This window comes from Pseudomonas sp. GV047 (genome assembly GCF_003058245.1).
Lineage (GTDB): Bacteria > Pseudomonadota > Gammaproteobacteria > Pseudomonadales > Pseudomonadaceae > Aquipseudomonas > Aquipseudomonas marginalis.
The window spans coordinates 1-53,498 of the sequence record NZ_QCWA01000007.1 but is presented as its reverse complement, the minus strand read 5'-3'; the positions used below and the strand labels follow the sequence as shown (position 1 = coordinate 53,498).

The window sequence follows — 53,498 nt, the reverse complement described above, 5'->3', positions numbered from 1 at the left end:
GATTGAAGAAGCCGCGCCGTACAACTACAAGCCCAAGCCGATCACCTACAGCACCCAGATGCCGCCGGCGCCCAAGCCGTTTGTACGGCGCCGGGTTGAGGCAGCTCCCCTACCCTACGCCCCGATCAACGCACGCGCCGACAAGCGCACAAAGATGATTGAGAAAGTGGCCGAGCTGGCAGCCAACCATACCCAGAAACAGGTCTCCGAAATTCTCAAGGTTAGCCGCCGAACCCTCTGCGGAATTACTCAAGAGTTCGGCATCAAGTTCAAAAAAGCGGTACGCGGTGGCAATCAGGACACTGAGCGTCAAAAGCAGATGGAAGAGCGAGATGCGCAGTTCGCTGAACGCATCAGGGCATTCATGGAGTTGGGCATCACTCGTCGCCAGTGCTGCGGGAAGCTGGCAATCGGCAACAAGGCCTTCGAGCGCATCATCGCCGCCCACGGCATCGCCTATCCCAAAGCGCGGCGTGGCAGCACCTCATGCGCCGCATAGCCCGCATCCAGCAACGCAAACGTCAAACCTGGCTCGCACTGCCGGCCAGCGGAATAGAAGAGGTAGGCCATGGCTGCCGCGCAGAAAGAACGATCAGCAAAGACTGCGGCGAGGCGAAAGACTCGCGGCGAGGAAGAGTTGCGACTCCACACCATGGCCGGCACTCGCCAGGCCTTGGCTGACCTGATGGCCTGGAATGGCATCGAGGAACAGGGCGAGGCTATGACCTTGATGATTCACCACCTGCACGGCCTGGGCCCAGCAGGATCGGCCCAGTTCCTCGCGCCGCCGCGACACAGTTATGAAATACCCGAAAACGTGTCGGCAAAACTGCAACTCGCCTACAACCGCGAATCCCTTCGCATCTGCCACGACGAATAACCAACCCTACTCGCTGCATCCGTTAACCGGAGGGCGGCGCCTATCTGAGGTAACCGCATGAAAACCGAAATGATCACCCTGAAGCACGGCGACGTGTCTATCAAGATGCCATCCAGTGCTCTGGCAAAACTGGCGATCGCCAGCGTGTTCGCCCAGGTGCTTCCTCCGGCGGCGAATGTGCAGCCAGTAGCGCCTTCCACTATCCCGGAGATCGGCCAACCGTGGCCGGGCCAGGGTGGGCTCAATGGCGGTTTGGTTCACGCTCGCGGTGACGTGCCAGCGCACTACCTGATCATCGCTGCAACGGACGTTGGTAGTCTTGAGTGGGGCGGCCGCGGAGTCGAAGTGAAGGGCCTCAGCAAGACCGACGGCTACACCAACACCCAGGTGCTGATCGGTAACGATGACGAGCGCGAGTATCCAGCAGCCAACGCCTGCGCTGAGTATCAGGCCGATGGTCACCATGACTTCTATCTGCCGGCCGCTGCAGAGCTGTACCACAGCTGGGTGAACTGCCCCGAGGTGTTCGCCAAGGACTGCTATTACTGGTCATCTTCGCAGCGCTCAGCCTACTACGCATTCAGCATGGGCTTCGATGATGGCTATCAGAACGACCTCGGCAAGGACTACGAGCTCCGTGTCCGCCCCGTCCGCAGATTCTTTATTTAATCCTTCATTCATTCGTTCTTGATCCGGCACACCAGGGCGCACAGCGCCTTTTTTGTTGCCTTAGAAAAGAGGAATCATCATGTCCGCAGTTGAGAAATCAGCACTAGCAGTAACCACCCCGGCTATCGGCCAGGCTTACGGCGGCGGTTTCGTCACCGGCATTACCCGCGACCCGGCCACCGGCAAGCGCTCCCTGCATATCACTGCCGGTGCTGAGCACGAGCTGGTCGGTGAATGGGGTAAGTATGGCGAGAAGATCGAAGGTGCTGACAGCTTCACCGATAGCCTGGCGAACACCCAGGCTATGGCGGCGGCAGGCAGCGAGCTGGCAGCCAAAGTACTGGCCCTGGACATCGGGGGTTTCACTGATTGGGCGATCCCGGCGCGCGACGTGCAAGAGCTGCAATATCGACACTTCAAGCCGACCACCGAAGAGAACTGGGCGAACTCACGCAACGGTGACAACCCGCACAGTGAACCTGTAGGCCAGCTGTACAGCGAGGAAGACCCACTGCAAACCGTGCACGAAGCCTTCCAAGAAGGCGGCGCCGAAGAGTTTCGCGACACATGGTACTGGTCGAGTTCGCAGCGCTCAGCCGACAGCGCATTCATCATGGGCTTCGATGATGGCGGTCAGCTCAGCTACGGCAAGAGCTACGAGCTCCGTGTCCGCCCCGTCCGCAGCGAACTTATTGATTAATTCGCTTATTTAATCCGGCCGCTTGCGGCCGGTTGCTCTTGGAGAGCGAGCCACATGGCAATGCATACGGAACTTGCGATCTACAAGGCTTCGATGGGGCTGCTGCATATGGCTACAACGATGACCCGGAACATCCCCCGCGACCTCAAACAGTCACTCGGCAAGCGAATGATCGACGAATGCATCGAAGTGCTGATGCTGATTGCACGTGCTAACGCAACCCAGGATAAACGGCCACACCTGACCCTGCTGGTCGAGAAGGTGCAGGTCGTCGAGTTCCTGATGCGGCTCTTCAAAGACAACCGCTTTATCAGCATCCCGCAACACGCCCAGGCAATTGAGGTAACGGCTTCAATCGGCAAGCAAGCAAACGCCTGGAAACGCTCAACCCCAACCGCGCCCGCCACCTGAAGGTTACGGCTTTCTGGTCTGTGCGAATTGAATCTGGTCGTGCCGCTGACCTGATAGGTCACCGCCATGCGCATCAGAGATACCGCCGGTCTAAAGCGTCCGGGCAGGTCTCGCGCAGTTTCCTTGCTGATCGGCTATGCCTTCGGCTCGGCGACGTAGATAGCACGATAGGTCGCAGCGCTCAGCCAACAACGCATTCAACATGAACTTCGATGATGGCAATCAGAACAACAACGACAAGAACAACGAGCTCCGTGTCCGCCCCGTCCGCAGATTCGACTTTGGGTCCGTACCCGTTTCAGGATCTGGTCCAGGCCTATTACGACTGCCGGCGCACCAAGCGCAACAGCGACAGCGCGCTGGCTTTCGAAATCGACCTGGAGCGGAACCTGATCCAGCTACACGACGACCTGGTTGCCGGCACCTACCGGCCAGGCCGATCTATATGCTTCGTGGTCACCCGGCCGAAAGCCCGCGAGGTGTGGGCAGCAGCCTTTCGGGACCGCGTCGTCCACCACCTCATTTACAACCATGTGGCACCGCGCTTCTACGCCAGCTTCATAGCGGACAGTTGCGCATGCATTCCGGGGCGCGGCACGCTTTACGCCGCTACCCGGCTTGAGTCGAAGATACGGAGCGCCAGCGAGAATTGGTCGAAGCCACTTTTCTACCTGAAGTGCGACCTAGCCAACTTCTTCGTCGCCATCGATAAGGCTGTGCTGCGCAAGCAGCTGGAAGCCAGGATAACCGAACCTTGGTGGTTGGCCCTGGCCACGCAGATCCTCATGCACGACCCGCGCGAGGATTACGAGACCCGCAGCCCGGCGCACCTTTTCAACCGGGTGCCGCAGCATAAGCGCCTGGTGGCTCAGCCCGCGCGCCTCGGCCTACCGATCGGCAACCTGTCGTCTCAGTTCTTCGCCAACATCTACCTCGACGCCCTGGACCAGTTCGCAAAGCACACGCTGCGCGCCAAGCACTACATCCGGTACGTAGATGACTTCGTGTTCCTGCATGAGTCGCCGCAGCAGCTCAACGAGTGGCTGGCCCAGGTCGAAGCGTTCCTTCCCCGGCTGGGCGCGAAGCTGAACCCCACAAAGACGATCCTGCAGCCGGTGGATCGCGGCGTCGACTTCGTTGGCCACGTCATCAAGCCCTGGCGGCGAACCACTCGCAAGCGATCCCTGGCCCAGGCGCTGAAGCGAACCGCCGCGGCGCCGGCCGAGGATCTGCGCGAGACCGCCAACAGCTATTTCGGCCTGCTCAGCCAGGCCAGCCACAGCGAGAAAGACCGAGCCGCCCTGGCTCGCGTCGTGTTGAAGCGCGGCAACAGCGTCAATGCGGCGCTGACCAAGACCTTTCAGAAGAAATAACTCACCTCTTTTTACCAACTCACGCCACTGGCGAGGATCCCGCATGCAAACAGCAATCGACTTATTTTCAGGATTCGGCGGATGGACGCGCGGCGGGAAAGAAGCAGGGCTCAACGTCCTATGGGCTGCCAACCACTGGCCAGCCGCCGTGGAGTGGCACACCAGGAACAACCCGGACACGCACCACGTCTGCCAGGACCTGCATCAGGCTGACTGGTCACAGGTGCCAAAGCACGACGTGATGCTGGCCTCCCCTTGCTGCCAGGGCCACGCTAAAGCCCGCGGCAAAGCCGCCGGTAATCCCCAGCACGACAACTCACGATCCACTGCCTGGGCGCCGGTGGCAAACGCAGAGGTCAACCGCCCCGACTTCGCCGTCATCGAAAATGTGCCGGAGTTCATGGACTGGATCTTGTACCCGGCTTGGGCAGATGCGATGCAGCGCCTTGGCTATTCGCTGGCCCCGCATATCGTGGACTGCGCCGACCTCGGCGTGCCTCAGCATAGGGTTCGCCTGTTCATGGTCTGCTCCCGCAGCAAGGCTCCGCTTCACCTACAGCTCCAGCAACACCAGCATGTACCGGCCAGCGAGATTATCGACTTCAATGCAGGCAAGTGGTCGCCGATCGTGAAGCCCGGACGTGCCGAATCAACGCTGGCTCGCGTGAAGAATGGTCGGGATCGGTTCGGCGAACGGTTCGTGATGCCCTACTACGGCTCTGGTTCTGGGCTCACCGGGCGCAGCCTGGACCGCCCGATCGGCACCATCACCACGCTGGACCGATGGGCAGTTGTCGATGGTGAACGGATGCGCATGATCACCGCCGACGAGGCCATGGCCGCGCAGTCCTTCCCGAAAGACACGCTGCGCCCGGACAACCACCGACTGACCATGCACATGACTGGCAACGCGGTGCCGCCGCTGGCGGGCCAACGCATCATTCAAGCATTGATGGAGGCAGCATGAAGCGCATCTACCTGAGCGGCCCCATGACCGGCCTGCCTGACCTCAACTTCCCGGCATTCGCCGCAATGACCGATAACCTCCGCGCCGGCGGCCACACCGTCACCAACCCGGCCGAACTCAACCCGGACGGCGGCTCCTGGAACGACTGCATGCGCCGCGACATTGTCGCCCTGATGGAATGCGACACCGTGGCCACCCTGCCCGGCTGGGAGCATTCAAAGGGTGCCCGCCTGGAAGTCCTGATCGCCGAACGCCTCGGCATGACGGTTGTGAATGCCCATGATCTGGTAACGAGGGAGGCTTTATGAGCACTCGAAGAGAAGGCGGCCATTGCGCCACTCACAAGAGAAACCATTGGGATGGATGCCTGGATTGTTCCCTTGCCCGCGAAGATGCCCTGCAACAGCGCCTGACCGCAGCGGATGAGCGGGCGGATGTGCTGGAGGGGTTGTTGCGGCGCGTTGTCGAGTCTTCCGTGCTGAGTTTTGAGCAGGACGCGCCCGAAAGCCTGGAGTCCCTTGAGGCGGACATCTGCGCCGCACTCAAGCCGGCGACCGCCGGGGATTGCCATCACGGCTACACAAGCATTCTTGAGTGCCCGGAATGCGGAGAGCCATACCAATGAAAGCCCAACTCCCCGCCTACTGCTGGTGCCTGCTGGCACTGGCACAACTGATTTGCTGAAACCTCTGTAACCCCTCCCCCTTCAAAGTCAGCCGCTATAGCGGCAAGGACGAAGTCATGCCCGAAGAAAGTGTAGCGGCCTGGTCTGGCGAAGGACCGCCGCCGGCCGGAACCGTTTGTGAGGTCGATGGTTCGGCCGGCGAAACTGGATTCGCCACGTGCACCGTCCATTACTCATCCAGCGACGTGATTGTCTGGCAGCACCTCGGCTCTGACGTCGAGCACTGCGCCTATGTTGGCGAGCGCGAGTTCCGCCCGAACGGCGCAACTGCTGAGCAGCAGCGGCAGAACCTGGCGCGCGAGCTGTTCGAAACCATGATCCCCAGTGAGCTCCGTTGCTTACCTTGGGAAGGTATCCATGAGAATGCCCGGCTCGACTTCCTCCGGGCAATCGACGCTGGGTACCGCAAGCAGGTGACGCCATGACCCTCCGCCAGCGGATCATCATCTACATGAGTGGCCCGGACGGTAGCCGGGATAACTGGTTCTGCACCTGGTGGTTCCGGTTCCATATCGAGCCGTTCACCACCAAACAGATCCGCCGCGAGTTGGAACTGATGAAGCGCGAAGGCCTGGTCGAGTCGGATCACAGCCAGACGAACAACACCAAATGGAAACTGGTCGAGGTGACGCCATGATCGCCACCCTCTGGTTCGCCTACGTCTTCATCTACAAGGGGCCAAGGCCATGAGAGTTGTTCGCCGTTTCGTAGAGGATCCTGCCGCCCAGTATGGGTTCCGTTCTGTATCGGCGACCTATGAGGAGGCAGAAAAGATCACAGGCTTTCGCCTCGACCGCCGCGTCAACTACTCGATCAACCAGGAAGGCGAGGTAGAGCAGGAAAGCTGGTGCACTTTGGATTGCTCCGGGTGTAGCTGCGGTTGCGAGGGCGGTTGCAGCTGTGGCCCGTCCACGGGTTGCAGCGAATGCGGCTACACCGGAAAGCGCCGGCACTACTTTGGATTTCCGCCCTCCCCGCCAGAACGCAAGAACCCCTAACCCCAATCCCCCTACATGCCTGCCGGTGAGCGGCGGGCGAGGTATTCCTATGTCCGAAGAAAAGAATGCGTTCCGCGAAGCCGCTATCGAGGCGATCTCGGATATGGCGCAACACCTGCCGCTTGACTGCGAACTGCTGGTGGTGGCCTGCCGCCCAGGCGAGAAAGACTTTGACCTGGTGCTGCCTTCGCCTGAGTCGAACTTGAACAACACCCTCGACGCGCTTCGCCGTAACGGCCTGAGCATCGACGGCGACAACGCCTACAAGCGCGATTTACTCGATTGCGCGGTCGGCGCCATGGCCTTCGGTTCGCAGGGCAACAATCAGCCACCCGCTGGTCATTGGGGTCAGCGCTTCTGGGATATCGGCCGAGGTGAAGCCGAGGCTCGGGAAGAGTTGATAGCCGCGCTGAAGCTGAACCGCGAGAACCTGCGCGCCTGCCAGGCAACCATCCATCTGTGCGGCGGTTTTGACCCTGCCTATGTGAACGATGCCCAGGCCGCGATGAAGGTAGCAGACGAAGCCTTGGCCAAGTTTTCCATATAACCCACCTTCTGCCGCCCAGCGCGGCAAGGACACCCCATGACCATCACCAAAATAATCAAAGGCCCACACCGTTTTGGCGGTTATTGGTGGGTTATCGCGGACTGCAGCGGCACCAAGCAGCACATGTCTTTCCGCACAGAACATCAGGCACGCCAGATCGCCGTAGGGCACGACAGCGTGACCATCCACTGAACATTCTGCCGCCGCACGCAGAGTAAATCTTCACCATGAACATCATTAAGACGCTGCCCAGCATGGGCGGCAGGAGGAAGGTATGGGCGCTCAACAGCTGATCCCGCGCTTCATTCGAGCCAAAGAGGCTCCGGGTTATCTGGGCATGTGCCGGGCAATCTTCGACGAGACCGTCAGACCCTTCGTCAGCGAGTTCCCAATCGGCGGGCGTGGCGTCGGGTTCGATCGGCAAGAACTGGACGACTGGGCCACGGCATACGTCGAGGCCAAGGCGATTGATAAAAAAGGCGCAACGGAGCAACAATCGCCCCGCAGCGAGCGCCAGAAAGGAGATAAATCATGGCGCGAAAATCGATCACAGGCCTCTCCCAAAGGAAAGGTATCTGGCATATCGACAAGAAAATCAACGGAGAACGACTTTACGAAAGCACTGGAACTGGTGACCGGGAAGAAGCGGAGCGCTACCTGATCTACAGGTTGGAGCAGATCCGGCAGCAGAAGGTGTACGGAGTGAAGAAGGTCAGGACCTGGCGGGAGGCGGCAACTCGCTTCCTGCTGGAGTTCAAAGACCAGCCGTCCATAAAGCTGTCGGCGCACCACCTTTCGCAGCTCGACCCATTCATTGGCGACATGCCGCTGACCCACATCGATGACCAGGCCCTGGTGCCGTTCATCAAAGACAGGCTGGCGACAAAGAAGCTGGAATGCGGGAAGGTAAAGAAAGGCGTCAGCAACAGAACGGTGAACATTTCGATAGAGCGCGTGGTTCGGGTTTTATCGTTGTGTGCCAGGAAATGGCGAGACGATGAGCGCAGGCCTTGGCTGGATAGCGTGCCGATGCTCACGAAGCTGGAAGAGAAGAAGTCGAGCCGCAAGCCGTACCCGATGTCATGGCCGGAGCAGTCGATTCTTTTCGGGGAGTTGCCGGCCCACCTGCAAACGATGGCGTTGTTCAAGGTGAACACCGGCACACGTGAGCAGGAGGTTTGCAAGCTGAGGTGGGATTGGGAGATCACGGTACCGGAACTTGGCACCAGCGTATTTCTGATACCGGCCGACTTTGGAGGGCGGCATGAGCGCTCAGGTGTTAAGAACGGTGACGAGCGGCTGGTGGTGCTGAACAACGTGGCCAGGTCGATCATCGAGAAGCAGCGTGGCATCAGCAAGGAATGGGTTTTCCCTTACAACGGCACCGCGATGCACCGCATGAACGACTCAGCCTGGAAGAAGGCGCGGGTGAGAGCAGCGAAACTCTGGCAGGAGGAAAACCTTCGCCACGCTCACCCAGGTTATGCATCCATCAGGATCCATGACCTCAAGCACACGTTTGGCCGCCGGTTGCGTGCAGCAGGCGTAACCGAGGAAGACCGCAAGGCCCTGCTTGGGCACAAGAACGGCAGCATCACCAGTCACTACTCGGGCGCTGAACTCGGGCATCTGATCGAAGCTGCGAACATGGTATCAGCAACCGATTCTCGCGGACCGGTCCTGACAATTTTGAAGAGGAAGCAGGCGTGAAAAATAGAGAAGTCACGCAAAAGTCACGCACATGAAAAAGGCCAATGCTGTGAACATTGGCCTAACTCACTGAAAAATATGGTCGGGACGGAGTGATTCGAACACTCGACCCCTAGCACCCCATGCTAGTGCGCTACCGGACTGCGCTACGCCCCGACTAGGCGTGTTACTGGGTTCGCTTCGCAACGAAGCGATCAGGAATATACCGCAAGCTTTTGAAATGTGGAAGTATTTTAAAAGCCTGAATCATTTCTTCAAAACCACCAGCACATCTTCCAGTTCGGAGATCATCTGGCGGATCAGTTGCTTGTACTGGGTGGTGTCGTCTTTGGCTTCATCACCGGACATACGCTGGCGCGCGCCGCTGATGGTGAACCCCTGATCGTAAAGCAACGCACGGATCTGTCGGATCATCAGCACATCCTGGCGCTGATAATACCGACGGTTCCCGGTGCGTTTGACGGGGTTGAGTTGAGGAAACTCCTGCTCCCAATAGCGCAGCACGTGCGGTTTTACCGCACAAAGCTCGCTGACTTCACCAATGGTGAAGTAGCGTTTGCCTGGGATGACGGGTAGCTCGTCGTTATGACTTGGTTCCAGCATAAGCCTCAACTCGGGCCTTCAACTTCTGCCCTGGACGAAAGGTGACCACACGGCGAGCCGTGATCGGGATTTCTTCTCCCGTTTTTGGATTGCGGCCAGGCCGCTGGCGTTTGTCCCGCAGATCAAAATTGCCGAAACCGGACAATTTGACCTGTTCGTTGTCTTCCAGAGCGTGTCTAATCTCTTCAAAAAACAGCTCGACCAATTCCTTGGCCTCGCGCTTGTTCAGACCCAACTCTTCGTACAGACGTTCCGCCATCTCAGCTTTCGTCAAAGCCCCCATACGTCACTTCCTTAACGTGGCGTTCAACCTTTGTTCGAGCGAGGTGAGGATATTTTGTGTCGTGGCATTCACCTCATCGTCATTAAGAGTGCGCGATGGATGCTGCCAGGTCAAGCCAACTGCAAGGCTTTTTCTATGCGGATCAATGCCTTTACCCTGATAGACGTCAAATAGCCTGAGGTCTGTCAGCCATTCCCCTGCATTTTCACGGATTACATCCAGAACAGCAGTAGCGGCGACTTCACGATCGGCGATCAGGGCCAGGTCACGACGCACTTCAGGGAAGCGCGACAACTCGCTGAATTTAGGCATCTTGCCCGAGGCCACCTCGGCCAGCACCAGTTCGAAGACGAAGACCGGGCGGTCGAGACCAAGGGTTTTCGACAGTTCCGGGTGGATGGCGCCGACGAAGCCCACCAGACGACCCTCGCGTTCGATACGCGCAGTCTGACCTGGGTGCAGCGCCGGGTGGTTGCCTGGCACAAATGTGAAGTCGTCCAGTGCACCGGCAAAACCCAGTACCGCTTCCACGTCCGCTTTAACGTCGAAGAAGTCCACGGCATCCCGGCCTTGCGCCCAGCCTTCCGGCAAGCGGCTGCCGCAAACAACACCGGCCAGCATCGGCTCTTGCTTCAGGCCGTCGAGTTGACCGACAAACCGCAGGCCGCTTTCGAACATGCGCACGCGGTCTTGCTGACGGTTCAGGTTATGGGAAAGGGCTTTCACCAGGCCTGGCCACAGGGATGAACGCATGGCGGCCATGTCGTTGGAGATCGGGTTGGCCAGCAGCAGCGGCTCGACGCCCGGATTGAACAGCTCGAACTGCTTGGGATCGATGAAGCTGTAGGTCACCGCTTCCTGATAGCCACGGGCGACCAGCAGACGACGCAGCTCAGGCAGGTGCGCACGCGCTTCTGCCTTGGGTTGCGGCGCCAGGCGCGCTTGCGGGTAACGAACCGGCAGGCGGTTGTAACCGTACAGGCGAGCCAACTCTTCGATCAGATCGACTTCCAGGCTGATATCGAAGCGATGGCTTGGCACTTCAACATGCCACTGCCCTTCCCCACCCGCAGAAATGTTCAACCCGAGGGCCGACAGCAGTTGTTCGATTTCAGCCGGGGCGATGACCAGGCCAAGCATTTGCTCAACGCTTTTGGCGCGCAGGGTGATCGGCGCAACGGACGGCAGATGCTGTTCGCTGACAATCTCAGTGATCGGGCCGGCTTCGCCACCGGTGATTTCCAGCAGCAGGCCAGTGGCGCGCTCCATGGCTTCACGGGCGAGCTTCCAGTCCACACCGCGCTCATAGCGATGTGACGCATCGGTGTGCAGGCCGTAGGAGCGGGCCTTGCCAGCGATAGCAATCTGGTCGAAGAACGCACTTTCAAGGAATACGTCGCGCGTGGTCGCGGACACACCGCTGTGCTCGCCCCCCATCACACCGGCAATCGCCAGGGCGCGGGAATGGTCAGCGATCACCAGGGTGTCGGCGCGCAGGCTGACTTCCTGGCCGTCGAGCAGAACCAGCTTCTCGCCTTCTTCGGCCATGCGCACGCGAATGCCGCCATTGATTTCAGCGAGATCGAAAGCGTGCAGCGGCTGGCCCAGTTCAAGCATCACGTAGTTGGTGATATCGACGGCCGCGTCGATGCTGCGCACGTCGGCGCGACGCAGGCGCTCAACCATCCACAGCGGGGTTGGCCTGGACAGGTCGACGTTGCGGATCACACGCCCCAGGTAACGCGGGCAGGCGTTTGGTGCCAGTACTTCGATCGGTCGCACTTCATCGTGCACCGCAGCCACTGCGGCCACCACTGGACGAGTGACTGGCGCGTTGTACAGCGCGCCCACTTCACGTGCCAGGCCAGCCAGGGACAGGCAGTCGCCACGGTTCGGAGTCAGGTCGACCTCGATGCTGGCGTCTTCCAGCTCCAGGTAGACGCGAATGTCCTGGCCCACTGGCGCATCGCCCGGCAGTTCCATCAGGCCGTCGTTGCCCTCGCCTACTTGCAGCTCCGCCTGGGAGCACAGCATGCCGTTGGACTCGACGCCACGCAGCTTGGCTTTCTTGATCTTGAAGTCGCCCGGCAGTTCGGCACCGATCATGGCGAACGGGATCTTCAGGCCCGGGCGCACGTTAGGCGCTCCGCACACGACCTGGAACGTTTGTGCGCCATTGCTGACCTGGCACACACGCAATTTGTCAGCATCGGGGTGTTGCTCGGTGCTCAGCACCTCGCCCACCACCACACCACTGAAAACACCGGCGGCCGGCGTAACGCTATCGACCTCAAGACCGGCCATCGACAGACGCGCAACCAGCGCATCGCGATCTACCTGCGGGCTTACCCAGCCGCGCAGCCATTGTTCACTGAATTTCATCCTGCTCTCCTAAAGATTCGTTACGACTAGCGAAATTGCGCGAGGAACCGCAAGTCGTTGTCGAAGAACAGACGCAAGTCGTTCACGCCGTAACGCAGCATGGCCAGACGCTCAACGCCCATGCCGAAGGCAAAGCCCGAGAACTCTTCCGGATCGATCCCGGACATGCGCAGCACGTTGGGGTGAACCATGCCGCAGCCCATCACTTCCAGCCAGCCAGTCTGCTTGCAGACGCGGCAGCCTTTACCGCTGCACATCACGCATTCCATGTCGACTTCTGCGGATGGCTCGGTGAACGGGAAGAATGATGGACGGAAACGCACCGCCAGCTCTTTCTCGAAGAACACTCGCAGGAACTCTTCGATGGTGCCCTTGAGGTCGGCGAAGTTGATGTCGCGATCAACCAGCAGGCCTTCGACCTGGTGGAACATCGGCGAGTGGGTGATATCTGAGTCGCTACGGTACACACGGCCTGGGCAGACAATGCGGATCGGCGGCTTGTTCGCTTCCATGGTGCGGACCTGTACCGGCGAGGTATGGGTGCGCAACAGCATGTTTGCATTGAAATAGAAGGTGTCGTGCATCGACCGGGCCGGGTGATGGCCTGGGATGTTGAGCGCCTCGAAGTTGTGATAGTCGTCTTCGACCTCAGGGCCTTCGGCAATGCCGTAGCCGATGTGGGTGAAGAACTGCTCGATGCGTTCCAGAGTCCGGGTGATCGGATGCAGACCGCCCGAGGCCTGGCCGCGACCAGGCAGGGTTACATCAATGGACTCGGCGGCGAGTTTGGCCGCGAGATCGGCCTCCTCCATGGTCGCCTTGCGCGCATTGAGCACCTCTGTGACACGCTCCTTGGCAACGTTGATCAGCGCGCCGACTTGCGGGCGCTCTTCAGCCGGCAAATTTCCCAGGGTCTTCATCACCTGAGTCAATTCACCCTTTTTGCCAAGGTAGTGAACCCGGATTTGCTCCAGGGCATTGATATCTTCAGCGCTTTGCACAGCCTCAAGAGCTTGAGCGACGAGCGCGTCCAGGTTTTCCATGTACAGACTCCAGATACAAAATAGGGGAAGAGCTTGAAGGCTCTTCCCCTATTTATGACGTTTACCACCTTGGGCTACAGGCGCAGCCCAGGGTGACTGTCGGGGGTACTTAAGCCAAGGTGGCTTTAGCTTTCTCGACAATCGCAGCAAACACCGCTTTTTCGTTCACGGCCAGTTCAGCCAGAACCTTACGGTCGATTTCGATGGACGCTTTTTTCAGGCCAGCGATGAAACGGCTGTAGGACAGACCGTTAACACGTGCACCAGCATTGATACGAGCGATCCACAGAGCGCGGAACTGACGTTTTTTCTGACGACGGTCGCGGTAGGCGTATTGGCCTGCCTTGATTACCGCTTGCTTGGCAACACGGAATACGCGTGAGCGTGCGCCGTAGTAGCCTTTAGCGAGTTTCAGAATTTTTTTGTGACGTTTACGGGCAATGACGCCACGCTTTACACGAGCCATGAGTTACTTCCTCTATTCTTGATCCAAAAATTAACGAAGGCGCAGCATGCGCTCGACTTTTGCCACGTCAGACGGATGCAGCAAGCTGCTACCGCGCAGTTGACGCTTACGCTTGGTCGACATTTTGGTCAGGATGTGGCTCTTGAAAGCGTGCTTGTGCTTGATACCGTTAGCAGTTTTCAGAAACCGCTTAGCAGCACCACTTTTAGTCTTCATCTTTGGCATGTTCGGATACTCCGCATTCAGTTGATAAACATAATCAGAAGGCCTGCCGTGCCCTGTTGATTACTTCTTCTTTTTCGGGGCGATGACCATGATCAGCTGGCGTCCTTCCATCTTAGGATGCTGTTCGACCGAACCGTACTCGAGCAGGTCAGCTTCAACCCGCTTGAGGAGTTCCATCCCCAGCTCCTGGTGGGCCATCTCACGGCCGCGGAATCGCAAGGATACCTTGGCCCTGTCCCCATCACTCAGGAAACGTACCAGGTTGCGCAGTTTTACCTGGTAATCCCCTTCCTCCGTCCCTGGACGAAACTTGATTTCTTTTACTTGAATCTGCTTCTGGTTCTTCTTCGCCGCGGCAACCTGCTTCTTCTTTTCGAAGATCGACTTGCCGTAGTCCATCACCCGGCAAACGGGTGGGATTGCATCGGCGGAGATTTCCACCAGGTCCAACTTGGACTCTTCTGCAATACGAAGCGCTTCATCAATCGAGACGATGCCAATCTGCTCGCCGTCAGCGCCAATTAACCGAACCTCGCGTGCCGAGATATTCTCGTTGATCGGGGCTTTCGGTGCAGCTCGTTTATCTTGTCTCATTTCACGCTTAATAATAATTACTCCGAATCTGGGCGACCACGCCGGGAAACCGCTTGCGCGAGGAACTCAGCGAACTGGGCGACGGGCATCGAGCCCAGGTCAGCACCTTCACGAGTACGCACAGCGACAGTCTGCATCTCGACTTCCCGATCTCCGATAACCAAAAGATAGGGAACCTTGAGCAAAGTATGCTCGCGGATTTTAAAGCCGATCTTTTCATTTCTCAAGTCGGACTTGGCACGAAATCCGCTTTCGTTGAGAGTTTTTTCAACTTCAGCAGCAAAATCCGCCTGTTTATCAGTGATATTCATGATCACTGCCTGAGTCGGAGCCAGCCACGCAGGGAACGCACCCTCGTAGTGCTCGATCAGGATACCGACGAACCGTTCGAACGAGCCGAGGATCGCCCGGTGCAGCATAACCGGGTGTTTACGACTGTTATCTTCGGAGACGTATTCGGCTCCCAAACGGATCGGCAGGTTAAAATCGAGCTGCAAGGTACCACATTGCCAGACACGGCCAAGGCAATCTTTCAACGAGAACTCGATCTTCGGCCCGTAGAAGGCCCCCTCACCCGGCTGCAGATCGTACGCAAGGCCCGCACTGTCTAGCGCTGCGGCCAGGGCCGCTTCGGCGCGATCCCACAGCTCGTCGGAACCGACGCGCTTTTCCGGACGAGTGGACAGCTTCATCTCGACTTCGGTAAAGCCGAAATCACGATAAACGTCCATGGTCAGCTTGATGAACGCGGCGGATTCGGCCTGCATCTGCTCTTCTGTACAGAAGATGTGGGCGTCGTCCTGGGTGAAGCCGCGCACACGCATGATGCCGTGCAGCGCACCCGATGGCTCGTTACGGTGGCAGGCACCGAACTCGGCCAGGCGCATCGGCAACTCGCGATAGCTCTTCAGGCCTTGATTGAACACCTGCACGTGGCATGGGCAGTTCATCGGCTTGATGGCGTAGTCGCGGTTTTCCGACTGGGTGGTGAACATATTGTCGGCGTAGTTGGCCCAGTGCCCGGATTTCTCCCACAGGCTGCGATCAACGACCTGCGGGGTCTTGATCTCCAGGTAACCGTTGTCGCGCTGAACCTTGCGCATGTACTGCTCGAGCACCTGGTACAGGGTCCAGCCGTTCGGGTGCCAGAACACCATGCCCGGCGCTTCTTCCTGGAGGTGGAACAGGTTCAGGCGCTTGCCGATCTTGCGGTGGTCGCGTTTTTCGGCCTCCTCGATGCGCTGGATATAAGCGGCCAGCTGCTTCTTGTCAGCCCAGGCAGTGCCGTAGATGCGTTGCAGTTGCTCGTTCTTCGCGTCGCCGCGCCAGTAGGCACCGGACAGCTTGGTCAGCTTGAACGACTTGAGGAAGCGCGTGTTCGGCACGTGGGGACCACGGCACATGTCGACGTATTCTTCGTGGTAGTACAGGCCCATGGCCTGCTCGCCCGGCATGTCTTCCACCAGGCGCAGCTTGTAGTCTTCGCCACGCGCAGTGAACACGTCGATCACTTCGGCGCGCGGGGTGACTTTCTTGATGACGTCGTAATCTTTTTCGATCAGGGCGTGCATGCGCTGTTCGATAGCGGCCAGATCGTCCGGGGTGAAAGGACGCTCGTAGGCGATGTCGTAATAAAAGCCTTCGTCGATGACCGGGCCGATCACCATCTTCGCAGTCGGATACAGCTGCTTGACCGCATGGCCAATCAAGTGCGCGCAGGAGTGGCGAATGATCTCCAACCCCTCTTGATCCTTGGGCGTGATGATTTGCAGGCTGGCATCGGAGGTGATCAGGTCGCTGGCGTCAACCAGCTTGCCATCGACCTTGCCGGCCACGGTGGCCTTGGCCAGGCCAGCACCAATGGATGCGGCGACCTCGGCTACGGAAACCGAATGATCGAATGAACGTTGACTGCCGTCGGGAAGAGTAATAGTTGGCATGGCGCCTCCTCTCCTAGTGGTGACCCCTACCAAAGGTCACGTGGGTTGGGATGAGCCAGTACAAGATCCAACACCAGGCCGTTCAGTGATGAACGCCTGCCTTACAGCGGCAGGAGCCTTTCGGCCAACCGATAATCGAACCACAGTGACTGGAGTGAGCTGAAAATAAACATGGCAAGGCGGCAAATGGCGCGCCCGGAATTAGCCAGGCCGAAGATGCTAGCACAGATGAACGGTCATCGCGCCGGCAGTATCCGCTGCAAAGACAAATTCCAGCCTTTATAGCTGCAAAAGTGAACTTGAGCTGTACGCCACACCTCAAACCCACTGAGAATCGCCGTTCGTCCTCGAATCAAAGGAGCATCCCATGATGCGTTTTACCTCGACCCTCGCTTTCGCCGCTACCCTGAGCCTCCTTTCCCTCGGCGCGCAGGCTGCCGCTCCATCCAATTGGCCAGCCGGTGCCCGTGACAGTTTCGTCAGCGACTGCAGCGCGGCCGCCAGCCAGAACGTAGACGTCAAGACTGCCAAGGCCCACTGCGAATGTGGCGCCGACAAGATCAACGCCGAATTGAGCACTGCGGAAATCAAGGAGCTCATGACTAACCAGAACGCCAGCCCGGAGCTTAAAAACAAAGCAGTCGCGGCTATTTCGTCCTGCAAAGTCGTGAAGAAAAAGTAAGACCGGCCTGGGATCAGACGACCGTTTTGCCAGGAAAACAGCCCGAAAACTGCCATTTCGCACAAATTACGCAGCTTTTACGGCTTTTTTTACCAGCTGATATTTCACGCCGAAGCCCCGTAGATCGGGGCTTTCAGCCGACACAAGTAGCAAACGCAACGCTATTGATTAGCAAACAATGCCTTGGGGGGGCTCCCAAGCCGAACATTTCGACTATGATAGCCCGGTGTGCCCAGTTGGCCTGAGCAGCACAGCACTACTGAAAATATATGTTTCTTGGAGATACACCATGTCTAATCGCCAAACCGGCACCGTTAAATGGTTCAACGATGAAAAAGGCTTCGGCTTCATCACTCCTCAAGGTGGCGGTGACGACCTGTTCGTACACTTCAAAGCTATCGAAAGCGACGGTTTCAAAAGCCTGAAAGAAGGCCAAACCGTTTCCTTCGTGGCTGAGAAAGGCCAAAAGGGTATGCAAGCTGCACAGGTTCGCGGCGAGTAATTCTCCGCTGAGCTAAAAAAACCCCGTCCATGTGACGGGGTTTTTTATGGGCGTTGCAAAAGCCTGGAAACGATCAGCCGCAATTAACGCGCGTGATCACCAGGTTGTCATCGGTGTTCAGGTTCAGGCGGTCGGAGCGGTATTCCAGCGTGATCATATCGTTGGGCTTGAGGATCCGCGCGTTCTGTGCGCCAGCACGGGTACGGGCCTGCTCCAGCAGCTGCGGCGAGGCTTTCTGGCCAATGCTGAATTCGGCGGCCTTCGACTCACAGCGGCTATGACCGGCATCGGTCACGGCGGCGTCTTTGGCTGGCTCAGAGGCACCCGGGGTGCTGCAACCCGCCAACGCGAGTGCTGCCAACAAAGTACCTAATGATGCGAGCTTCCAAGGCATGAAGCCTCCTATTGAAAAATGAACAGAGATCGTGCGACAGCGGTCTGGCTGATAGGTTTCAAAACGTAAACCGCCGATAGGTAAGTCTGCCCGACTATCAGCAGGCATTCGCCCGATCAATCGTGACCAAATATGAGCGTAATCAGTAGATGTCGATGTAATCGAACGGCGGCTTCGGCCAGTTCTGCTTCAGCGCATTGAAAATCTGTGTAACCCAGACCTCGTCGCTGGCCGCGACGTTGCCGACGTAACCGGAACCCTTGGCCCAGGTCTCCAGGCGGAACAGCAGGCCATCGATGTCAGTGCCTCCCACCACCCCAGAAGATATGTAGGCAATTCCGGCCCTGGTCACACGCAACTGGGTATGCTCGTCATCACTGGCACTGGCGATCAGTTGACGCACGGCGGCCAGTGTCAGGTTCTCGGGGTTATTCAAATCGATCTGCACGCGGGGTCCCCCGGCAATTAAACAGGGAGACAGTGTCGCACAGCACCTGCTTCATGCCTAAGTAGCAGTGCCAAGCGCCGCGCAAAATGATTAACTGCGCCGGTTAGAGCCGCGTTCCAGCGCATTGCCCAGCATTTCAACCCGTGAGACTTCCATGACCACCGTAACGCTCCAAGCCGACATCAAAGCCAAATGGCCCCAAGGACAAAGCTCCTACAGCCCAGGAAGCCCGGAAGAACTGGCAATCATCGGTATCGACCTGCTGGTCAAGGAACTCGGCACCCAGGCGGCACAGGCATTCATCGGCCAGGTATTCGAAAAATACCCGGCCGATCACATGGGGGCACCAGACCCCGAGCGTGAATAAGAACCGGCTGGCGAACGTCGACCGGGTTACTTCAGGCGTGCCAGGCGCTCGGTGAGCAGATCGAAGAAGCCCTGGGCGTCGCCGTTCTCAACCCAGAACACATTTTTTGTCTGCTTCAGGCCGTCGTACCAATCAACGATGGTCTGGCCGAAGGTCGGGCCTTCGCGGCTGTCCACCACCATATTGGCCTGACGCCCTGTGAACAAGGACGGCTTGAGCAGGTAGGCGATGACAGTGGCGTCATGTACCGGGCCGCCCGGGATGCCGTAGTGTTCCATATCGCCCTTGACGTATTCATTGAGAATATCGCCGACGACCTTGCTCGCGTTGTTATTGATGTCGGCGATCTTCTTCAGGCGCGCCTCGCTGGTCAGCACCTTGTGGGTCACGTCCAGCGGCAGGTAGGTCAGCTTGACGCCACTCTTGAGCACAATCTCGGCTGCAATCGGATCGGCGAACAGGTTGAACTCGGCAACCGGGGTGATATTGCCGCCGTTGAAGTGCGCGCCACCCATCACCACCACTTCCTTGATGCCTTGGGTGATTTCCGGGTCCTGGGTCAAGGCCAGCGCCAGGTTGGTCTGCGGACCGAGCATGGCAATGGTGATGCTGTGAGGCTTGGCCGCACGCAGGGTCTTGATCAGGTAATCAACGGCGTTGCCTTCAGCCAAGCCCTTTTTAGGCTCATGGACGGTGACGCCGGAAATACCTTCTTTGCCATGGATGTTCTCGGCATAGATCGGTGTGCGCAACAGCGGCTTGGGTGCTCCGGCGTACACCGGGATTTCTTCACGCCCGGCCCACTCGCGGGCCAGGCGCGCGTTACGCGAGGTCTTGTCCAGGCGTACGTTGCCGGCGACGGTGGTCAGCGCACGAATGTTCAATTCGTCCGGGGAAGCCATGGCGAAGAGCAAGGCTACCACATCGTCGGCACCTGGGTCGGTGTCGATGATCAAGTCGATTTTTTCCGCCGCATGGGCGCTGGCAGCAGTGAGTGCGGACAAAAGCAGGACACTCCGAAACAGGTTTTTCAGGGTTGGCAGACCACGTTGCATAAAACACTCCTTGTCGTTGGGAAACTCTAGAAGGTTACGCCGGAGACCAGCGCGATATTGCAGTAAGGCTGGCACTCGCCGGTACGCACGACAGCGCGCGCGCTACGGCTCAGTTGCTTGAATTGTTCATGGCTGAGCAGACGTCGCTCGCCGAGGGCGGCCTGTTCAGCCAAAGCATCCAGCTCCGTCAGCGCGGGTGGCTGCTTGAGCAGGATTTCTTCCGCCAGCACGTGGCTTTCCACCTGCATTTCACTGAGCACGATACGCAAGGTGCTGATGAAGTCGGGAATGCCCTGGGTCAGCGCCAGGTCGATCAACTCGACCCCGGGCGGCACTGGCAGGCCGGCGTCGCCGATCACCAGGATGTCACCATGGCCCAGGGATGCGATCAAACGCGACAAGGCGATATTGAGCAGAGGGGTCTTTTTCATAAAAGCACAAAACCTTGAACGTCATGCAGCGTAGGAATGGAGGGTTGCGCACCAGCACGGGTGACTGACAAGGCTGCCGCGACCTGGCCGAAACGGATGGCCTCGGCTTCGCTTTTGCCACTGGCCAGTGCTGCGGCAAAACCACCGACAAAGGTATCGCCGGCAGCGGTGGTATCCACCGCCTTGACCTTGGGCGCCACCAGGTGCTCAAAGCCCTGGCCATCGGCAAACAACGCCCCCTGGGCGCCCAGGGTGATGATGACTTTGCCCGCCCCCGCCTTGATCAGGTGGGTCGCCGCGACCTTGGCACTGTCGAGGGAGTCGACTGTCACGCCGCTCAGTGCGCTGGCTTCGCTTTCGTTGGGAATCAGGTAGTCGACCGAGGCGTACCAGTCGGCAGGCAACGGGCCGCTGGCCGGCGCCGGGTTGAGGATCACGGTCTTGCCCAGTTCACGACCGCGCTTGAGGGTATAGCCCACGGTATCCATCGGCACTTCCAGCTGGCAGATAATCACATCGGCGGCCTGCAGCACCGCATCGGACGCCTGCAGTGAGGCGGGTGTCAGCTCGCCGTTGCTGCCGGCAACGATCACGATCGCGTTCTGGCTGCTGTCGTCCACCACAATCAAGGCCACGCCACTGGAACCGTCCACGGTGCTCACCGCCTGGCAATCGATACCCTCCACCAGCAAGGCGCCACGCAGTTCAGTGCCATAGGCATCACTACCGACACAGCCGATCATTGCCACATCCGCACCCAGTCGCGCCGAGGCCACGGCCTGGTTGGCGCCCTTGCCGCCAGGCACCGTGGAAAACGTCTGGCCGACCAGGGTCTCACCGGCACGGGGCAGCCGACTCGCGCGGGTGACCAAGTCCATGTTCAAGCTGCCTATTACCACTACTTTTGCTGGCATACATCAGTACTCATCAATTCGGTTCAGCGGTATTGGGCGAACACACCGGCGACGGGCGCCGTCGATTCACGCAACACGATGCTCGGCGTCACGATGCGTTGATCGATCGGCAGTTGGGGGGTTGCAATTCGTCGCAGTAAAAGCTCGGCCGCGGTCTCGCCCAGTTGCAGGATCGACTGCCCGACCGTGGTCAGCGCCGGGTACACGTAGCGGCCCATTTGAATGTCATCGAAACCGATCACCGACAGTTCACCGGGCACGCGGATATTGCGCTCCGCCGCCGCGCGCAACACGCCGAAGCCGATCATGTCGTTGCTGGCAAAAATCGCGCTGGGCGGGTTCTGCGCCAGCAATTGCACGGCAGCAGCATAACCGCCGGTGCTGGTGAAGTCGCTTTCCTGGATGCGATTGGCCACCACCGCCACACCGGCTTCATGGAGCGCACGCTGGTAACCCGCCAGGCGCATTTGCGCGACGCGGGTGTGGCCCGGGCCGCCGATGCAGGCGATGTCCCGATGCCCCAGCTCAAGCAAGTGCCGGGTCGCCAGGTAGGCGCCTTCCTCGTGGTCGATGCGTACCAGGTCGACATCGATGCCATCCAGCGCCCGGTCGACAATCACCATGGGCGTGCGCACGGCGCTCAAGCCTGCGGCGAGGCCGCTGTCATCACCGCCTACCGAAGTCACGATCAAGCCATCAACACGCTTCTCCAGCAACACCCGCAAATAGCTGCGTTGTTTTTCCGCGTTGTCGTCGGAGTTGCAGAGAATCACGCAGTAGCCGTTACGCTCACAATAATCCTCGATGCCCCGGGCCAGCTCGGCAAAATACGGGTTGAGGCTGTTGGGCACCAGCAATCCGATGGTGGCCGTGGTCTTGGCCTTGAGCGAACGCGCGACGGCACTGGGCACGTAGTCGAGTTGCTTGATCGCCGCTTCAACCTTGATCCGTACCGGCTCGCTCACCGGGCGCGTCTTGTTCACCACATGGGACACGGTGGTGTAGGAAATACCTGCAATCGCGGCCACATCCTTGATCGTTGCCATGGTTCAGCCTCGCCGACTGGCACGACGGCTGCGATAAGTATCCAGAACCACGGCAATCACGATCACGGCACCGGTGATGATGCGCTTGGTGGGCTCCGTGGCACCGATCTGCGCCAGGCCGGCGGCCAATACCGAAATAATCAACACACCGAAGAAGGTACTGATCACCGAACCACGCCCGCCCATCAGGCTGGTGCCGCCGATCACCACTGCGGCGATCACTTGCAGCTCGAGGCCGGCACCGGCATTCGGGTCTGCCGCTTCCAGGCGCGAAATCTGGAACAACGCCGCCACACCGGCCAGCAGGCCCATGAGACTGAACACCAGGATCTTGTACGGCTTGGGATTGATCCCGGCCAGGCGCACGGCTTCTTCGTTGGTGCCGATACCGATCAGGTAACGACCGAATACGGTGCGGGTTAATACCAGTTGGGCGGCAATGATCACCAGCAAAGCGATGATAAACGACGGCGAAATGCCGAAGGCGATCGGGTTGGACAGCCACGCAAACGAATCGCCGATATAGGCCGTGCGCGAGCCGGTCATCTGGTACGCGACGCCCCGGGCCATTTCCAACACGCCGAGGGACACGATAAACGAGGGAATGCGCCAGGCCACCGTGATCGAGCCGGTGATAGTGCCGGCCAACGCGGCGCACCCCATGCCGAGCAAGGCCGCCGGCAAGACACTCCAGCCCCACCCGAGAATCGCCACGCTGACCGCCGATGCCGCCAACGCCAGTACCGAGCCCACCGACAGGTCGATACCGCCGATGATCAGGATGAAGGTCATGCCCACCGCCAGCACCATCAGGTCAGGAATCTGGTTGGCCAGGGTGCTGAACGTGTCATAGGACAGGAAGTGATCACTGAGCACCGAAAACAGCGCGATCATCGCCAGCAATGCACCGGCCAGCCCCAGGTAGGTGCCAAGGCCGTAGAAGTTGCCGCCGGTTTTACCGGGGAAAGTTGTTAGTTTCATGGGGTATCCCTAAGCACTGCGTCGTTGAGCAGCGCATCACGTTTCTGATAGCCGGCAAAGGCGGCGGCAAGCAATTCGTCCTGGGTCCAGCTGTCGCGCTCGAAGGTTTCGATCAAGCGCCCGGCGGACAGCACGCCGATGCGGTCGCAGATCAGCATGAGTTCACGCAGGTCGCTGGACACCACCACCAGCGCCTTGCCCTGGCGAGTCAATTCACCCAGCAAGGCATAAATGTCGAACTTGGCACCGACATCGATGCCGCGGGTGGGCTCGTCGAACAGCATCACCGAGCAGTCGCGCTCCAGCCAGCGGCCGATCACCACTTTCTGCTGGTTGCCACCGGACAGTTCGGACACCAATTGCGCCGGGCTGGAACTGCGGATCCGCATGGCATCGATCTGGCGCTTGGCCAAGGCAGTTTCATCGCGGCTATTAACCAGGCCGCCAGCGGAAATTTCCGGCATGTTGCCCAATGCGATATTCGCACTGATCGACTGGGTCAGCAGCAGCCCTTCGCCCTTGCGGTCTTCGGTGATCAGGGCAATGCCATGACCCACGGCATCCACTGGCGAGCGAATACTCACCACCCGGGCCGGCGAACCCAAAGCCACAGTGCCGCTGTCGGCCAGGTCGGCACCGAAGATAAGACGCAGTAGCTCTGTACGACCGGCGCCGATCAGGCCGGAGATGCCATAGATCTCACCGGCACGCACTTCAAAGGATACGTCGCGGACCTTGTCCGAGCGGGTCAGGCCCTTCACGGTCAGGGCCGGGCCGCCGAGGCTGCGCGCCCCCAGGTCGATGTGTTCACCCAACTCCCGGCCCACCATCAAGGTGACCAGTTGTTCGCTGTTGTAATTGGCCATCGGCTCGACGCAGACCAGCTTGCCGTCGCGCAGTACCGCAATGCGCTGGGCGACACGGGCCAGTTCTTCGAGCCGGTGCGAAATATAAATGATCGCCACGCCCCGGGCCTGCAGGCGGGTGATTTGCTCAAACAGCATCTCTACTTCGCGGGCCGTGAGCATCGCGGTGGGCTCGTCGAGGATCAGTACATGGCAGTCGCCGATCAGGTTGCGGGCGATCTCGACCATCTGTTGATGGCCGATGCCGAGGCTACCGACCAGAGTGTCCGGGTCGATGGCGTCCAGGCCGACTTGAGCCATGGCCTCGATCGCAGCCTTGCGCAATTGCTTGCGGCTGATCCAGCCACAGTGGCTGGGCAGGTTATCCAGAAACAGGTTTTCAGCGACGGTCAGCGTCGGCAGCAGATTGAGTTCCTGCATGACCATGCGCACGCCCAACGCTTCAGCCTGGGTACGGCTGGCCGGACGGTAATCCTGCCCCTGGAATTGCATGTGCCCGGTGGTCGGGGTGACCAGCCCACCGACGATCTTCGACAAGGTACTCTTGCCCGCGCCGTTTTCACCGGTCAGCGCCAGTACTTCACCCCGGTTAAGCGTGAGGGTAATGTCGGCCAGAACCGGTTGGGCATAGGTCTTACCGATACCGCTGACCGAGAGGACAGCGTTCGGGGCGGAAGATGACATAGGAAAATCTCCAGGCGTCCGCCCAGGACGGGCGGACGCTGTTGGGTGCTGCCAGGATTACTTCTTGAGGACGAGTTCGACCGGGGTTTCGATCATGCCGTCCTTGGCATCGACTTTCTCACCCTTGACCAGCTTGAGGGCGTTCTGGATACCGAACACCGCTTGCTGCGCAGCCGCCTGGTCGGCGGTCGCCAGCACACGACCGTCCTGCAGCATCGGCTTGATGGCGTCGATGTTGTCATAACCCACCACCAGCACCTTACCGGCCTTGCCTGCCGCACGTACGGCGGAGACGGCGCCCAGGGCCATGTTGTCGTTACCGGCCAGCAGCGCCTTGAGGTCCGGGTGTTCGCTGAGCATGGCCGAGGCCACTTTCTGGCCCTGGTCAATTTCCCAGTTGCCGGACTGGGTGGAAACGATCTTCATACCGGCAGCGTCCATCGCATCCTTGAAGCCCGCGGTGCGCTGCTGGGCGTTGGTGGTGGTCGGTACGCCTTCGATAATGCCGACCTTGTCGCCGGCAGCCAGTTGCTTGGCCAGGTAGTCGCCCACCAGTTTGGCGCCTTTGCGGTTGTCGGGGCCGACGAAGGGAATATCGAGGTTTTTGCTTTTCAGCACGTCCGGGTCCAGGCGGTTATCGATGTTGACGATCTTGATCCCGGCTTTAGAGGCATCCTCAAGCACTTTTACCAGGGCCTTGGAATCAGCAGGCGCGATAACGATGGCATTGACCTTGGCCAGGATCATCTGCTTGACGATACCGATTTGCGCACTGGTATCGGTTTCGTCCTTGATGCCGTTGGTGATCATGTCGAAATCGGCGGCGTGGTCTTTCTGATACGCCTTGGCACCGTCCTGCATGGTCACGAAAAATTCGTTGGCGAGGGACTTCATCACCAGGCCGACCTTGGGTTTGGCGGCAGCGTCATCAGCGAATGCAGAGGAGAAAGGTAAGGCGGCGGATGCGGCAGCAAGCACAGCGACAGCAAGAAGACGTCCGGCGAATGGCAGCTTCATGGGTTCACTCCGATCTTATGATTATTGTGAGCAACGCGTGCACCGAAGTGTGCTTCGGCGGCCCTCCCACCCGGGTGGCTGATACGAGCTGGCAGGAGACTCTAATGAGGGTCTCGTGAAACATCTCGCAAACGTTTGCGTTAGCCAAACTATGAGAACCTTGTCGAGATTTGTCAACGGTAGAACATGGCCTTTCATGCAAGACCTACAGCCCCGGCTCTCCCGTCCTGCGAAGGCCGCTCCTAAACATCTGCCACGTTCGGTCGTTCTCTGAAACGACAGGTTTGGCGCGGCACTCAGGATTCTTTCGTCATAACTTTCGGACAACCGAACGCCACACCCCAGGTTGTTCGGAAAGCCGGACACCCAGCAAGCAAAACCTCATCGCTCAATCAGTAAAAATTTATATATATCAACAAGTTAATTTATATGCTCGAACATATTCGGCATGGTACAGATCCTGCTCCTACACAGCGCCTGGAGGCATTCAGCAATGCCCAGGTGTTCTAGATGAACCTGCTACAGCACTCATCAAAAACCAGAGAGAAAAATAATGAAATCTGCATTGAAGAACTTTGTTCCGGGGGCGTTGGCCCTTCTGCTGCTGTTCCCCGTTGCCGCCCAGGCAAAGGAGGTTGAATCCAAGACCAAACTGTCCAACGTGGTGATCCTCGCCACCGGCGGCACCATTGCCGGCGCGGGCGCCAGCGCCGCCAACAGTGCGACGTACCAGGCTGCCAAAGTCGGTATCGAGCAATTGATCGCCGGAGTTCCTGAGCTTAGCCAGATCGCCAATGTGCGTGGCGAGCAAGTGATGCAAATTGCGTCCGAAAGCATCAACAACGAGAACCTGCTGCAACTGGGTCGCCGCGTCGCCGAACTGGCCGACAGCAAGGACGTGGACGGCATCGTGATCACCCACGGTACCGACACCCTGGAAGAGACCGCCTACTTCCTGAACCTGGTGGAAAAAACCGACAAGCCTATCGTGGTGGTCGGCTCCATGCGCCCAGGCACCGCCATGTCGGCCGACGGCATGCTCAACCTGTACAACGCCGTCGCCGTGGCCGGCAGCAAGGATGCACGCGGAAAAGGCGTACTGGTGACCATGAACGACGAGATCCAATCGGGTCGCGACGTCAGCAAGATGATCAATATCAAGACCGAAGCCTTCAAGAGCCCATGGGGCCCGCTGGGCATGGTCGTTGAAGGCAAGTCCTACTGGTTCCGCCTGCCGGCCAAGCGTCACACCATGGACTCGGAATTCGACATCAAGAACATCAAGAGCCTGCCCGATGTTGAAATCGCCTACGGCTACGGTAACGTGAGCGACACCGCCTACAAGGCACTGGCCCAGGCTGGCGCCAAAGCCATCATCCACGCCGGCACCGGCAATGGTTCGGTGTCGTCCAAAGTGGTTCCTGCGCTGGTGGAATTGCGCAAGCAAGGTGTGCAGATCATCCGTTCTTCCCACGTGAATGCCGGGGGCATGGTGCTGCGTAATGCCGAACAGCCGGACGACAAGTACGACTGGGTCGCCGCCCTCGACCTGAACCCGCAGAAAGCGCGGATTCTGGCGATGGTCGCCCTGACCAAGACCCAGGACAGCAAAGAACTGCAACGGATGTTCTGGGAATATTGATTCCTGCTGGCATCTCTGTAGAGGCGGGTTTACCCGCCTCTACTTCATGTGTAAATCCCGCAACCAACACCTCCCCGCCTTACACCAACTCGCCTAAACCGCCGTCAGACGAACTTATTGAATTTTAAGCAGTTGCGAAATTGCCTACAGTTAAATACTGTATGCACGTACAGCTTATTAAGGAGCACTCCGTGGCAAAGTCCTCTTCCGTAGCCCTAACCCCACCTGATGCCTACGAACGCCTGGCCATTCGTGTGCAAAAGATCATCAACTCCACCAACGCTCAAAAAGCCAAGGCAGCCTTGATCTTCCGCTTGCCGGACGAGCCAGAAGACGAGTGGCAGCGCTTGCTGGAGGAAATCGCGGAGAACGACAACGTCACCCTCGCCTATCGGGATGACGGCGGCGTGCAGATTTTCTGGGTTGTGCCGAAGGAAGATTGATTCAATGAGTGCCCGTTTTATTGCTGTGTGCTGCCTGCTTTTTGCTGTCACTGCCCATGCCCAGGCGCCCCGAACCTTCAGCGAAGCCAAAAAGGTTGCCTGGAAGTTGTACGCGCCACAATCCACCGAGTTCTATTGCGGCTGCAAATACACCGGCAACCGCGTTGACCTGAAAGCCTGCGGCTACATCCCACGCAAAAACGCCAACCGTGCCGCGCGCATCGAGTGGGAGCACATTGTTCCAGCCTGGCAGATCGGCCATCAGCGCCAGTGCTGGCAAGACGGTGGACGCAAGAACTGCACCCGCCATGACGACGTATTCAAGCGTGCCGAAGCGGATCTGCACAACCTGGTGCCGAGCATCGGCGAGGTCAATGGAGATCGAAGTAACTTCAGTTTTGGCTGGCTGCCGGTGCAAAGCGGGCAATACGGTTCGTGCCTGACCCAGGTGGATTTCAAGGCCAAGAAGGTCATGCCGCGCCCGTCCATTCGCGGGATGATCGCACGCACGTATTTCTACATGAGCAAGCAGTACGGCTTGCGCCTGTCGAAACAGGATCGCCAGTTGTACGAAGCCTGGAACAAGACCTATCCGGTACAAGCCTGGGAGCGCCAGCGGAACCAGACGGTGGCGTGCGTGATGGGGCGCGGCAATGAGTTTGTCGGCCCGGTTAACCTGAAAGCCTGCGGTTGAACAGGGGCGGCACTGCCGCCCAATCAGCGGTTACTGCGCGGTCTTGTGCTCGATGATCTCGGACACCGTGTCGGTTTTCTTGGCCCGCGCCATCTTCTCGTTGAGCAGCGTCTGCTTGGCTTCGGCCTCGGCCCTGGTTGCAAATGGCCCCAGCAGCACTTCGTCCTTGCCGTCGACCTTCACGATGTAAAAACTGAACCCGTGTTCGAGCAACCAGGCGGTCAGGTCGGTGATTGCCTGCAGCTTATGGTCCGGCGGGCCTACTCGCAGGTCCCATTCCTGGGCAGCAATCGCGCCGGTTTGTGGCTGGCTTTCGGTTACGGCAGGCTTGGCCTTGGCGGCATCGACGCTTTTGCCTTCACCGCAACCGGCCAATGCCAACACCGCAATTGCCATCGCTACTTTACGCACTGCCCTGCTCCTTCAACGGATAAAGAGGCGACTTTATCATTCACTGTCTATTCTGGCCGTCATAAACATTGGCTTAAACAATGCGAATGATGTATCCCAGACCTGTATGATGCCGCCATGGGAATTAATGTCGCCTCTATGCGTCCTAAAAGAGGCAGTCACAGGGACGCGCTTAGCAGTAAGCTACACACATACGACACCTGCCCTGTCTGAAACATGTGTCCTTAAAAGTAATCAAGGAGAAGTCCATGCTTATACTCACCCGCAAAGTCGGTGAAAGCATAAACATCGGTGATGACATTACGATCACCATCCTGGGCGTCAGCGGCCAGCAAGTACGAATCGGCATCAACGCACCCAAGGATGTTGCCGTGCATCGCGAGGAGATTTACCAGCGCATCCAGGCCGGCCTGTCCGCTCCGGACAAAAACCAGACGCCTTGAAGCGCCCTCAGTAGCCAGCCCTTTCGTTCACTGTAACGGCTGGCGAAAACCTCATCGGTCTGCTTTTGTCTGTGTCGCGCGAAGCGCTTTTTGCCGCATGCCCATCCATGCATCAAGATGAAACTATCTTCACGCCTGGAACTTATTACACCCTTTGCAACCGAATCCTCTGACTGATACCCCGCCATCCGTGTGCACTTAGGAGCACGTCGATGCTGCCAGGCAATGCCCAGCCATTTTTCTCCAGATCCTGGATGATCGCCCTGCTGACGGGGCTGGTCTTTGTCGGCTTGGAATATGGCCTGAAGCTTGAAATAGAGGGCGCCGAAGCGCCCCGTTCGCGGCTGGACCTGGTACTCCTGCTGTGTGGCTACCTGTTCATGTTCTGCCTCAAGCCCATCCAGATAGCCGTGCAGCGCAAGTTGTGCCAACGCATCGTGCGCAAAACCGTACGCTGACGCCCACCCCCGATTCGCTTTCAGATCGCTGGTATTTACAGCCTCGCAGCAGGACCTATCCTTGGGTGTGTTTGCACAGTCAGTAGAAGGTGCCGGTACAGATGGACACGCTCACTAAAACCCAAATCGAATCTGAATTGGCAGCCCGCCTGCCCAGCTACACGGTCACCTGTACGCTGCACGCCGACGGCACCCTCTCGGCCGTGCTCAGCGGTCCGGAAACCGATCACTTTGCAATCACCGGAATCGTGCGCGCGCATTATCGCGGTGCCGAAGCGATTGCCCGGCTCGCCAACGAGATTCTCAGGGAGATGGTGCTGTCACGCCAAGGCATGCGCAGTGATCGAATGCAGGCGTCGCCTGATCCAGCCACCCGCGAAACAGGCCGAGTCCGGTAGCCGGCTCGGCCTTGCTGCGTCAGCCCGTCGCGCGCGCCAAGTACAGCAAGCCATCAGCGCTGCGTTGCACCTGCAGCTGTTCATACCCATCGATCGAAGGATGCTCCGTCGCCATGGGCTTGAGGTGCGTCGAGGTCACGACCATCACATCCGCTCCAGCCGCCTCCCCTGCACGGATGCCCACCGCCGCATCCTCAAACACCAGGCAATCCTGCGTCGACACCCCCAGGCGCTGCGCACCGAGCACATAACACGCAGGGTTCGGCTTGCCGATAGCCACGTCTTCAGCCGTGACCAGCACCGCTGGCGGCGTAATACCCGCCGCTTGCAGTCGACGCAACGCCAGTTCCCTGGGTGCAGAGGTGACCAGCGCCCACTGATCGCCGGGCAAGCGGTTCAGAAACTCGACGGCCCCGGCAATCGCAACGACACCTTGCACATCATTGATTTCAGCCTCGGTAATCCACTGCGCTTCAACCTCCGGGTCGACGCCGGGCAAGGCCTGGCGCGTGATGGTGTCGATCGCCCGGGCGCCATGGATGGTGGCCAGGAACGTCGCCACCTCCAGCCCATGGCGTTCAGCCCAGATACTCCATACCCGCTCGGCGGCGGCAATCGAATTGAGCAGAGTCCCATCCATATCGAACAGAAAGGCGCGGTAAGGGCGGGCAAATACGGCTGAACCTCGGATGGACACTGCGGGGTTTCCTCGTGAGCTGAAACGAATAATCGACGCAATGCAATCTACGGATCACCCGGCGGCTTGTAAACGCCAACGACGCCGGCAATAACACGGCAGGTCGAGCGCCATGCGGTCGACACCGCCAGCTCAATCGAGGGCGCCATTGAGGACTTCGTAGATGATGCCCGTCGCGATGGCCACCAGTATCAAGTCGGTGCCCGCCTGCTGCCACTCGTATCCCTCGTAATGGGGCAAGCGGCCCAACAAACGCCCGTCCAGCTTCTTGGCAATGCCCGGCGGCAGCGGCTTGCCGCGGGCCAGGTTCTTCTGGATGCCTGGCGGCAAGGCGGGCCCAGGGCTCCAGTAGTCGCGATAACCGCCCAACACATTCAGCACGCTGCCACGGTCGACGCTGGGGCCATGACTGCCTGCTGCACCTTTGCCCTTGGGCTTGTCATGCCCCTGCCCGCCGTGACCATTGCCTTTATCGTTGCCTTGCCCCTTGCCATTGCCTGGGTCAGCCAGGGCCATACCGCCAGCGGCAAACAACACAAGCGAAAGCGCAACAGATACGAATTTCGGGCACTTGATCATGGCGATAATCCAACACAGGAATGTAGCTGAACTGTAGTCGAGGTTATCGCACCCCGGGGGACGTCAACTCACCTGACCACCCACTTCCAGCACATCCACCGGGGTATTCCACGCCGCCGACACCGCGATGCGCAGCCCATCGACAAGGCCCGCGCCAAGATCCCTCGACACGTGGATAAAACCACTGCGTACACCGGTGCCCGCGAGTTCGTGCTGCAAGCGGTAGAACACCTGGTTGCACACGAATGTACCCGCCGTCTGCGATACCGACACCGCAATCCCTGCTTCGCGCACCGCCCTGGCCATGGCCTTGATCGGCAGCGTCGAAAAGTACGCCGCCGGGCCGCCGACCACCACCGCCGTGTCGATGGGTTGCTCCCCCAGATTATCGGGGATGCGTGCATCGTTGACGTTGATCGCCACCCGCTCGATAGATATTTCGCTGCGCCCGGGGGCCAACCCAGTGGCGATAACCATCGCCGGACGCAGTTCACTGATCAGTTGGAGCAGGCACTCACCCGCCGTGGCAAACGCACAGGGCAATCGGCGCGCAACAATCCGCACATCATCGTCGAGTTGCACGCCATCCAACTGGCGCACCGCTTCCCAGGAAGGATTCACCAGGTCTTGATCAAAGGGCTCGAACCCCGTCAGCAATACAGTTCGCATCGTCGCCTCACATCAACACATAAAGCAGGACAATATTGACCACCAGCATCATCAACGCGGTCGGTAGTTGCGCCTTGATCACCGCGTTCTTGTCCGGCAACTCCAGCAACGCCGCCGGCACGATATTGAAGTTGGCCGCCATCGGCGTCATCAGCGTACCGCAGTAGCCGGAGAACATACCGATGGCGGCCATCACCGCCGGGTTACCGCCGTAGATACCCACCAGCACCGGCACGCCGACGCCCCCGGTCATCACCGGGAACGCCGCGAAGCCATTGCCCATGATCACCGTAAACAGCGCCATGCCCAGCACGTACACCATGACCGCCACCAACTTGAAATCCAGGTTGATGTAGGTGGTGGTGACATGGGCGACAGCCGTGCCGACACCGGCTTCATTGAACAGCAGGCCAAGCATCGCCAGCATCTGCGGCAGCACCATGGCCCAGCCCAGGGCCTCGGTGAGTCGCCGGGATTCGCGCAAGGCTTGCACCGGGGTATCACGGGTCAGCCAGCACGCCAGGCCGAGGGCGATCAGGCAGCCGATGCCGAGGGACACGAAGGTGGTGTTTTTCGGATCCAGCAGCGGTACCCCGCCAATCTCGGTGTGCTTGAGCAAGACCGAACCGATCACGGTGGTCAGGGGGATCGCCAGCGCCGGGATAAACAGCTTGTGCCCGAGGCGGCCGGCACTGGCGCGCGAAGCCTTGTCATGCAACTCAGCATGGGTGCCACGGCCGACGCCGCCCAGGCCGGCGATCAGCGCCATCACCACCACTCCCGCACCGACCACCACCGAGGGCAGGCGCTCCCCCACCAGGAACGGGATGGCAAACAGCAGCCAGAACAGTGCGCTGGACCAGCGCTTGGGATGGCTTCGATCCAACAGGATCATGCCGGCGGTGATCAGCAGCAGGATCCCGGCGAGCCAGTACAGGTATTGGATAGAGATGATCATTGCGCGGCCTCCACAGGGTTCGCGGCGGTCGTCATCTCGCGGGTCAGTCTTCGGTCAAACCGATGAAGTCGGAGCGCGTGAATGATAAAGGCGCAAATCGCCGTAGGAATGCCCCACACCGCAATGTGCAGCGGCTCCACATCAATCCCCGAACCGAGCAGGAAGGTATGCATCAAGGCAATCGCACCAAAGGCGACGAAGATGTCCTCACCAAAAAACAGGCCGACGTTATCGGTGGCCGCACACATGGCCAACACCTTGTGACGCAGTTTGTCCGGCAGTTTGCCGTAGCGCTTTTCCGCCGCGCCTTCGGCCATCGGTGCCAGCAGTGGGCGCACCATCTGCGGGTGCCCGCCGAGGCTGGTCAAGCCCATGGCTGCGGTGGATTCGCGCACAAACAGATAGATGATCAGCAGGCGTCCGACCGTGGCGCGCTCAAACCGCGCAATCCAGTTCTGCGCGTGCAGGCGCAAGCCGTGGCGCTCCAGCAGACCGATGACGGCGAGGGGCAACAACAGGATCAATTGCAGGGCGCGAGTCTGTAGGAAACCATCCCCCATAGTGGCGAGGATTTTCTCCAGCGGGAAGTGGGCAGCGAGCCCGGTGGCGATAGCTGCGGCGGTGACCACCAACAGCGGGTTGAAACGCAAAACAAAGCCAACCACGATCACAAGTACGCCGATCAACGGCCATAAGTTCACAACAGTTTGCATGGCGGAGAGGTCCTTAAGTGCGCGCTGCGGCGCCATTACAGCAGGATGTGAACAAAGGGTTCACAGCAGGAAGTGGCGTGCAGTCGGCTCGGTTTTTTATTGTTGGCCCGTCAGGGCGAGCGTCAGTGGCGGCAACTGTGCTGCCTGGGAGCGGGAGGTGTCCAACAAGAAAAATTGTTGCTGCAAACCAATAAATTTTGTGGGTAATTGAGGGGGGTGCAGGTAACAAGTTGTAGACAGGCTGCAAGGGATTCGCGCATCTTGGCACCGCCTATTTACAAGGCGCCCTCATCACTGTTGTGGATATGGACATTCAATGAAAACCCAAAAAATCCTGATCGCCCTCTCCTGCGCCGTCGCCTTGTCCATGCTGGGCGGTTGTGCCGCCAAGGTAAAAAGTGGCGGCAGCGGTGAACTGGCGATCCCGGAATCCGCCAAGCAAAACCTGGTGGTCAGCATCAAAGGCGAAGGCCAGCTTGAACAGAACCCCGACTGGAACCTGCTCAAGCGCGACTGGAATAATGCACTCCAAGTGGAAGCCCGCCAGGCCGGCTTCAATGTCACGGAAACGCCCTCGGTGACCAAGAGTGACCAGGACGGTGTCGGCATCGCCATCAGCGTGAGCAAGTTCCGCTACATCGAGCCAGGTTCACGCTATGTCGCCGGCGCGCTGGTGGGTAACGCCTGGGTGTTCTCCCGCGCCGACTTCTCCGACCTGAAATCCGGCGCGCCGATCGGCTCGCGCACCTATGACACCTCCTCGTCGGCCTGGGAAGGGATCGCCTCAGCCATGACGCAGAAGCAGGTTCAGGCGATTGCCAAGCAGTTGATCAGTGACATCAAGAGCGCCAAGGCCAAGTAAGGCGCCCCGCCTTGGATGACGCCCAACATGTCATCCAAGGCGCTTCTGGAAAAAGCAGCGCTGATGACCTGGCGGGTAATCGGCCATATGGCCAAACTCACTGAAGCCTAACTTGCGATAAAACCCAGGCGCCTGGAAGCTGAACGTGTCCAGCCACATACCCACGCACCCCTTAAGCAGGGCCGCCTCTTCAGCAGCCAGCATCAAGCGGGTGCCCATGCCTTGGGCGCGCATCGAATCCGGGATACTCAAGAGTTCTATGAACATCCATCCATAGGAAACTTTACCGTAGAGACCGCCGACCACTTCTTGAGTCACGGGGTCGCGCAGCAAGATTCCGATCGTTTCGAAGGCCATTTCACCGGTATGTCTCAGGTTGTAGCTCCTCAATGGTTTGAGAATTGCCTGGCGATCCTGCTCAGACACGTTGTAAGAAACTTCCATTGCAATCTCCCTTGCAGCGCTCTGTGCTGGATTGAAAAACCGCTCACTATTGGTTGATAAAAAAGGGGCAGCCCATTGGTTGCCCCCAAGTATTCACTCACGCCAGATCGGTTAGCGTCAAAGCTGCTTGAATGTCTCCCGTGACACCTCCAGCAGACCTGCCTCGGTAATTTTCTTCCAATCGCTCTCCGTCACGGCCTGCATGCTCTCGCTTTGACGGGTGACTATATTCATTACCTTTGCGCCTGGAGTTTCAATGCGCAGAAGGGACTTGCTAGTGACGTCAACGGAGAAAAAGCCGGGAGTGAACCAGGACCAGAACTCTACGATATGAACCTTCACCGTCGCCGCATCAGCAGCGCCTGGCTCGCTTACGACGTCATAACCGGCCTGCTTATAGGCCGAGGCTACCGATTCATTGATCAATTGAGAAAGTGTACGGCCTGACGGGAGCAGCACATCGCCAAGCGCCATGCCATACCCGTTACGCTTACGGGCGATGGCGCGCTCAGTGATGGCTCTGTCCGTAACTTCGTTATTCTTCAACGAAGGAATATCCGGACTACGAGGGTCGATTTGAAAGATGCGCTCGTCCACCGTACTGATCAGCACTTTTTTGCCATTGCTGGCAGAGGCTTGCACGTTACTCAACGGCGCAACATTGACATCAATCTCGGACCGACTAGTGGCGCATCCCGCCAGCACCATCAACGCCGCCATTCCCACAGCTAAACGAACACTCATACCTACCACTCCCTCTCGCCGTCATTGGCTTGATCGCAAATCGATCAAAAGCGATTGTACATTCATGATGGCACTTAGACATCTGTCGACCACTTCGGGAAAACCTAACTATCGTCACGTGTGCGCTCAAGCCAGAGCCGGTATCGTTAACCCGAGCGACCATCATCCACCCAGGGGAGCAACGGTGACATCATCCACTCCAGGCACCGCCCTCAGCACGCGAACTCACCTGATCGCCCTGGTGGTCGCCGTAACCTTCTTCATGGAGAACCTCGACGCCACGGTTATCGCCACCGCGCTGCCAACCATGGCCTCGGCCTTTGGCGTGACACCGGTCGACATGAACATCGGCATCACCGCCTATATCCTCGCCGTGGCGATCTTCATACCGCTGTCCAGCTGGGTCGCCGACCGCTTTGGTGCGCGCCGGGTATTCGCTGGCGCAATCATCCTGTTCACCCTCGCCTCGCTGCTCTGCGGGCTCAGCCAAAGTATCGAGATGTTCGTGTTCGCCCGCGTCCTGCAGGGCATGGGCGGCGCATTGATGGTGCCCGTGGGGCGCCTGGCCGTGCTGCGTAATACGGATAAGAAAGACTTGGTGAACATGATCGCGATCATTACCTGGCCCGGCCTGGTCGCGCCGATTCTGGGGCCGCTGGTCGGCGGCTTGATCGTGACGCATGCATCGTGGCCATGGATCTTCTACGTGAATCTGCCGCTGGGTGCGCTGGCATTGGCCGCCGCACTGTGGCTGGTACCGGAAGACCGTGAAGCCAGCGTGCGCCAGTTCGATGCCAAGGGGTTTGTACTGCTGGCAGGCGCCTGTGTGGCCCTGCTGGGCGGGCTGGAATGGCTGGGTAACGAGACCGGTGAACGCCTTATTCCAGGCGCCGTGCTGGTCGCGGCAGGCATCGCGCTGGCAGTGTGGGCCGTGCACCATTGCCGCCATGCCAGCGACCCGTTATTGCCGCTCGAGACCCTGTCCATCGATACATTTCGTGTGAGCATCTATGGCGGCTCGCTGTTTCGCCTGGCCATCAGCGCCCTGCCGTTCCTGCTGCCGCTGCTGTTTCAAGTCGCCTTTGGCTTGTCCCCGGTGGACGCAGGCTTGCTGGTGCTGGCGGTATTCGCTGGCAATCTGGCGATGAAGCCGTTCACCACGGCCATCATGCGCCGCTATGGGTTTCGCCGGGTCTTGCTGGTGAACGGGATAATCGGCGTGGTGTCGATAGCCGCTTGCGCGCTTTTCACGGTGCAGACCCCATTTGTGCTGATCGCGGCCGTGTTGTTTGCGGGAGGGTTGTCCCGCTCGATGCAGTTCACCTGCTACAACTCGATCGGCTTCGCGGATGTGCCCAAACCGCGCATGAGTGAGGCCTCGGCGCTGTTCAGCATGTCATTCCAGCTGGCCATGGGGATGGGCGTAACGGTGGCGGCGCTGCTGCTACGGGCATCCATGACCCTGCAGGGGCATGAGATGCAGGCACAGGTCGGGGATTTTCGCGTGGCGTTCGTCGGCGTGGCGCTGCTGGGAGCGTGGGCGCTGGTGGATGTATATCGCTTGACGGTGGGAGCGGGAGAAAGTGTGTTGAATCGACAGTGAAGGCTGCGACTCAACACACTGTTGCCAGTATCAGGCGGTGGTACTGACCATCGAACCCGACGTGCTGTTGCCCTCATCGGTGACTGCCTGCAACAGTGCGGAAGTCACTGTCTGCAACGCTGCCGCAGTGCCGGCGATCTGCATCTGCGCCGCCGCTACTGCCGCCGCTTTGGCTTCTGCACTCTGGTTGCTGGACTGAGCTTTCTGCAAGGCTTGCTGCTGCGCTTGAAGCTGCTTTTGCAACTGCTCGATCTGCTTCTTCAATTCTTTGACGGTATCGGACTCCTTCGAGAGCGAGGAGGCTTGGCCACCGCCACCGCCACTTACACCTGCCGCACCATTGGAATCAGCGTGCATGTTGACGGTCGTGCCGCCTGCGCTGCTTGTACTTTCCTCGGTCGCGGCAGCCGTCGAGCTGACAGTGCTTGGGGTGCTTGCTACGGAGGCGGTAGTGCTGATGTTGATAAGCATGCCAAGTGTCCGAGAGTAAGAGATTTGCGATCTCTATCGGCCTGGGGGTCGATTACTTTAGGCGGGGGTAGGAAGATTTTCGGGTAGTAATAAATCGCACGAACAAAAAAGGGCCCACCTTTCGGTGAACCCTTCCAGACCGCCCAGCAGAGCGGATTTTGTTTGGTAGGCGCGATTGGACTCGAACCAACGACCCCCACCATGTCAAGGTGGTGCTCTAACCAACTGAGCTACGTGCCTGCTGTGAGGCGGCATTCTACGGAATTCCGGAGGGGTGTCAACATCTTTTTTGCAGCTAACCCTATGAATATGCGAATTATTTATTTGCAGCCGGCGCACCGTACTTTTTGGGGTGGCTGGCAGGCAATTTTCAACTCAGGTAGGATCAGGGCACTCGTAAAAAATATAAAACAGAGGTTCCAGGATGGCGAACACCCCCTACCCCCAGTCGTATTACGCCGCTTCCGCCAATGCCGTTCCGCCGCGCCCAATGTTGCAAGGCGACGTCGAAACCGATGTGTGCGTGATCGGTGCCGGCTATACCGGCCTGTCCAGCGCGCTGTTCCTGCTGGAGAACGGTTTTCGCGTAACGGCGCTGGAAGCCGCCAAGGTGGGTTTTGGCGCGTCAGGCCGCAATGGCGGGCAGATCGTCAACAGCTACAGCCGTGACATTGATGTGATCGAGCGCAGCGTCGGCCCGCAACAGGCGCAGTTGCTGGGGCAGATGGCGTTCGAGGGCGGCAGGATCATTCGCGAGCGGGTCGCCAAGTACCAGATCCAGTGCGACCTGAAGGACGGCGGCGTGTTCGCGGCACTCAACAGCAAGCACATGGACCATCTGGAGTCGCAGAAACGCTTGTGGGAGCGCTACGGCCATACACAGCTGGAGTTGCTGGACGAGCGTCGCATTCGCGAGGTCGTGGCCTGTGACAACTATGTCGGCGGGCTGCTGGACATGAGTGGCGGCCATATCCACCCACTCAACCTGGCACTCGGTGAAGCCGCCGCCGTGGAGTCCCTGGGCGGGACGATCTACGAACAATCGGCGGCGGTGCGCATCGAGCGTGGCGCCAACCCGGTGGTCCATACGGCAGAAGGCAAGGTCAGGGCCAAGTTCATCATCGTCGCGGGCAATGCCTACCTGGGCAACCTGGTGCCGGAGCTGGCGGCCAAGTCGATGCCCTGTGGCACCCAGGTGATCACGACGGCGCCACTCGGGGATGAGCTGGCCAGGACACTCCTGCCGCAGGATTACTGCGTAGAGGACTGCAACTACCTGCTCGACTACTATCGCCTCACCAGTGACAAGCGCCTGATCTTCGGCGGCGGCGTGGTGTATGGCGCGCGCGACCCGGCGAACATCGAAGCAATCATCCGCCCGAAGATGCTCAAGGCCTTCCCGCAACTCAAGGATGTGAAGATCGACTACGCCTGGACCGGCAACTTCCTGCTGACCCTGTCGCGCTTGCCGCAGGTCGGTCGCCTGGGCGACAACATCTACTACTCACAGGGCTGCAGCGGCCATGGGGTGACGTACACCCACCTGGCGGGCAAGGTACTGGCGGAAGCGCTGAGAGGCCAGGCAGAGCGCTTTGATGCGTTTGCCGACCTGCCGCACTACCCATTCCCGGGCGGGCAACTGTTGCGCACACCGTTTGCGGCACTGGGGGCCTGGTATTACGGGCTGCGGGATAAGCTGGGCTTCTGACAAATCAATGGGAGCCGGTTCGCCGGCTCCCGCAAAAAATTACCAAATTGCAGACACAAAAAACCCCGGTCTTTCGACCAGGGTCTTTGCTATCGGATCAAAGTAGCCAGTGGCTTTCTTTGTGCTTCAAGGCGTTCAGTGGGCCTTGAGGTAGATATGGCGCAGCGGACGGGACTCGAACCCGCGACCCCCGGCGTGACAGGCCGGTATTCTAACCGACTGAACTACCGCTGCGTATCGCTTGACCGGCCGAGCAAACCGCCTCAACCGTCCTTGAACATCTGATCGATCAGCTTGGCTGTTCAATCTCAAGCCCGATAAATCGAACCTGGAAAATATGGCGCAGCGGACGGGACTCGAACCCGCGACCCCCGGCGTGACAGGCCGGTATTCTAACCGACTGAACTACCGCTGCGCGTCGGTGCAACCTTTAACGTTGCGTCCTGCCCGAAGGCAAAACTCTCAAGAAGTGGTGGGTGATGACGGGATCGAACCGCCGACCCTCTGCTTGTAAGGCAGATGCTCTCCCAGCTGAGCTAATCACCCTTTGCTTCGTTGAGGCCGCGAAATTTACGCAGGTAGCGGACCTAAGTCAATAGCCTGCTTGAAGTTTTTCTGAAAAAGACAAAATAGCTTCAAGACGGCGACCTGCCCTACTCGCTGTAAATCATCTTCTTGCTCATGCCACCGTCCACCACAAACTCTTGCCCGGTGACAAACCCGGCCTGGCGCGACAGCAACCACGCCACCATCGCTGCCACGTCCTCTACCGTACCCACCCTGCCCGCCGGATGCTGGGCATGATCGGCATCGGTCAAAGGCTCGGCACGCCGCGCAGCTGGATCACGGGCATCGATCCAGCCAGGGCTGACCGCATTCACCCGCACTTCCGGCCCGAGACTGATCGCCAAGGCGTGAGTAAGGGCCAACAGCCCCCCTTTACTCGCCGCGTAGGCTTCGGTATCCGGCTCCGACTGACGAGCCCGGGTCGACGCCAGGTTGACGATGGCCCCGCCGTGGGCACGCAGGTAGGGCGCACAATGCTTGGCCAGCAACATCGGCCCACTGAGGTTAACGGCCAGCACGCGGTTCCAGTAGGCCAGGTCGAGGCTCTCCAGGGTGATATTGTGCGGGTCGGCCACCGCAGCGTTACAGACCAACGCGTCCAGGCGACCGAACTGCCCCAGGACTTCGGCGACCCCCTGGGCCACCTGTTTCTCGTCAGCCACGTCCATGGTGATAAACCAGGCGTTTTCGCCCAGCACCTTGGACACCTTGGAACCGCGCTCGCGGTCGAGGTCGGTCAAGACCACCTGCCAGCCTTCGCTGATCAGCCACGCCGCAATCCCGAGGCCAATACCCCGCGCCGCGCCCGTCACCAGGGCGACGCGCCCATTACTGGCCGCCGCGGCCTCCAGGGACCACTCGATCACAAGGCAGCCAGCCCGCGAGCCAGGTCAGCCTGCAGATCCGCGACATCTTCCAGGCCGACCGCGATGCGGATCAGGCTGTCCCGGATACCGGCCGCCTCACGCTCCTGCGGCGCCAGGCGTCCGTGGGACGTGGTGCTCGGATGGGTAATGGTGGTCTTGCTGTCGCCCAGGTTGGCCGTGATGGAGATCAGGCGCGTCGCATCGATAAAGCGCCAGGCGCCCTCTTTGCCGCCCTTCACTTCAAAACTCACCACGGCGCCGAAACCACGTTGCTGGCGCTGGGCCAATGCGTGCTGCGGGTGGCTCTTGAGGCCGGCGTAATGCACTTTTTCGATACCGTCCTGCTGCTCCAGCCACTCGGCCAGGGCCTGGGCGTTGGCGCAATGGGCCTTCATCCGCAGGCTGAGGGTTTCCAGGCCCTTGAGGAAGATCCAGGCATTGAACGGGCTCAGGGTCGGGCCGGCGGTGCGCAGGAAGCCCACCACTTCCTTCATCTGCTCGCTGCGACCGGCAACCACGCCGCCCATGCAACGGCCCTGGCCATCGATAAACTTGGTGGCCGAGTGCACCACAATGTCCGCGCCCAGCTTCAGCGGCTGCTGCAAGGCAGGCGTGCAGAAACAGTTGTCGACCACCAGCATTGCGCCTTTGGCGTGAGCCACTTCTGACAACGCGGCGATATCCACCAACTCGGCCAACGGATTGGACGGCGACTCGACGAACAGCAGCTTGGTGTTGGACTTGATCGCCGCATCCCAGCCGGACAGATCCGCCAGGGGCACGTAGTCCACTTCGATACCGAAGCGCTTGAAATACTTCTCGAACAGGCTGATGGTCGAACCAAACACGCTGCGCGACACCAGCACGTGGTCACCGGCACTGCACAGGCTCATCACCACCGCCAGGATCGCCGCCATGCCGGTGGCCGTCGCCACCGCCTGCTCTGAGCCTTCCAGGGCCGCGATACGTTCTTCGAAAGCGCGCACAGTCGGGTTGGTGTAGCGGGAATAAACGTTACCCGGCACTTCGCCAGCAAAGCGCGCCGCGGCGTCGGCCGCCGTGCGGAACACGTAGCTGGAGGTGAAGAACATCGGGTCACCGTGCTCACCTTCCGGGGTACGGTGCTGGCCGGCGCGCACAGCCAGGGTATCGAAAGCTACGCCATCGAGGTCGCTGTCCAACCGACCGGCATCCCATTCCTGACTCATGCTGCGACTCCTTACTCAATTCTTTATTTAAGATACAAAACCGGCCCCTCAGGGCCGGTGTCTACTCAGTTGTTGTACAGATCGATGATCGCGCTGACCGCCTGGGTCTTGATCTTCGACGAGTCGTTACGCGCCTGCTCGATCTTGTTCAGGTAGGCCTCGTCGACGTCACCGGTCACATACTTGCCGTCGAACACGGCGCAGTCAAACTGCTCGATCTTGATCTTGCCACCGCCGACCGCCTCGATCAGGTCCGGCAGGTCCTGGTAGATCAGCCAATCGGCGCCGATCAGGTCGGCCACGTCCTGGGTCGTGCGGTTGTGTGCGATCAGTTCGTGGGCGCTCGGCATGTCGATACCGTACACGTTCGGGTAACGCACGGCAGGCGCTGCGGAACAGAAGTACACGTTCTTCGCACCGGCTTCACGGGCCATCTGGATGATTTGCTTGCAGGTGGTGCCGCGTACGATGGAGTCGTCCACCAGCATCACGTTCTTGCCGCGGAATTCCAGCTCGATGGCGTTGAGCTTCTGACGCACCGACTTCTTACGCGCAGCCTGGCCCGGCATGATGAAGGTACGACCGATGTAACGGTTTTTCACGAAGCCTTCGCGGAACTTGACGCCCAGGTGGTTGGCCAACTCCAGCGCAGCAGTGCGGCTGGTGTCCGGGATCGGGATCACCACGTCGATGTCGTGCTCGGGACGCTCGCGCAGGATCTTGTCGGCCAGCTTCTCGCCCATGCGCAGGCGTGCCTTGTACACCGACACACCATCGATGATCGAATCCGGACGCGCCAGGTAGACGTGCTCGAAGATGCACGGGGTGAGTTTCGGCGCGACAGCGCACTGACGAGTGTGCAGCTTGCCGTCTTCGGTGATGTACACCGCTTCGCCCGGCGCGAGGTCGCGGATCAGGGTGAAGCCCAGCACGTCCAGGGACACGCTTTCGGACGCGATCATGTACTCGACGCCTTCGTCGGTGTGACGCTGGCCGAACACGATCGGGCGAATACCGTGGGGGTCACGGAAGCCGACGATGCCGTAGCCGGTGATCATCGCCACAACGGCATAACCGCCGACGCAACGGTTGTGCACGTCGATCACGGCGGCGAACACGTCTTCTTCGGTCGGCTGCAGCTTGCCGCGCTGGGCCAGCTCGTGGGCGAACACGTTGAGCAGCACTTCCGAGTCGGAGCTGGTGTTGACGTGGCGCAGGTCAGATTCGTAAATCTCCTTGGCCAGTTGCTCAACGTTGGTCAGGTTACCGTTATGCGCCAGGGTAATGCCGTAAGGCGAGTTGACGTAGAACGGCTGAGCTTCGGCCGACGTCGAGCTACCGGCGGTCGGGTAACGCACATGGCCAATGCCCATGTGCCCGACGAGGCGCTGCATGTGACGCTGATGGAACACGTCACGTACCAGGCCATTGTCCTTGCGCAGGAATAACCGGCCGTCGTGGCTGGTCACAATACCGGCAGCGTCCTGGCCGCGGTGCTGGAGGACGGTTAGCGCGTCATACAGCGCCTGATTGACGTTCGACTTACCGACGATACCGACGATGCCACACATGCGACGCAACCCCTACTTAATGAATCTTGACTGAACACAACTTACTGCGGCGTTTTGGCCGGCAAGAGGTGTTCCTTGAACGGAAGATCAGCGGGTACGCTGATTCCGCTGGCCAGCCACTGACTGCTCCACCCCAATATGAGGTTCTTGGACCAATCTGCAACCAATAGAAATTTTGGCACGAGTACCGACTCCTGCCACCACGAATCCTGCTGTACCGGCCCCAGGCTCAACAGCCCGACCGCCACGACCACCAGCAACGCACCACGCGCGGCACCGAAGGCCATGCCGAGAAATCGATCGGTCCCGGAGAGGCCGGTGACACGTATCAACTCGCCAATAAGATAATTGACCATTGCCCCCACCAGCAGCGTGGCGATGAACATGATGGCGCAGCCCGCGATGACGCGAGCCGAAGGTGTCTCGATGTATCCGGCCAGGTAGACCGACAACGAACCGCCGAACATCCAGGCTACGACTCCTGCGATGATCCAGGTCAGCAACGACAATGCTTCTTTTACGAAGCCGCGGCTTAGACTGATCAAAGCGGAGATGGCGACGATTGCAACGATCGCCCAGTCAACCCAGGTAAATGGCACGTTTGAGCCTACGGACGGATAAGGCGGCGCATTTTAGCAGAGCGTCGGGCTGTCGGTAAGCTGTGATTGCGGCTGCTTTGCAAATCAATAGTTTGTGGCGAGCCAGCCGGATTTCAACCCCACTGCAAAACCAATGTGGGAGAGGCTTGCCCCCTCCCACCTTGGATTGCATTCCACGGACTCAGCCGCGCTCAGGCTGGAAGCGGGTCACGAAGCCCTTCAGGTTTTGCTGACGGTCCAGCAAATCCCGCAGCCGATCCGCCTCGGCGCGCTCGATCAGCGGCCCGATAAACACCCGGTTCTTGCCGTCGGCGCTACGGATATAGGCATTGTAGCCCTGGGCACGCAGCTTCTTCTGCAAGGCGTCGGCGCCTTCACGGTTGCCCAGGCTGGCCACCTGGATCGACCAACTGATCGGCAGACCATTCGGGTCGATACGGCTTTGCCCAACATCCGGCTTGCCCGGCGCAGCAGGCTGTGGCGCTACAGGCTTGGGCGCAGGCGCAGGTGTCGCCGGCTTGGCGGCGACCGCCGGAGCAGGTGTCGGTTTGACCACCGGCACGCTTGGCTGCACCGGCATCGACGGCGCCTGCTGCGCGGCCACCTCATCATCGGTCGGCACCGGCTCTTCTTCCGGCAACGCCTGCGGCTCAGGCACCACCACCGGCTCCACCTGCACTTGGGGCACTGCCGGTGCCTGGGGCGCAGCCGGAGCCTCGACAACCACCTGGCGCTGCTCGTCCTGGCGGGAAAACAGCATCGGCAGGAAAATCACCGCCAATGCCACCAGCACCAGGGCTCCAACCATTCGCTGCTTGTATGCGCTATCCAGTAATGCCATGTGCAGCTTCCTCCGTGGAGCGCCGGGCCAACCACTCAAGCGCCTCGGCAACACAATAAAATGATCCGAACAACAGAATCTCGTCCTCGGCCGTCGCTACCGCGCACTGCGCCTCCAGGGCAGCAGTCACGCTTGCATACGACGCCACCGGCGCACCAAGGTTCTGTAACACGATCTCAAGTTCATGGGCCGGACGGCTGCGGGGCGTATCCAGCGGCGCTACCGCCCAAGCCTGGACGCTGTCCAGCAACGGCGCAACCACGCCCTCCAGGTCCTTATCGGCGAGCAAACCGAATACAGCCAGGCGACGCCCTACCGGCGGCGTGCGTGCCAGGCGCTTGGCCAGGTATTGCGCTGCATGGGGGTTATGCCCCACATCCAGCAGCAGGTTCAGGCGCTTGCCGTGCCAGTCGAACGCCCGGCGATCCAGGCGTCCCACCACGCGAGTCGCCAGCAACGTCGCAGCAATCTGCTCAGCCTGCCAAGGCAGGTCCAGCAACAGATAGGCTTGCAGCGCGAGTGCGGCGTTCTCCATCGGCAGGTTCAGCAAGGGCAGATCACGCAGTTCCACAGCCTGCCCATGGGCATCCCGGCCGCACCACTGCCAGTGCCGGTCACCGATTTCAAGATTGAATTCGCGGCCACGCAGGAAGAATGGGCAGCCCAGCTCACGCACCTTGTCCAGCAAAGGCTGCGGAGGATCCAGGTCACCGCACAGCGCAGGCTTGCCCGGGCGGAAAATCCCGGCCTTTTCATAGGCCACGGACTCGCGGGTATCCCCCAGGTAGTCGGCATGGTCCACGCCAATACTGGTGACCAGCGCCAGGTCGGCATCCACCACGTTGACAGTGTCCAGGCGCCCGCCCAGGCCCACTTCCAATACGACCACATCCAGCTGCGCACGCTCGAACAGCCAGAACGCCGCCAGGGTGCCCATTTCGAAGTAAGTCAGGGAAATCTCACCGCGCCCGGCATCAAGTGCGGCGAAGGCTTCGCAGAGTTGCTCATCGCTGGCTTCGACACCATTGAGTTGCACCCGCTCGTTGTAACGCAGCAAGTGCGGCGAGCTGTACACGCCGACTTTCAGCCCCTGGGCCTGCAGCAGCGCGGCAACAAAGGCACAGGTAGAGCCCTTGCCGTTGGTGCCGGTCACCGTGATCACACGCGGCGCCGGCCGGCCCAACCCAAGGCGGGCCGCTACCTGTTGCGAGCGCTCCAGGCCCATGTCGATGGCGGACGGATGCAACTGCTCGAGGTAGGCGAGCCATTCGCCCAGGGTACGTTGGGTCATAGGTTCGCAGGCACCGGCGGCACAACGATCGGCTCGACTTTAGGCGCGACGTAAACAGGTGTCGGCAGGCCCATCATCTGCGCCAGCAGGCTACCCAGGCGTGGACGCAGCTCACCGCGCGGAATGATCAGGTCGATTGCGCCGTGCTCCAGCAGGAACTCGCTGCGCTGGAAGCCTTCCGGCAGTTTTTCGCGCACGGTCTGCTCGATCACGCGCGGGCCGGCAAAGCCGATCAACGCTTTCGGCTCACCGACGATCACGTCGCCGAGCATCGCCAGGCTGGCGGAAACGCCGCCGTAGACCGGGTCGGTCAGCACGGAGATGAACGGAATGCCTTCTTCGCGCAGACGCGCCAGCACCGCAGAGGTCTTGGCCATTTGCATCAGGGAGATCAACGCTTCCTGCATCCGCGCACCACCGGAGGCGGCGAAGCAGATCATCGGGCAACGGTTTTCCAGGGCGTAGTTGGCGGCGCGCACGAAGCGCTCGCCGACGATGGCACCCATGGAGCCGCCCATGAAGGAGAACTCGAACGCCGACACTACCACCGGCATGCCCAGCAGCTTGCCGCTGACGGAAATCAACGCGTCCTTCTCACCGGTCTGCTTTTGCGCAGCGGTCAGGCGGTCCTTGTACTTCTTGCCGTCGCGGAACTTGAGACGGTCGACCGGCTCCAGGTCGGCGCCCAGCTCGTTACGGCCGTCGGCGTCGAGGAAGATGTCGATGCGGGCGCGGGCGCCGATACGCATGTGGTGGTTGCACTTGGGGCAAACATCCAGGGTCTTTTCCAGCTCGGGGCGGTACAGCACCGCGTCGCAGGATGGGCACTTGTGCCACAGACCTTCAGGAACCGAGCTTTTCTTCACCTCGGAACGCATGATCGAAGGGATCAGTTTGTCTACTAACCAGTTGCTCATGCTTTCTTTCTCCAGTACCGGTGGCTTGAACACAGCCCCGCGTATGCCCTTGAGCTAAATTCATATGTGGCGATGACGCAGGCTGGACGGGGTCAGACGTTCGACCTGCCATTTCCAGCCTGCATCCTCAGCCTTCCAGACAACCTGCCAGTGCAGGTTGCCACTTCATTATTTCCGGGCCGCCCTCAGGCGACGCCGCGCTGTTTTACACAGCGGTAGTTATGGACGGCGGCAGACTGCCAGCCGTCACATCCCGTCACTGCTGTTGCGCACCGCGTGCATGAATGCGCGAATCCTGTCGTGATCCTTGATGCCCTTGCCTTGCTCTACCCCACCGCTGACATCCACGGCATACGGCCGGACCTGTTGAATCGCCGCACCGACATTGCCAGGGTTGAGCCCCCCGGCCAGGATGATCGGCTTGCTCAATCCTTCGGGGATCAGCGACCAATCGAACGCTTCGCCGGTACCACCGGGTACGCCTTCGACATACGTGTCCAGCAGAATGCCACGCGCGCCGGAATAGGCAGCGCAGGCCCTCGCGATATCGTCACCCGCCTTGACCCGCAACGCCTTGATATACGGGCGTTGGTAGCTTTCACATTGATCCGGGGTTTCGTCGCCGTGAAATTGCAGCATATCCAGCTGCACGGCATCCAGGGTTTCATTGAGTTCGCAGCGGCTGGCGTTGACGAACAAGCCCACGGTGGTCACGAACGGCGGCAGCGCCGCAATGATCGCCCGCGCCTGCAACACATTCACCGCCCGCGGGCTCCCGGCATAAAACACCAGGCCAATGGCATCCGCCCCCGCCTCGACTGCCGCCAGCGCGTCTTCTATGCGGGTAATCCCGCAAATCTTGCTGCGAACGGCAGGCATGTCGTAGAAACCTCAGGGGTTGGACCGATAAAGTCCCGGATGGTAACAAAAGCTTTTCCGGGCGTCAGCCGCCAAGTTCACTGAACCCTGTGAGGAAGTGTGGCCCGATGAAACGCTGCGGCAGTTCGAACTCGTCGCGGTACTCCACATCCACCAGGTACAGGCCAAACGGATGCGCCGTGACGCCGCCCGTGCGGCGGATGCGGCTTTCCAGCACTTCCCTGGCCCATTCCACCGGGCGCTCGCCGGTGCCGATGGTCATCAATACGCCCGCAATGTTGCGCACCATATGGTGCAGGAAGGCGCCGGCGCGGATGTCCAGCACAATCATCTTGCCGTGGCGAGTCACCCGCAGGTGGTGGACTTCCTTGATCGGCGACTTGGCCTGGCACTGGCCGGCACGAAACGCACTGAAATCATGCACCCCTACCAGATGCTGCGCAGCCTCGGCCATGCGCTCGGCATCCAGCGGACGGTGGTTCCAGGTGATTTCTTCGTTGAGGTGCGCGGGACGGATCTGGTCGTTGTAGATCACATAGCGATAACGCCGGGCAATCGCCTTGAAGCGCGCATGAAAGTGCGCAGGCATGACCTTGGCCCAACTGACGCTGACGTCATGGGGCAAATTGATATTGGCACCCATCACCCAGGCCTTCATCGTGCGTTCGGCCTGGGTATCGAAGTGCACCACCTGACCGCAGGCATGCACACCTGCATCGGTACGCCCGGCGCACATCAACGACACCGGGGAGTCAGCCACTTTCGACAGCGCCTTCTCCAGGGTTTCCTGCACCGTCAGCACGCCTGACGCCTGGCGCTGCCAGCCGCGATAGCGCGAGCCTTTGTATTCCACGCCGAGGGCGATGCGGTAAAAGCCAGCGGCCGCCATTTCGGCGGCCGGGTTATCTATATTTGCCAAGAACTGAGAGCCTGATGAGTTGCGCGAAGGCGGCCATTATAAATGCGCCAGCTGCGTGGCGTGCGCTTTTGTTGGGGATTGACCTTCCCACACCGCACCGGCATCGACCTTCAGATTTTGCCGAGCATTTCCTTGGCCTCGCCGCGCTGCGCCTCATCACCTTCGGTGAGCACTTCGGAGAGGATGTCCCGCGCGCCGTCGGCATCCCCCATGTCGATATAGGCCTGGGCGAGATCGAGCTTGGTGGCCACTTCATTCGTACCGGACAGGAAATCGAACTCCGGCTCATCATCGCCCAGCGCCGCGTCCTCGGCGGTAAAGGAGGGTTCGATGGGCGGACTTTCCAGGCTCTGGGACAGGCGATCCAGCTCGGCGTTGACATCGTCCAGCTCCGAAGCGAAGGCATCCGGCTTGGCGGCTGCTTCTGGCTCATCCGCCAGGGACAGGTCGAAATCCTCCGGCAAATCGAAGTCATCCAGCGCCGATGGGGTCAGCGTCGGCGGCTCCACGGCAGACACATCCTTCATCTGGTCCTCAAGACCGGAAAGGAAGTCGTCGTCGGACTGCTCGGACGCCGGGTCATTCAGTTGCAGGTCCAGGTCGAAGTCCGACAGGTTTTCCTCGCCGGCCTTGGGCGCCGATTGCTGTTCCAGGAGCGCTGCAAACGTCTGTTCGTCGTCCAGGCTGGCTGGCGAAGCCGCCTCCAACTCATCCAGGCTCAGGTCGAAATCGGTGTCGAGTGCATCGGGCTCGGTGGCCGGGACGGCCGGTTTGTCTTCCAGCAGGTCCTTGACGTACTGCGCGTCGAGGGCCGCGGCGGCAACCGCGGCACTGACGCCCGCCGCCAATACCGCCATCGCAGGAAAGCGCGACTTGAGCTGCTCGACCTGGGCATGGTTTTCACCATTGGCCACCAGTTGACGCTCCTGGGTCACGAAACCGTCCTTGTCGCTTTGCAGGCCGTAGACTTCCATCAGCTTCAACCGCAGGTCGCTGCGCTTGGGCTCGTGCTTGATCGCTTGCTCCAGCACATCGGCGGCCTGGTTCAGATGACCACGGTCGATATGGGACTGGGCTTGCGCCAGGGCATCGTTGGCGTTTTGCGGGGCCACGGCAGCGGCCAGCGGCGCGAGCACGGAGGCAACCGTCGGAACCGCTACCGCCGGCGCAACCACTGGAGCAGGTGCCGGAGCGGCTGCCAGCTTGACGTTCGGCGGCGGCACTTCGAGGCCTTCGAAACTGTCCGACGGCAGGTCCTGTTCGATGTTCGAGGTAAATTCCGGCTCTTCAGCCAGCGCCCGCGCCATGCGCAAGTGCTTCTCCTCTTCACGACGGGCGTTGCGATGGCGCGCCCACAGCAGCAGGAGCAGCAACACCACCAGGCCAGCCGCGCCGCCGATCACACCGAGGACAACCGGGTTGGTCAGCAGATCATTGAACTTGCCTTCGGTGGTGTCAGGTGCGGCGGCCGGTTTAGCCGCCTCAGGTGCCGGCGCCGCCGGGGTTGGGGTTGGCGCGGCGGGCTGTGCAGCGGGTGCTGCCGGCGTGGCGGCCGGGTCGCTTGCCAGCTGTGCGGGCATCGCTGCCGTCGCCGCTACGGCCGGGTCGCCTTTTTCTGCCTGCAAACGGGCCAGTTGATCGTTTTTCAGTTGAATCAACTTTTGCAGTTTATCCAACTGGCTTTGCAGATCTGCGGCACGGCTCTTGAGCTCTTCGTTATCGCGGCGAGTGGTGTCCAGTTGCTCCTGGGTCATCGCCAGCTTGTCGCTCAGGACCTGGCTGTCGCCGGCCTTGCCCTTGCCGCCTTTCCTGGCTGCTTCAGCCGAGACCAGGCTCAGGTTGTCCTGGGCATTGGTGGTCGACGGCGCGTTGCCGGCCTGGGCACGCTTGGTGGCGTCCAGTTGCTGCTTGCCGGCCGCCTGATTGGTAGCCCCGCGTCGACCCTGGCGCCAGGCGGCATTTTGTACCCTCACTTCGGCGATTGCCTGAGGTTGCGGCAACGCCGTGCTTTGTACGGTGTCCGGCAGGCGCAGCACCTGGCCGGTTTTCAGGCGGTTGATATTGCCGTCGACAAAGGCGTCGGGGTTGAGGGCCTGAATGGCCAGCATGGTCTGCTGCACCGAGCCGCCATTGCGGTGCTTCTGCGCAATTTCCCACAGGGTGTCGCGGGACGTGGTGGTGTGCTGGGCCGGCTTGCTCACAGCGGGCGCAGTGCGGGCGGGCGCTCCCACGCGTGGTGCAGGTGCTGCGGGGGTCGAAGTCGACTGGTCGAACTTGGCAGGGTCGAGCAACACGCTGTAGTCGCGCATCAGGCGGCCATTGGGCCATTGCACCTGCAGCAGGAAACGTACGTAGGAATCCGGCAGCGGCTTGCTGGAGGTGACGCGCACCACGCTGCGACCACTGGGATTGATGACCGGGGTAAACGTCAGGTCATCGAGAAACGCCTGGCGATCGACGCCCGCGTCCACGAACGCCTGGGATGAGGCCAGGCTCGGGGTGATCTCGGACGCCGTGAGGCCACCGACATCGAGCAATTCGATTTCCACCGACAACGGCTGGTTCAACTTCGATTTAAGGGTCATTTCCCCCAGCTGCAGCGCCTGCGCCATACCGGAGGACAGCGCCGAGGCGGCCGCTATTGCTAACACCAGTTTGCGAACTTGAACCATAGCCTCATCCTTTGTTTGAACACTCCCCGGCCTGCGAGAAGGTTGGTAACCGCTTGCCATAAGGCATGGCGAGCCGATAGGTCACCGACGCGCAATTGTTCCTGCTTGGGGCCAAGCATAGCGCCTGGTTAGAATCAATCTACAAATTGCCGCCAAGTATCTTTTACGCAAGGCGTTTTATCAACAACTGCGCCAGTTGCACGGCGTTAAGGGCGGCGCCCTTGCGTACGTTATCTGACGTCAGCCACAGATTTAGTTCAGCCGCGTCATCCACTCCTGCGCGCACCCGGCCTACATAGACCACATCCTGGCCGACTGCGTCGCCCACGGCTGTAGGGTAATCCCCCTCTTCTACCAGCTCGATACCGGGCGCGGCCTCCAATGCGCGGTTGACGGCGGTAAGATCGACCGCCGCGCCCAATTGCAACGACACAGTCAGGCTATCGCCAAAAAACACCGGGGCTTGAACGCAAGTTGCGGAAATCTTTAGCAAAGGTAATTCCAGGACTGCGCGCAGCTCGTGAACCAGGCGCTTTTCCAAGGCGGTATGCCCTTGGGCGTCTGGCGTGCCGACTTGTGCCAACAAGTTGAAGGCCATTTGCCGGTCAAAGAACTTAGGTTCCAGAGGGCGCACGTTCAGGAGCTCGGCGGTCTGACGGGCCAATTCGCTGACGGCTTCGCGGCCCTGGGCAGACACTGCCAGGCTGGCAGTGACGGCGACACGCTGGATGTCCAGCAAGCCGCGCAACGGCGCCAGCACCACCGCCAGGTTGGTGGCGGACGGGCTCGGGCTGCCGAGCTGGAACGGTTTTTCCAGGCCGTCGAGGACATGGGCATTGGCTTCCGGCACCACCTGGGGCGCCTGCTCGGCGGGCAAGGCTCCCGACAAGTCGATCACCGAGCAACCCGCCGCCGTGGCTCGCGGCGCGAAGCTCAGGGTGACTGCCGGGCCTGCGGCGAAGAAGGCCAGTTGCGCCTTGCTGAAATCGAATTCGTCGACCTCCTTGACCCGTACGTTCTTGCCGCGAAACGGTACCGAGGCGCCAGCAGAGTTACTGCCCGCCAGCAGGTACAGGGTGCCCACCGGGAATGCCAGCTCTTCGAGAATCTGCACCAGGGTTTCGCCGACCGTACCGGTGGCACCGATCACGGCAATTTCAAAGGTCTGGGTCATGGGGGCTGCCTCGGGCATTGCGGGGGGAGCGGCACTTTACCGGGTGGCCGGGAGTGAGGCAATTAACCTGGGGCTGGTGGAGTGGCTGATGGCGCTATCGGGGTGTAGAACCGTAGACATCGTTTACATCTGAAACCGGGGACATCGTTTACACATTTGAGGCCTGGACGCGGGTCATACCTCGTCCAAGCCTC

At 60.0% G+C, this 53,498-nt stretch carries 64 protein-coding genes and 5 tRNA genes (1 of these 69 running past the window's edge); 27 read left to right on the top strand and 42 right to left on the bottom strand.

The genetic code is table 11. The annotated features are described in order from the left end of the window. The 15 genes from C8K58_RS19075 to C8K58_RS19010 all read left to right on the top strand — a co-directional run. Positions 1 to 499: the 3' portion of a hypothetical protein gene (locus C8K58_RS19075; protein ID WP_108574080.1), read on the top strand. The gene continues 95 nt to the left of window position 1, outside the view; only the last 499 of its 594 coding nucleotides appear in the window; the start codon falls outside the window, past its left edge; the stop codon is at positions 497 to 499. A gap of 69 nt (positions 500 to 568) precedes the next feature. Then, the gene (locus C8K58_RS19070; protein WP_108574079.1) at positions 569 to 880 is read left to right on the top strand and encodes a hypothetical protein; all 312 of its coding nucleotides are present in this window, start codon (positions 569 to 571) and stop codon (positions 878 to 880) included. A gap of 57 nt (positions 881 to 937) precedes the next feature. Beyond that, positions 938 to 1,549: a DUF1566 domain-containing protein gene (locus C8K58_RS19065; RefSeq protein WP_108574078.1), complete on the top strand. Its 612-nt coding sequence runs from the start codon at positions 938 to 940 to the stop codon at positions 1,547 to 1,549. 79 nt (positions 1,550 to 1,628) lie between these two features. Next, entirely contained in the window at positions 1,629 to 2,249 is a 621-nt protein-coding gene (locus C8K58_RS19060) for a DUF1566 domain-containing protein (RefSeq protein ID WP_108574077.1), read from the top strand. Between the two features lie 54 nt (positions 2,250 to 2,303). Beyond that, complete coding sequence (locus C8K58_RS19055; protein WP_108574076.1) at positions 2,304 to 2,660, top strand: four helix bundle protein; 357 nt, start codon at positions 2,304 to 2,306, stop codon at positions 2,658 to 2,660. 212 nt (positions 2,661 to 2,872) lie between these two features. Further along, the gene (locus tag C8K58_RS19045) at positions 2,873 to 4,033 is read left to right on the top strand and encodes an RNA-directed DNA polymerase (protein WP_256592530.1); all 1,161 of its coding nucleotides are present in this window, start codon (positions 2,873 to 2,875) and stop codon (positions 4,031 to 4,033) included. Positions 4,034 to 4,076: 43 nt separating this feature from the next. Beyond that, positions 4,077 to 5,000: a DNA cytosine methyltransferase gene (locus C8K58_RS19040; protein ID WP_108574074.1), complete on the top strand. Its 924-nt coding sequence runs from the start codon at positions 4,077 to 4,079 to the stop codon at positions 4,998 to 5,000. Then, a complete protein-coding gene (locus C8K58_RS19035; protein ID WP_108574073.1) occupies positions 4,997 to 5,308 on the top strand; it encodes a DUF4406 domain-containing protein in 312 nt (103 codons plus the stop codon). Before C8K58_RS19040 ends, C8K58_RS19035 begins: the two co-directional genes overlap by 4 nt. Continuing rightward, positions 5,305 to 5,625: a hypothetical protein gene (locus C8K58_RS19030; protein WP_108574072.1), complete on the top strand. Its 321-nt coding sequence runs from the start codon at positions 5,305 to 5,307 to the stop codon at positions 5,623 to 5,625. The genes C8K58_RS19035 and C8K58_RS19030 overlap by 4 nt, the downstream gene beginning before the upstream one ends. Before the next feature lie 116 nt (positions 5,626 to 5,741). After that, complete coding sequence (locus C8K58_RS19025) at positions 5,742 to 6,110, top strand: hypothetical protein (protein WP_108574071.1); 369 nt, start codon at positions 5,742 to 5,744, stop codon at positions 6,108 to 6,110. Continuing rightward, positions 6,107 to 6,322, top strand: coding sequence for a hypothetical protein (locus C8K58_RS19020; protein ID WP_108574070.1), 216 nt, complete (start codon positions 6,107 to 6,109; stop codon positions 6,320 to 6,322). Before C8K58_RS19025 ends, C8K58_RS19020 begins: the two co-directional genes overlap by 4 nt. Before the next feature lie 410 nt (positions 6,323 to 6,732). Beyond that, positions 6,733 to 7,230 (top strand): hypothetical protein, encoded by a 498-nt coding sequence (locus tag C8K58_RS19015; protein WP_108574069.1) that lies wholly within the window; start codon positions 6,733 to 6,735, stop codon positions 7,228 to 7,230. A gap of 36 nt (positions 7,231 to 7,266) precedes the next feature. Continuing rightward, positions 7,267 to 7,422: a hypothetical protein gene (locus tag C8K58_RS32420; protein WP_158277079.1), complete on the top strand. Its 156-nt coding sequence runs from the start codon at positions 7,267 to 7,269 to the stop codon at positions 7,420 to 7,422. An 82-nt stretch (positions 7,423 to 7,504) separates the two neighbouring features. Beyond that, the gene (locus C8K58_RS32740; RefSeq protein ID WP_223817938.1) at positions 7,505 to 7,891 is read left to right on the top strand and encodes a hypothetical protein; all 387 of its coding nucleotides are present in this window, start codon (positions 7,505 to 7,507) and stop codon (positions 7,889 to 7,891) included. Further along, a complete protein-coding gene (locus C8K58_RS19010; RefSeq protein WP_256592537.1) occupies positions 7,777 to 8,940 on the top strand; it encodes a tyrosine-type recombinase/integrase in 1,164 nt (387 codons plus the stop codon). The genes C8K58_RS32740 and C8K58_RS19010 overlap by 115 nt, the downstream gene beginning before the upstream one ends. Positions 8,941 to 9,019: 79 nt before the next feature. On the opposite strand, the gene C8K58_RS19005 is transcribed toward C8K58_RS19010, so the two are convergent. The 9 genes from C8K58_RS19005 to thrS form a co-directional block, all read right to left on the bottom strand. Continuing rightward, a tRNA-Pro gene (locus C8K58_RS19005) sits at positions 9,020 to 9,096 on the bottom strand. A gap of 90 nt (positions 9,097 to 9,186) precedes the next feature. Further along, positions 9,187 to 9,543 (bottom strand): MerR family transcriptional regulator, encoded by a 357-nt coding sequence (locus C8K58_RS19000; protein ID WP_003174972.1) that lies wholly within the window; start codon positions 9,541 to 9,543, stop codon positions 9,187 to 9,189. Beyond that, positions 9,524 to 9,826, bottom strand: a complete 303-nt coding sequence (gene ihfA, locus C8K58_RS18995) for an integration host factor subunit alpha (RefSeq protein WP_002553164.1) — start codon at positions 9,824 to 9,826, stop codon at positions 9,524 to 9,526. Before ihfA ends, C8K58_RS19000 begins: the two co-directional genes overlap by 20 nt. Positions 9,827 to 9,829: 3 nt before the next feature. Continuing rightward, positions 9,830 to 12,208, bottom strand: a complete 2,379-nt coding sequence (gene pheT, locus C8K58_RS18990; protein WP_108574067.1) for a phenylalanine--tRNA ligase subunit beta — start codon at positions 12,206 to 12,208, stop codon at positions 9,830 to 9,832. 26 nt (positions 12,209 to 12,234) lie between these two features. Further along, the gene (pheS, locus tag C8K58_RS18985; RefSeq protein ID WP_017737822.1) at positions 12,235 to 13,251 is read right to left on the bottom strand and encodes a phenylalanine--tRNA ligase subunit alpha; all 1,017 of its coding nucleotides are present in this window, start codon (positions 13,249 to 13,251) and stop codon (positions 12,235 to 12,237) included. Positions 13,252 to 13,360: 109 nt separating this feature from the next. Next, positions 13,361 to 13,717 (bottom strand): 50S ribosomal protein L20, encoded by a 357-nt coding sequence (gene rplT, locus C8K58_RS18980; RefSeq protein ID WP_003174975.1) that lies wholly within the window; start codon positions 13,715 to 13,717, stop codon positions 13,361 to 13,363. Between the two features lie 30 nt (positions 13,718 to 13,747). Continuing rightward, positions 13,748 to 13,942 carry a 50S ribosomal protein L35 gene (gene rpmI / locus C8K58_RS18975; RefSeq protein WP_002553160.1) on the bottom strand — a complete coding sequence of 65 codons (195 nt, stop codon included), beginning with the start codon at positions 13,940 to 13,942 and terminating at the stop codon, positions 13,748 to 13,750. 60 nt (positions 13,943 to 14,002) lie between these two features. Then, positions 14,003 to 14,554, bottom strand: coding sequence for a translation initiation factor IF-3 (infC, locus tag C8K58_RS18970; protein ID WP_015884933.1), 552 nt, complete (start codon positions 14,552 to 14,554; stop codon positions 14,003 to 14,005). After that, positions 14,554 to 16,476: a threonine--tRNA ligase gene (thrS, locus tag C8K58_RS18965; protein WP_108574066.1), complete on the bottom strand. Its 1,923-nt coding sequence runs from the start codon at positions 16,474 to 16,476 to the stop codon at positions 14,554 to 14,556. Before thrS ends, infC begins: the two co-directional genes overlap by 1 nt. A 367-nt stretch (positions 16,477 to 16,843) precedes the next feature. On the opposite strand from thrS, the gene C8K58_RS18960 reads away from it, so the two are divergent. Further along, positions 16,844 to 17,158: a hypothetical protein gene (locus C8K58_RS18960; RefSeq protein ID WP_027604109.1), complete on the top strand. Its 315-nt coding sequence runs from the start codon at positions 16,844 to 16,846 to the stop codon at positions 17,156 to 17,158. A 289-nt stretch (positions 17,159 to 17,447) separates the two neighbouring features. Then, positions 17,448 to 17,660 carry a cold-shock protein gene (locus C8K58_RS18955; protein WP_003234260.1) on the top strand — a complete coding sequence of 71 codons (213 nt, stop codon included), beginning with the start codon at positions 17,448 to 17,450 and terminating at the stop codon, positions 17,658 to 17,660. A gap of 73 nt (positions 17,661 to 17,733) precedes the next feature. On the opposite strand, the gene C8K58_RS18950 is transcribed toward C8K58_RS18955, so the two are convergent. Next, positions 17,734 to 18,054, bottom strand: a complete 321-nt coding sequence (locus C8K58_RS18950; protein WP_108574065.1) for an I78 family peptidase inhibitor — start codon at positions 18,052 to 18,054, stop codon at positions 17,734 to 17,736. A gap of 142 nt (positions 18,055 to 18,196) precedes the next feature. Then, complete coding sequence (locus tag C8K58_RS18945) at positions 18,197 to 18,502, bottom strand: hypothetical protein (protein WP_027604107.1); 306 nt, start codon at positions 18,500 to 18,502, stop codon at positions 18,197 to 18,199. A gap of 154 nt (positions 18,503 to 18,656) precedes the next feature. On the opposite strand from C8K58_RS18945, the gene C8K58_RS18940 reads away from it, so the two are divergent. After that, entirely contained in the window at positions 18,657 to 18,869 is a 213-nt protein-coding gene (locus C8K58_RS18940; RefSeq protein WP_027604106.1) for a hypothetical protein, read from the top strand. Positions 18,870 to 18,895: 26 nt separating this feature from the next. Here C8K58_RS18940 and C8K58_RS18935 read toward each other — a convergent pair whose 3' ends face one another. From C8K58_RS18935 to C8K58_RS18905, 7 genes are read right to left on the bottom strand one after another with little or no spacing between them, the layout of a single operon-like run. Further along, positions 18,896 to 19,924, bottom strand: a complete 1,029-nt coding sequence (locus tag C8K58_RS18935; RefSeq protein WP_098479035.1) for a nucleoside hydrolase — start codon at positions 19,922 to 19,924, stop codon at positions 18,896 to 18,898. A 26-nt stretch (positions 19,925 to 19,950) separates the two neighbouring features. Then, positions 19,951 to 20,355 carry a D-ribose pyranase gene (gene rbsD / locus C8K58_RS18930; RefSeq protein ID WP_027604104.1) on the bottom strand — a complete coding sequence of 135 codons (405 nt, stop codon included), beginning with the start codon at positions 20,353 to 20,355 and terminating at the stop codon, positions 19,951 to 19,953. Then, entirely contained in the window at positions 20,352 to 21,269 is a 918-nt protein-coding gene (gene rbsK, locus C8K58_RS18925; RefSeq protein WP_108574064.1) for a ribokinase, read from the bottom strand. Before rbsK ends, rbsD begins: the two co-directional genes overlap by 4 nt. Before the next feature lie 23 nt (positions 21,270 to 21,292). Then, complete coding sequence (locus C8K58_RS18920; RefSeq protein WP_065940353.1) at positions 21,293 to 22,315, bottom strand: LacI family DNA-binding transcriptional regulator; 1,023 nt, start codon at positions 22,313 to 22,315, stop codon at positions 21,293 to 21,295. A 3-nt stretch (positions 22,316 to 22,318) separates the two neighbouring features. Continuing rightward, positions 22,319 to 23,296, bottom strand: a complete 978-nt coding sequence (locus C8K58_RS18915) for an ABC transporter permease (RefSeq protein WP_027604101.1) — start codon at positions 23,294 to 23,296, stop codon at positions 22,319 to 22,321. Further along, entirely contained in the window at positions 23,293 to 24,846 is a 1,554-nt protein-coding gene (locus C8K58_RS18910; protein ID WP_108574063.1) for a sugar ABC transporter ATP-binding protein, read from the bottom strand. Before C8K58_RS18910 ends, C8K58_RS18915 begins: the two co-directional genes overlap by 4 nt. A gap of 57 nt (positions 24,847 to 24,903) precedes the next feature. Further along, entirely contained in the window at positions 24,904 to 25,863 is a 960-nt protein-coding gene (locus tag C8K58_RS18905; protein ID WP_092486003.1) for a sugar ABC transporter substrate-binding protein, read from the bottom strand. Between the two features lie 553 nt (positions 25,864 to 26,416). Here C8K58_RS18905 and C8K58_RS18900 point away from each other — a divergent pair. From C8K58_RS18900 to C8K58_RS18890, 3 genes are all read left to right on the top strand, one after another. Beyond that, a complete protein-coding gene (locus C8K58_RS18900; RefSeq protein WP_010209102.1) occupies positions 26,417 to 27,505 on the top strand; it encodes an asparaginase in 1,089 nt (362 codons plus the stop codon). Positions 27,506 to 27,696: 191 nt separating this feature from the next. Beyond that, complete coding sequence (locus tag C8K58_RS18895; RefSeq protein WP_027604098.1) at positions 27,697 to 27,948, top strand: DUF1654 domain-containing protein; 252 nt, start codon at positions 27,697 to 27,699, stop codon at positions 27,946 to 27,948. A gap of 4 nt (positions 27,949 to 27,952) precedes the next feature. Continuing rightward, positions 27,953 to 28,642 carry an endonuclease gene (locus C8K58_RS18890; RefSeq protein WP_027604097.1) on the top strand — a complete coding sequence of 230 codons (690 nt, stop codon included), beginning with the start codon at positions 27,953 to 27,955 and terminating at the stop codon, positions 28,640 to 28,642. Positions 28,643 to 28,672: 30 nt separating this feature from the next. Here the strand turns inward: C8K58_RS18890 and C8K58_RS18885 are convergent, their stop codons facing one another. Next, the gene (locus tag C8K58_RS18885; protein WP_043293337.1) at positions 28,673 to 29,038 is read right to left on the bottom strand and encodes a hypothetical protein; all 366 of its coding nucleotides are present in this window, start codon (positions 29,036 to 29,038) and stop codon (positions 28,673 to 28,675) included. A 263-nt stretch (positions 29,039 to 29,301) separates the two neighbouring features. On the opposite strand from C8K58_RS18885, the gene csrA reads away from it, so the two are divergent. The 3 genes from csrA (at position 29,302) to C8K58_RS18870 (ending at position 30,352) form a co-directional block, all read left to right on the top strand. Then, positions 29,302 to 29,496, top strand: a complete 195-nt coding sequence (gene csrA / locus C8K58_RS18880) for a carbon storage regulator CsrA (protein ID WP_027604095.1) — start codon at positions 29,302 to 29,304, stop codon at positions 29,494 to 29,496. 212 nt (positions 29,497 to 29,708) lie between these two features. Beyond that, positions 29,709 to 29,954, top strand: a complete 246-nt coding sequence (locus tag C8K58_RS18875; protein ID WP_108574062.1) for a hypothetical protein — start codon at positions 29,709 to 29,711, stop codon at positions 29,952 to 29,954. 101 nt (positions 29,955 to 30,055) lie between these two features. Further along, on the top strand, positions 30,056 to 30,352 hold the full coding sequence (locus tag C8K58_RS18870) for a hypothetical protein (protein WP_027604093.1): 297 nt from the start codon (positions 30,056 to 30,058) through the stop codon (positions 30,350 to 30,352). A gap of 19 nt (positions 30,353 to 30,371) precedes the next feature. Here C8K58_RS18870 and C8K58_RS18865 read toward each other — a convergent pair whose 3' ends face one another. From C8K58_RS18865 to C8K58_RS18845, 5 genes are all read right to left on the bottom strand, one after another. Beyond that, positions 30,372 to 31,049: an HAD-IA family hydrolase gene (locus tag C8K58_RS18865; protein ID WP_027604092.1), complete on the bottom strand. Its 678-nt coding sequence runs from the start codon at positions 31,047 to 31,049 to the stop codon at positions 30,372 to 30,374. A 132-nt stretch (positions 31,050 to 31,181) separates the two neighbouring features. Continuing rightward, entirely contained in the window at positions 31,182 to 31,628 is a 447-nt protein-coding gene (locus C8K58_RS18860; RefSeq protein ID WP_108574061.1) for an anti-virulence regulator CigR family protein, read from the bottom strand. A 63-nt stretch (positions 31,629 to 31,691) separates the two neighbouring features. Then, positions 31,692 to 32,297, bottom strand: a complete 606-nt coding sequence (gene pcp / locus C8K58_RS18855) for a pyroglutamyl-peptidase I (protein WP_027604090.1) — start codon at positions 32,295 to 32,297, stop codon at positions 31,692 to 31,694. Positions 32,298 to 32,304: 7 nt separating this feature from the next. Next, positions 32,305 to 33,255, bottom strand: a complete 951-nt coding sequence (locus tag C8K58_RS18850) for a DUF979 domain-containing protein (protein WP_027604089.1) — start codon at positions 33,253 to 33,255, stop codon at positions 32,305 to 32,307. Beyond that, a complete protein-coding gene (locus C8K58_RS18845; RefSeq protein WP_027604088.1) occupies positions 33,252 to 33,968 on the bottom strand; it encodes a DUF969 domain-containing protein in 717 nt (238 codons plus the stop codon). The genes C8K58_RS18850 and C8K58_RS18845 overlap by 4 nt, the downstream gene beginning before the upstream one ends. Before the next feature lie 316 nt (positions 33,969 to 34,284). Between C8K58_RS18845 and C8K58_RS18840 the strand changes: the two genes are divergently transcribed. Then, positions 34,285 to 34,830, top strand: a complete 546-nt coding sequence (locus C8K58_RS18840) for a DUF4410 domain-containing protein (RefSeq protein WP_027604087.1) — start codon at positions 34,285 to 34,287, stop codon at positions 34,828 to 34,830. Between the two features lie 30 nt (positions 34,831 to 34,860). On the opposite strand, the gene C8K58_RS18835 is transcribed toward C8K58_RS18840, so the two are convergent. Both C8K58_RS18835 and C8K58_RS18830 read right to left on the bottom strand, forming a co-directional pair. Then, positions 34,861 to 35,274 carry a GNAT family N-acetyltransferase gene (locus tag C8K58_RS18835; RefSeq protein ID WP_027604086.1) on the bottom strand — a complete coding sequence of 138 codons (414 nt, stop codon included), beginning with the start codon at positions 35,272 to 35,274 and terminating at the stop codon, positions 34,861 to 34,863. 117 nt (positions 35,275 to 35,391) lie between these two features. Further along, a complete protein-coding gene (locus C8K58_RS18830) occupies positions 35,392 to 36,018 on the bottom strand; it encodes a hypothetical protein (RefSeq protein WP_027604085.1) in 627 nt (208 codons plus the stop codon). 184 nt (positions 36,019 to 36,202) lie between these two features. Between C8K58_RS18830 and C8K58_RS18825 the strand changes: the two genes are divergently transcribed. Further along, positions 36,203 to 37,621 carry a DHA2 family efflux MFS transporter permease subunit gene (locus C8K58_RS18825; protein WP_256592529.1) on the top strand — a complete coding sequence of 473 codons (1,419 nt, stop codon included), beginning with the start codon at positions 36,203 to 36,205 and terminating at the stop codon, positions 37,619 to 37,621. A 30-nt stretch (positions 37,622 to 37,651) separates the two neighbouring features. Here C8K58_RS18825 and C8K58_RS18820 read toward each other — a convergent pair whose 3' ends face one another. Together C8K58_RS18820 and C8K58_RS18815 are read right to left on the bottom strand one after the other, a co-directional pair. After that, on the bottom strand, positions 37,652 to 38,092 hold the full coding sequence (locus C8K58_RS18820) for a hypothetical protein (protein ID WP_108574060.1): 441 nt from the start codon (positions 38,090 to 38,092) through the stop codon (positions 37,652 to 37,654). A gap of 163 nt (positions 38,093 to 38,255) precedes the next feature. Then, positions 38,256 to 38,332, bottom strand: a tRNA-Val gene (locus C8K58_RS18815). 184 nt (positions 38,333 to 38,516) lie between these two features. On the opposite strand from C8K58_RS18815, the gene C8K58_RS18810 reads away from it, so the two are divergent. Beyond that, positions 38,517 to 39,800, top strand: coding sequence for an FAD-binding oxidoreductase (locus C8K58_RS18810; protein WP_108574059.1), 1,284 nt, complete (start codon positions 38,517 to 38,519; stop codon positions 39,798 to 39,800). Positions 39,801 to 39,957: 157 nt separating this feature from the next. Here the strand turns inward: C8K58_RS18810 and C8K58_RS18805 are convergent. From C8K58_RS18805 to C8K58_RS18740, 14 genes are all read right to left on the bottom strand, one after another. After that, positions 39,958 to 40,034, bottom strand: a tRNA-Asp gene (locus C8K58_RS18805). A gap of 104 nt (positions 40,035 to 40,138) precedes the next feature. Beyond that, a tRNA-Asp gene (locus C8K58_RS18800) sits at positions 40,139 to 40,215 on the bottom strand. Between the two features lie 55 nt (positions 40,216 to 40,270). Next, positions 40,271 to 40,346: transfer RNA gene (locus C8K58_RS18795), tRNA-Val, on the bottom strand. A gap of 107 nt (positions 40,347 to 40,453) precedes the next feature. Further along, positions 40,454 to 41,218 (bottom strand): SDR family oxidoreductase, encoded by a 765-nt coding sequence (locus C8K58_RS18790; protein ID WP_027604081.1) that lies wholly within the window; start codon positions 41,216 to 41,218, stop codon positions 40,454 to 40,456. 11 nt (positions 41,219 to 41,229) lie between these two features. Beyond that, positions 41,230 to 42,441, bottom strand: a complete 1,212-nt coding sequence (locus C8K58_RS18785; protein WP_098479031.1) for an O-succinylhomoserine sulfhydrylase — start codon at positions 42,439 to 42,441, stop codon at positions 41,230 to 41,232. A gap of 65 nt (positions 42,442 to 42,506) precedes the next feature. Further along, positions 42,507 to 44,012 (bottom strand): amidophosphoribosyltransferase, encoded by a 1,506-nt coding sequence (gene purF / locus C8K58_RS18780; protein WP_027604079.1) that lies wholly within the window; start codon positions 44,010 to 44,012, stop codon positions 42,507 to 42,509. A gap of 41 nt (positions 44,013 to 44,053) precedes the next feature. After that, the gene (locus C8K58_RS18775) at positions 44,054 to 44,611 is read right to left on the bottom strand and encodes a CvpA family protein (RefSeq protein WP_003192538.1); all 558 of its coding nucleotides are present in this window, start codon (positions 44,609 to 44,611) and stop codon (positions 44,054 to 44,056) included. Positions 44,612 to 44,792: 181 nt separating this feature from the next. Beyond that, positions 44,793 to 45,452, bottom strand: coding sequence for an SPOR domain-containing protein (locus tag C8K58_RS18770; RefSeq protein WP_027604078.1), 660 nt, complete (start codon positions 45,450 to 45,452; stop codon positions 44,793 to 44,795). Next, positions 45,436 to 46,743 (bottom strand): bifunctional tetrahydrofolate synthase/dihydrofolate synthase, encoded by a 1,308-nt coding sequence (gene folC / locus C8K58_RS18765; protein ID WP_108574058.1) that lies wholly within the window; start codon positions 46,741 to 46,743, stop codon positions 45,436 to 45,438. Before folC ends, C8K58_RS18770 begins: the two co-directional genes overlap by 17 nt. After that, positions 46,740 to 47,660 carry an acetyl-CoA carboxylase, carboxyltransferase subunit beta gene (gene accD, locus C8K58_RS18760; RefSeq protein ID WP_027604076.1) on the bottom strand — a complete coding sequence of 307 codons (921 nt, stop codon included), beginning with the start codon at positions 47,658 to 47,660 and terminating at the stop codon, positions 46,740 to 46,742. Before accD ends, folC begins: the two co-directional genes overlap by 4 nt. 246 nt (positions 47,661 to 47,906) lie before the next feature. Continuing rightward, entirely contained in the window at positions 47,907 to 48,539 is a 633-nt protein-coding gene (locus tag C8K58_RS18755; RefSeq protein ID WP_108574057.1) for a phosphoribosylanthranilate isomerase, read from the bottom strand. Positions 48,540 to 48,603: 64 nt separating this feature from the next. Then, positions 48,604 to 49,428 carry a tRNA pseudouridine(38-40) synthase TruA gene (gene truA / locus C8K58_RS18750; protein WP_027604074.1) on the bottom strand — a complete coding sequence of 275 codons (825 nt, stop codon included), beginning with the start codon at positions 49,426 to 49,428 and terminating at the stop codon, positions 48,604 to 48,606. 140 nt (positions 49,429 to 49,568) lie between these two features. Next, entirely contained in the window at positions 49,569 to 52,130 is a 2,562-nt protein-coding gene (locus tag C8K58_RS18745; RefSeq protein ID WP_108574056.1) for a FimV/HubP family polar landmark protein, read from the bottom strand. A 163-nt stretch (positions 52,131 to 52,293) separates the two neighbouring features. Then, positions 52,294 to 53,304 carry an aspartate-semialdehyde dehydrogenase gene (locus C8K58_RS18740; protein WP_092354909.1) on the bottom strand — a complete coding sequence of 337 codons (1,011 nt, stop codon included), beginning with the start codon at positions 53,302 to 53,304 and terminating at the stop codon, positions 52,294 to 52,296. Between the last annotated feature and the right edge of the window lie 194 nt (positions 53,305 to 53,498).

What these genes read in the sequence shown, in the direction of transcription:
- C8K58_RS19070 (WP_108574079.1), top strand. Translation starts at nt 569, where the DNA reads ATGGCTGCCGCGCAGAAAGAACGATCAGCAAAGACTGCGGCGAGGCGA.
- C8K58_RS19065 (WP_108574078.1), top strand. Translation starts at nt 938, where the DNA reads ATGAAAACCGAAATGATCACCCTGAAGCACGGCGACGTGTCTATCAAG.
- C8K58_RS19060 (WP_108574077.1), top strand. Translation starts at nt 1,629, where the DNA reads ATGTCCGCAGTTGAGAAATCAGCACTAGCAGTAACCACCCCGGCTATC.
- C8K58_RS19055 (WP_108574076.1), top strand. Translation starts at nt 2,304, where the DNA reads ATGGCAATGCATACGGAACTTGCGATCTACAAGGCTTCGATGGGGCTG.
- C8K58_RS19045 (WP_256592530.1), top strand. Translation starts at nt 2,873, where the DNA reads ATGATGGCAATCAGAACAACAACGACAAGAACAACGAGCTCCGTGTCC.
- C8K58_RS19040 (WP_108574074.1), top strand. Translation starts at nt 4,077, where the DNA reads ATGCAAACAGCAATCGACTTATTTTCAGGATTCGGCGGATGGACGCGC.
- C8K58_RS19035 (WP_108574073.1), top strand. Translation starts at nt 4,997, where the DNA reads ATGAAGCGCATCTACCTGAGCGGCCCCATGACCGGCCTGCCTGACCTC.
- C8K58_RS19030 (WP_108574072.1), top strand. Translation starts at nt 5,305, where the DNA reads ATGAGCACTCGAAGAGAAGGCGGCCATTGCGCCACTCACAAGAGAAAC.
- C8K58_RS19025 (WP_108574071.1), top strand. Translation starts at nt 5,742, where the DNA reads ATGCCCGAAGAAAGTGTAGCGGCCTGGTCTGGCGAAGGACCGCCGCCG.
- C8K58_RS19020 (WP_108574070.1), top strand. Translation starts at nt 6,107, where the DNA reads ATGACCCTCCGCCAGCGGATCATCATCTACATGAGTGGCCCGGACGGT.
- C8K58_RS19015 (WP_108574069.1), top strand. Translation starts at nt 6,733, where the DNA reads ATGTCCGAAGAAAAGAATGCGTTCCGCGAAGCCGCTATCGAGGCGATC.
- C8K58_RS32420 (WP_158277079.1), top strand. Translation starts at nt 7,267, where the DNA reads ATGACCATCACCAAAATAATCAAAGGCCCACACCGTTTTGGCGGTTAT.
- C8K58_RS32740 (WP_223817938.1), top strand. Translation starts at nt 7,505, where the DNA reads ATGGGCGCTCAACAGCTGATCCCGCGCTTCATTCGAGCCAAAGAGGCT.
- C8K58_RS19000 (WP_003174972.1), bottom strand. Translation starts at nt 9,543, where the DNA reads ATGCTGGAACCAAGTCATAACGACGAGCTACCCGTCATCCCAGGCAAA.
- ihfA (WP_002553164.1), bottom strand. Translation starts at nt 9,826, where the DNA reads ATGGGGGCTTTGACGAAAGCTGAGATGGCGGAACGTCTGTACGAAGAG.
- pheT (WP_108574067.1), bottom strand. Translation starts at nt 12,208, where the DNA reads ATGAAATTCAGTGAACAATGGCTGCGCGGCTGGGTAAGCCCGCAGGTA.
- pheS (WP_017737822.1), bottom strand. Translation starts at nt 13,251, where the DNA reads ATGGAAAACCTGGACGCGCTCGTCGCTCAAGCTCTTGAGGCTGTGCAA.
- rplT (WP_003174975.1), bottom strand. Translation starts at nt 13,717, where the DNA reads ATGGCTCGTGTAAAGCGTGGCGTCATTGCCCGTAAACGTCACAAAAAA.
- rpmI (WP_002553160.1), bottom strand. Translation starts at nt 13,942, where the DNA reads ATGCCAAAGATGAAGACTAAAAGTGGTGCTGCTAAGCGGTTTCTGAAA.
- thrS (WP_108574066.1), bottom strand. Translation starts at nt 16,476, where the DNA reads ATGCCAACTATTACTCTTCCCGACGGCAGTCAACGTTCATTCGATCAT.
- C8K58_RS18960 (WP_027604109.1), top strand. Translation starts at nt 16,844, where the DNA reads ATGATGCGTTTTACCTCGACCCTCGCTTTCGCCGCTACCCTGAGCCTC.
- C8K58_RS18955 (WP_003234260.1), top strand. Translation starts at nt 17,448, where the DNA reads ATGTCTAATCGCCAAACCGGCACCGTTAAATGGTTCAACGATGAAAAA.
- C8K58_RS18950 (WP_108574065.1), bottom strand. Translation starts at nt 18,054, where the DNA reads ATGCCTTGGAAGCTCGCATCATTAGGTACTTTGTTGGCAGCACTCGCG.
- C8K58_RS18940 (WP_027604106.1), top strand. Translation starts at nt 18,657, where the DNA reads ATGACCACCGTAACGCTCCAAGCCGACATCAAAGCCAAATGGCCCCAA.
- C8K58_RS18935 (WP_098479035.1), bottom strand. Translation starts at nt 19,924, where the DNA reads ATGCAACGTGGTCTGCCAACCCTGAAAAACCTGTTTCGGAGTGTCCTG.
- rbsD (WP_027604104.1), bottom strand. Translation starts at nt 20,355, where the DNA reads ATGAAAAAGACCCCTCTGCTCAATATCGCCTTGTCGCGTTTGATCGCA.
- rbsK (WP_108574064.1), bottom strand. Translation starts at nt 21,269, where the DNA reads ATGCCAGCAAAAGTAGTGGTAATAGGCAGCTTGAACATGGACTTGGTC.
- C8K58_RS18920 (WP_065940353.1), bottom strand. Translation starts at nt 22,315, where the DNA reads ATGGCAACGATCAAGGATGTGGCCGCGATTGCAGGTATTTCCTACACC.
- C8K58_RS18915 (WP_027604101.1), bottom strand. Translation starts at nt 23,296, where the DNA reads ATGAAACTAACAACTTTCCCCGGTAAAACCGGCGGCAACTTCTACGGC.
- C8K58_RS18910 (WP_108574063.1), bottom strand. Translation starts at nt 24,846, where the DNA reads ATGTCATCTTCCGCCCCGAACGCTGTCCTCTCGGTCAGCGGTATCGGT.
- C8K58_RS18905 (WP_092486003.1), bottom strand. Translation starts at nt 25,863, where the DNA reads ATGAAGCTGCCATTCGCCGGACGTCTTCTTGCTGTCGCTGTGCTTGCT.
- C8K58_RS18900 (WP_010209102.1), top strand. Translation starts at nt 26,417, where the DNA reads ATGAAATCTGCATTGAAGAACTTTGTTCCGGGGGCGTTGGCCCTTCTG.
- C8K58_RS18890 (WP_027604097.1), top strand. Translation starts at nt 27,953, where the DNA reads ATGAGTGCCCGTTTTATTGCTGTGTGCTGCCTGCTTTTTGCTGTCACT.
- C8K58_RS18885 (WP_043293337.1), bottom strand. Translation starts at nt 29,038, where the DNA reads ATGGCAATTGCGGTGTTGGCATTGGCCGGTTGCGGTGAAGGCAAAAGC.
- csrA (WP_027604095.1), top strand. Translation starts at nt 29,302, where the DNA reads ATGCTTATACTCACCCGCAAAGTCGGTGAAAGCATAAACATCGGTGAT.
- C8K58_RS18875 (WP_108574062.1), top strand. Translation starts at nt 29,709, where the DNA reads ATGCTGCCAGGCAATGCCCAGCCATTTTTCTCCAGATCCTGGATGATC.
- C8K58_RS18870 (WP_027604093.1), top strand. Translation starts at nt 30,056, where the DNA reads ATGGACACGCTCACTAAAACCCAAATCGAATCTGAATTGGCAGCCCGC.
- C8K58_RS18860 (WP_108574061.1), bottom strand. Translation starts at nt 31,628, where the DNA reads ATGATCAAGTGCCCGAAATTCGTATCTGTTGCGCTTTCGCTTGTGTTG.
- pcp (WP_027604090.1), bottom strand. Translation starts at nt 32,297, where the DNA reads ATGCGAACTGTATTGCTGACGGGGTTCGAGCCCTTTGATCAAGACCTG.
- C8K58_RS18850 (WP_027604089.1), bottom strand. Translation starts at nt 33,255, where the DNA reads ATGATCATCTCTATCCAATACCTGTACTGGCTCGCCGGGATCCTGCTG.
- C8K58_RS18845 (WP_027604088.1), bottom strand. Translation starts at nt 33,968, where the DNA reads ATGCAAACTGTTGTGAACTTATGGCCGTTGATCGGCGTACTTGTGATC.
- C8K58_RS18840 (WP_027604087.1), top strand. Translation starts at nt 34,285, where the DNA reads ATGAAAACCCAAAAAATCCTGATCGCCCTCTCCTGCGCCGTCGCCTTG.
- C8K58_RS18835 (WP_027604086.1), bottom strand. Translation starts at nt 35,274, where the DNA reads ATGGAAGTTTCTTACAACGTGTCTGAGCAGGATCGCCAGGCAATTCTC.
- C8K58_RS18830 (WP_027604085.1), bottom strand. Translation starts at nt 36,018, where the DNA reads ATGAGTGTTCGTTTAGCTGTGGGAATGGCGGCGTTGATGGTGCTGGCG.
- C8K58_RS18820 (WP_108574060.1), bottom strand. Translation starts at nt 38,092, where the DNA reads ATGCTTATCAACATCAGCACTACCGCCTCCGTAGCAAGCACCCCAAGC.
- C8K58_RS18810 (WP_108574059.1), top strand. Translation starts at nt 38,517, where the DNA reads ATGGCGAACACCCCCTACCCCCAGTCGTATTACGCCGCTTCCGCCAAT.
- C8K58_RS18785 (WP_098479031.1), bottom strand. Translation starts at nt 42,441, where the DNA reads ATGAGTCAGGAATGGGATGCCGGTCGGTTGGACAGCGACCTCGATGGC.
- purF (WP_027604079.1), bottom strand. Translation starts at nt 44,012, where the DNA reads ATGTGTGGCATCGTCGGTATCGTCGGTAAGTCGAACGTCAATCAGGCG.
- C8K58_RS18770 (WP_027604078.1), bottom strand. Translation starts at nt 45,452, where the DNA reads ATGGCATTACTGGATAGCGCATACAAGCAGCGAATGGTTGGAGCCCTG.
- folC (WP_108574058.1), bottom strand. Translation starts at nt 46,743, where the DNA reads ATGACCCAACGTACCCTGGGCGAATGGCTCGCCTACCTCGAGCAGTTG.
- accD (WP_027604076.1), bottom strand. Translation starts at nt 47,660, where the DNA reads ATGAGCAACTGGTTAGTAGACAAACTGATCCCTTCGATCATGCGTTCC.
- C8K58_RS18755 (WP_108574057.1), bottom strand. Translation starts at nt 48,539, where the DNA reads ATGCCTGCCGTTCGCAGCAAGATTTGCGGGATTACCCGCATAGAAGAC.
- truA (WP_027604074.1), bottom strand. Translation starts at nt 49,428, where the DNA reads ATGGCGGCCGCTGGCTTTTACCGCATCGCCCTCGGCGTGGAATACAAA.
- C8K58_RS18745 (WP_108574056.1), bottom strand. Translation starts at nt 52,130, where the DNA reads ATGGTTCAAGTTCGCAAACTGGTGTTAGCAATAGCGGCCGCCTCGGCG.
- C8K58_RS18740 (WP_092354909.1), bottom strand. Translation starts at nt 53,304, where the DNA reads ATGACCCAGACCTTTGAAATTGCCGTGATCGGTGCCACCGGTACGGTC.